At 66.5% G+C, this 48,738-nt stretch carries 45 protein-coding genes and 4 pseudogenes (1 of these 49 only partly in view); 18 read left to right on the top strand and 31 right to left on the bottom strand.

Features of this window, described 5'->3' with window-relative positions; genetic code table 11:
- Positions 1 to 92 precede the first annotated feature (92 nt).
- The 5 genes from AB0367_RS18585 to AB0367_RS18565 are packed head-to-tail and all read right to left on the bottom strand — an operon-like array spanning position 93 to position 4,727.
- Complete coding sequence (locus tag AB0367_RS18585; protein ID WP_366227563.1) at positions 93 to 614, bottom strand: IS5 family transposase; 522 nt, start codon at positions 612 to 614, stop codon at positions 93 to 95.
- 19 nt (positions 615 to 633) lie between these two features.
- On the bottom strand, positions 634 to 1,791 hold the full coding sequence (locus AB0367_RS18580) for an acyl-CoA dehydrogenase family protein (RefSeq protein WP_366227558.1): 1,158 nt from the start codon (positions 1,789 to 1,791) through the stop codon (positions 634 to 636).
- Positions 1,792 to 1,807: 16 nt separating this feature from the next.
- On the bottom strand, positions 1,808 to 2,638 hold the full coding sequence (locus tag AB0367_RS18575) for an SDR family NAD(P)-dependent oxidoreductase (RefSeq protein WP_366227557.1): 831 nt from the start codon (positions 2,636 to 2,638) through the stop codon (positions 1,808 to 1,810).
- A gap of 30 nt (positions 2,639 to 2,668) precedes the next feature.
- Positions 2,669 to 3,871, bottom strand: coding sequence for a lipid-transfer protein (locus AB0367_RS18570; RefSeq protein WP_366227556.1), 1,203 nt, complete (start codon positions 3,869 to 3,871; stop codon positions 2,669 to 2,671).
- Between the two features lie 19 nt (positions 3,872 to 3,890).
- The gene (locus tag AB0367_RS18565) at positions 3,891 to 4,727 is read right to left on the bottom strand and encodes a MaoC/PaaZ C-terminal domain-containing protein (protein ID WP_366227555.1); all 837 of its coding nucleotides are present in this window, start codon (positions 4,725 to 4,727) and stop codon (positions 3,891 to 3,893) included.
- A gap of 92 nt (positions 4,728 to 4,819) precedes the next feature.
- Here AB0367_RS18565 and AB0367_RS18560 point away from each other — a divergent pair, with 92 nt between their 5' ends.
- The 4 genes from AB0367_RS18560 to AB0367_RS18545 all read left to right on the top strand — a co-directional run bounded on the left by AB0367_RS18560 (position 4,820) and on the right by AB0367_RS18545 (position 9,739).
- Complete coding sequence (locus tag AB0367_RS18560) at positions 4,820 to 5,857, top strand: AraC family transcriptional regulator (protein WP_366227554.1); 1,038 nt, start codon at positions 4,820 to 4,822, stop codon at positions 5,855 to 5,857.
- 743 nt (positions 5,858 to 6,600) lie between these two features.
- Positions 6,601 to 8,328, top strand: a complete 1,728-nt coding sequence (locus AB0367_RS18555; RefSeq protein ID WP_366227553.1) for an AMP-dependent synthetase/ligase — start codon at positions 6,601 to 6,603, stop codon at positions 8,326 to 8,328.
- Complete coding sequence (locus AB0367_RS18550) at positions 8,325 to 9,338, top strand: LLM class F420-dependent oxidoreductase (RefSeq protein WP_366227552.1); 1,014 nt, start codon at positions 8,325 to 8,327, stop codon at positions 9,336 to 9,338. Before AB0367_RS18555 ends, AB0367_RS18550 begins: the two co-directional genes overlap by 4 nt.
- A 140-nt stretch (positions 9,339 to 9,478) precedes the next feature.
- Positions 9,479 to 9,739 (top strand): IS3 family transposase, encoded by a 261-nt coding sequence (locus AB0367_RS18545; protein WP_366227551.1) that lies wholly within the window; start codon positions 9,479 to 9,481, stop codon positions 9,737 to 9,739.
- Positions 9,740 to 10,348: 609 nt separating this feature from the next.
- On the opposite strand, the gene AB0367_RS18540 is transcribed toward AB0367_RS18545, so the two are convergent.
- From AB0367_RS18540 to AB0367_RS18505, 8 genes are all read right to left on the bottom strand, one after another.
- On the bottom strand, positions 10,349 to 10,537 hold the full coding sequence (locus AB0367_RS18540) for a hypothetical protein (protein WP_366227550.1): 189 nt from the start codon (positions 10,535 to 10,537) through the stop codon (positions 10,349 to 10,351).
- 176 nt (positions 10,538 to 10,713) lie between these two features.
- Positions 10,714 to 11,871, bottom strand: a complete 1,158-nt coding sequence (locus tag AB0367_RS18535) for a CaiB/BaiF CoA-transferase family protein (RefSeq protein WP_366227549.1) — start codon at positions 11,869 to 11,871, stop codon at positions 10,714 to 10,716.
- Positions 11,872 to 11,983: 112 nt separating this feature from the next.
- Positions 11,984 to 13,570, bottom strand: coding sequence for an AMP-binding protein (locus tag AB0367_RS18530; protein ID WP_366227548.1), 1,587 nt, complete (start codon positions 13,568 to 13,570; stop codon positions 11,984 to 11,986).
- 77 nt (positions 13,571 to 13,647) lie between these two features.
- Complete coding sequence (locus AB0367_RS18525; protein ID WP_366227547.1) at positions 13,648 to 15,186, bottom strand: long-chain fatty acid--CoA ligase; 1,539 nt, start codon at positions 15,184 to 15,186, stop codon at positions 13,648 to 13,650.
- Positions 15,187 to 15,318: 132 nt separating this feature from the next.
- Complete coding sequence (locus tag AB0367_RS18520; protein WP_366227546.1) at positions 15,319 to 17,247, bottom strand: ABC transporter ATP-binding protein; 1,929 nt, start codon at positions 17,245 to 17,247, stop codon at positions 15,319 to 15,321.
- A complete protein-coding gene (locus AB0367_RS18515) occupies positions 17,244 to 18,152 on the bottom strand; it encodes an ABC transporter permease (RefSeq protein ID WP_366227545.1) in 909 nt (302 codons plus the stop codon). The genes AB0367_RS18520 and AB0367_RS18515 overlap by 4 nt, the downstream gene beginning before the upstream one ends.
- On the bottom strand, positions 18,152 to 19,069 hold the full coding sequence (locus AB0367_RS18510; RefSeq protein WP_366227544.1) for an ABC transporter permease: 918 nt from the start codon (positions 19,067 to 19,069) through the stop codon (positions 18,152 to 18,154). The genes AB0367_RS18515 and AB0367_RS18510 overlap by 1 nt, the downstream gene beginning before the upstream one ends.
- A 123-nt stretch (positions 19,070 to 19,192) precedes the next feature.
- Positions 19,193 to 20,698: an ABC transporter substrate-binding protein gene (locus AB0367_RS18505; RefSeq protein WP_366227543.1), complete on the bottom strand. Its 1,506-nt coding sequence runs from the start codon at positions 20,696 to 20,698 to the stop codon at positions 19,193 to 19,195.
- A 406-nt stretch (positions 20,699 to 21,104) separates the two neighbouring features.
- On the opposite strand from AB0367_RS18505, the gene AB0367_RS18500 reads away from it, so the two are divergent.
- Positions 21,105 to 21,902, top strand: a complete 798-nt coding sequence (locus AB0367_RS18500; RefSeq protein WP_366227542.1) for an IclR family transcriptional regulator — start codon at positions 21,105 to 21,107, stop codon at positions 21,900 to 21,902.
- Between the two features lie 165 nt (positions 21,903 to 22,067).
- Here AB0367_RS18500 and AB0367_RS18495 read toward each other — a convergent pair whose 3' ends face one another.
- Complete coding sequence (locus AB0367_RS18495) at positions 22,068 to 22,325, bottom strand: hypothetical protein (protein ID WP_366227541.1); 258 nt, start codon at positions 22,323 to 22,325, stop codon at positions 22,068 to 22,070.
- A gap of 32 nt (positions 22,326 to 22,357) precedes the next feature.
- Between AB0367_RS18495 and AB0367_RS18490 the strand changes: the two are divergent.
- Both AB0367_RS18490 and AB0367_RS18485 read left to right on the top strand, forming a co-directional pair.
- Positions 22,358 to 22,660 (top strand): annotated as a pseudogene (locus AB0367_RS18490) (IS3 family transposase); the annotation flags it as partial.
- Positions 22,661 to 22,711: 51 nt separating this feature from the next.
- A pseudogene (locus tag AB0367_RS18485) lies at positions 22,712 to 22,910 on the top strand (DDE-type integrase/transposase/recombinase); the annotation flags it as partial.
- 277 nt (positions 22,911 to 23,187) lie between these two features.
- Here AB0367_RS18485 and AB0367_RS18480 read toward each other — a convergent pair.
- From AB0367_RS18480 to AB0367_RS18470, 3 genes are all read right to left on the bottom strand, one after another.
- Positions 23,188 to 24,372: an alpha/beta fold hydrolase gene (locus AB0367_RS18480; protein WP_366227540.1), complete on the bottom strand. Its 1,185-nt coding sequence runs from the start codon at positions 24,370 to 24,372 to the stop codon at positions 23,188 to 23,190.
- Between the two features lie 82 nt (positions 24,373 to 24,454).
- Positions 24,455 to 25,594, bottom strand: coding sequence for an acetyl-CoA acetyltransferase (locus AB0367_RS18475; RefSeq protein WP_366227539.1), 1,140 nt, complete (start codon positions 25,592 to 25,594; stop codon positions 24,455 to 24,457).
- A complete protein-coding gene (locus AB0367_RS18470; RefSeq protein WP_366227538.1) occupies positions 25,591 to 26,004 on the bottom strand; it encodes an OB-fold domain-containing protein in 414 nt (137 codons plus the stop codon). Before AB0367_RS18470 ends, AB0367_RS18475 begins: the two co-directional genes overlap by 4 nt.
- Positions 26,005 to 26,420: 416 nt before the next feature.
- Between AB0367_RS18470 and AB0367_RS18465 the strand changes: the two genes are divergently transcribed.
- From AB0367_RS18465 to AB0367_RS18455, 3 genes are all read left to right on the top strand, one after another.
- Complete coding sequence (locus AB0367_RS18465) at positions 26,421 to 27,293, top strand: NADPH:quinone oxidoreductase family protein (RefSeq protein WP_366227537.1); 873 nt, start codon at positions 26,421 to 26,423, stop codon at positions 27,291 to 27,293.
- Positions 27,294 to 27,901: 608 nt separating this feature from the next.
- A complete protein-coding gene (locus AB0367_RS18460) occupies positions 27,902 to 28,018 on the top strand; it encodes an acyl-CoA dehydrogenase family protein (protein WP_366227536.1) in 117 nt (38 codons plus the stop codon).
- Between the two features lie 31 nt (positions 28,019 to 28,049).
- On the top strand, positions 28,050 to 28,823 hold the full coding sequence (locus tag AB0367_RS18455; RefSeq protein WP_366227535.1) for an enoyl-CoA hydratase/isomerase family protein: 774 nt from the start codon (positions 28,050 to 28,052) through the stop codon (positions 28,821 to 28,823).
- 23 nt (positions 28,824 to 28,846) lie between these two features.
- On the opposite strand, the gene AB0367_RS18450 is transcribed toward AB0367_RS18455, so the two are convergent.
- The 11 genes and pseudogenes from AB0367_RS18450 to AB0367_RS18400 all read right to left on the bottom strand — a co-directional run bounded on the left by AB0367_RS18450 (position 28,847) and on the right by AB0367_RS18400 (position 40,914).
- Positions 28,847 to 29,290 carry a hypothetical protein gene (locus tag AB0367_RS18450; RefSeq protein WP_366227534.1) on the bottom strand — a complete coding sequence of 148 codons (444 nt, stop codon included), beginning with the start codon at positions 29,288 to 29,290 and terminating at the stop codon, positions 28,847 to 28,849.
- A gap of 331 nt (positions 29,291 to 29,621) precedes the next feature.
- Entirely contained in the window at positions 29,622 to 30,986 is a 1,365-nt protein-coding gene (locus AB0367_RS18445) for a phosphotransferase (RefSeq protein ID WP_366227533.1), read from the bottom strand.
- Positions 30,983 to 32,236, bottom strand: coding sequence for an acyl-CoA dehydrogenase family protein (locus AB0367_RS18440; RefSeq protein WP_366227532.1), 1,254 nt, complete (start codon positions 32,234 to 32,236; stop codon positions 30,983 to 30,985). The genes AB0367_RS18445 and AB0367_RS18440 overlap by 4 nt, the downstream gene beginning before the upstream one ends.
- Positions 32,237 to 32,383: 147 nt before the next feature.
- Positions 32,384 to 33,211 (bottom strand): SDR family NAD(P)-dependent oxidoreductase, encoded by an 828-nt coding sequence (locus tag AB0367_RS18435; protein WP_366227531.1) that lies wholly within the window; start codon positions 33,209 to 33,211, stop codon positions 32,384 to 32,386.
- A 436-nt stretch (positions 33,212 to 33,647) separates the two neighbouring features.
- On the bottom strand, positions 33,648 to 34,832 hold the full coding sequence (locus AB0367_RS18430) for an alpha/beta fold hydrolase (RefSeq protein WP_366227530.1): 1,185 nt from the start codon (positions 34,830 to 34,832) through the stop codon (positions 33,648 to 33,650).
- A 12-nt stretch (positions 34,833 to 34,844) separates the two neighbouring features.
- Positions 34,845 to 35,834 (bottom strand): MBL fold metallo-hydrolase, encoded by a 990-nt coding sequence (locus AB0367_RS18425; RefSeq protein ID WP_366227529.1) that lies wholly within the window; start codon positions 35,832 to 35,834, stop codon positions 34,845 to 34,847.
- Positions 35,835 to 36,059: 225 nt separating this feature from the next.
- Complete coding sequence (locus AB0367_RS18420; RefSeq protein WP_366227528.1) at positions 36,060 to 37,037, bottom strand: cyclase family protein; 978 nt, start codon at positions 37,035 to 37,037, stop codon at positions 36,060 to 36,062.
- Positions 37,038 to 37,961: 924 nt separating this feature from the next.
- Positions 37,962 to 38,309: pseudogene (locus AB0367_RS18415) on the bottom strand (ADP-ribosylation/crystallin J1); the annotation flags it as partial.
- Between the two features lie 220 nt (positions 38,310 to 38,529).
- Entirely contained in the window at positions 38,530 to 39,696 is a 1,167-nt protein-coding gene (locus AB0367_RS18410; RefSeq protein ID WP_366227527.1) for a hypothetical protein, read from the bottom strand.
- 52 nt (positions 39,697 to 39,748) lie between these two features.
- Positions 39,749 to 40,609 carry a hypothetical protein gene (locus AB0367_RS18405; RefSeq protein WP_366227526.1) on the bottom strand — a complete coding sequence of 287 codons (861 nt, stop codon included), beginning with the start codon at positions 40,607 to 40,609 and terminating at the stop codon, positions 39,749 to 39,751.
- Positions 40,606 to 40,914 (bottom strand): PadR family transcriptional regulator, encoded by a 309-nt coding sequence (locus tag AB0367_RS18400; protein ID WP_366227525.1) that lies wholly within the window; start codon positions 40,912 to 40,914, stop codon positions 40,606 to 40,608. Before AB0367_RS18400 ends, AB0367_RS18405 begins: the two co-directional genes overlap by 4 nt.
- A gap of 205 nt (positions 40,915 to 41,119) precedes the next feature.
- Here AB0367_RS18400 and AB0367_RS18395 point away from each other — a divergent pair, with 205 nt between their 5' ends.
- From AB0367_RS18395 to AB0367_RS18370, 6 genes are all read left to right on the top strand, one after another.
- Positions 41,120 to 41,482, top strand: coding sequence for a hypothetical protein (locus tag AB0367_RS18395; protein ID WP_366227524.1), 363 nt, complete (start codon positions 41,120 to 41,122; stop codon positions 41,480 to 41,482).
- A gap of 71 nt (positions 41,483 to 41,553) precedes the next feature.
- The gene (locus tag AB0367_RS18390; RefSeq protein WP_366227523.1) at positions 41,554 to 42,513 is read left to right on the top strand and encodes a hypothetical protein; all 960 of its coding nucleotides are present in this window, start codon (positions 41,554 to 41,556) and stop codon (positions 42,511 to 42,513) included.
- Positions 42,514 to 42,563: 50 nt separating this feature from the next.
- Complete coding sequence (locus AB0367_RS18385; protein WP_366227522.1) at positions 42,564 to 43,001, top strand: MarR family transcriptional regulator; 438 nt, start codon at positions 42,564 to 42,566, stop codon at positions 42,999 to 43,001.
- Between the two features lie 233 nt (positions 43,002 to 43,234).
- Entirely contained in the window at positions 43,235 to 43,543 is a 309-nt protein-coding gene (locus tag AB0367_RS18380; RefSeq protein WP_366227521.1) for a hypothetical protein, read from the top strand.
- 229 nt (positions 43,544 to 43,772) lie between these two features.
- The gene (locus AB0367_RS18375) at positions 43,773 to 44,150 is read left to right on the top strand and encodes an AbrB/MazE/SpoVT family DNA-binding domain-containing protein (RefSeq protein WP_366227520.1); all 378 of its coding nucleotides are present in this window, start codon (positions 43,773 to 43,775) and stop codon (positions 44,148 to 44,150) included.
- Positions 44,150 to 44,818 (top strand): hypothetical protein, encoded by a 669-nt coding sequence (locus AB0367_RS18370; protein ID WP_366227519.1) that lies wholly within the window; start codon positions 44,150 to 44,152, stop codon positions 44,816 to 44,818. The genes AB0367_RS18375 and AB0367_RS18370 overlap by 1 nt, the downstream gene beginning before the upstream one ends.
- Positions 44,819 to 44,901: 83 nt before the next feature.
- On the opposite strand, the gene AB0367_RS18365 is transcribed toward AB0367_RS18370, so the two are convergent.
- Positions 44,902 to 45,204, bottom strand: coding sequence for a hypothetical protein (locus AB0367_RS18365; protein ID WP_366227518.1), 303 nt, complete (start codon positions 45,202 to 45,204; stop codon positions 44,902 to 44,904).
- Positions 45,205 to 45,480: 276 nt separating this feature from the next.
- Here AB0367_RS18365 and AB0367_RS18360 point away from each other — a divergent pair, with 276 nt between their 5' ends.
- Positions 45,481 to 46,533 (top strand): hypothetical protein, encoded by a 1,053-nt coding sequence (locus AB0367_RS18360; RefSeq protein WP_366227517.1) that lies wholly within the window; start codon positions 45,481 to 45,483, stop codon positions 46,531 to 46,533.
- Positions 46,534 to 47,127: 594 nt separating this feature from the next.
- Here AB0367_RS18360 and AB0367_RS18355 read toward each other — a convergent pair.
- Positions 47,128 to 47,769 (bottom strand): NAD(P)-binding domain-containing protein, encoded by a 642-nt coding sequence (locus tag AB0367_RS18355; protein ID WP_366227562.1) that lies wholly within the window; start codon positions 47,767 to 47,769, stop codon positions 47,128 to 47,130.
- Positions 47,770 to 48,003: 234 nt separating this feature from the next.
- A pseudogene (locus tag AB0367_RS18350) lies at positions 48,004 to 48,138 on the bottom strand (ketoreductase); the annotation flags it as partial.
- Between the two features lie 402 nt (positions 48,139 to 48,540).
- Here AB0367_RS18350 and AB0367_RS18345 point away from each other — a divergent pair.
- Positions 48,541 to 48,738, top strand: the 5' portion of a protein-coding gene (locus AB0367_RS18345) for a discoidin domain-containing protein (protein WP_366227516.1). It continues 1,557 nt past the right edge of the window; the window shows 198 of its 1,755 coding nt (coding positions 1-198); its start codon is at positions 48,541 to 48,543; its stop codon lies off the right edge, out of view.

The following is a 48,738-nucleotide window of genomic DNA, read 5'->3' as shown; positions in this document are numbered from 1 at the left end:
ATCACCGCCCGCAACTCCGCGGTCTGGGCATCGGTCAGCATCACACCAGGATCAACGACAACCCGACATAACACAACCAGGATCACGCGACACTAGGGCCTATCTGACGGATTTGAACTAGCACGGTCAGGTTTGACGCGGAGCCAGATCACGATCGAGGCAACGGTAACCGTTGCCTCGAAACGGGATTTCAACTTGTCGTACCGGGTGGCGACCGCCCGGAACTGCTTGAGCCGGTTGAACGCCCGCTCGACTTGGCTGCGGTCTTTGTACCTTGCGCTGTCGAAGTTCGGGGGCCGGCCGCCCCGTGATCCCTTGCGGGCGCGGCTGGCCCGCACATCAGCACGTTCCGGGATCGTGTGCGGGATGCCCCGTGCCCGCAGCGACCGCCGGTTGGCCTTGGACCCGTAGGCCTTGTCCGCGGTCAGATGGTCCAACTTCTTGCGGTGCCGACCCACTCCGCCGGGCCGCGAGACGGCGACCGCGTCCAGCAGTGCCACCAGTTCCCTGGTATCGGCCGCCTGCCCGGCGGTGAACCGGGTGACCAGAGCCCGGCCCCGGCCTTCGGCAAGCAGGTGGACCTTCGTGGTCAGTCCACCCCGGGACCGGCCGATCGCCTGCGCGGCACGTGATTCATCGAGCCGCTCCGCCGAGGTCGAGCGAGCGGCCGATGATCTCCTTCATAATCTCGGTGCTGCCCGCGTAGATCCGGCTGACCCGCGAGTCCATGAACGCCCGCGCGATCGGGTACTCGAGCATGTACCCGTAGCCGCCGTGCAACTGGACACATGCGTCCACGGCCCGGCCCTGCATTTCGGTGGTCCACCACTTCGCCTTCGCCGCGTCGACCGCCCCGAGCGTGCCGGCGTTGAGCTCAAAGACGCACCGGTCGACGAAGTGCTGCGCCAACTCGATCTCGGTCGCGATCTCGGCGAGCCGGAACCGGGTGTACTGCAGCGCGCCGATGGGCGCGCCGAACGCCCGCCGCTCCCGCACGTATTCGACGGTCCAGCGCAGCGCCGCGGTCGCCTGTGCGACCGCCGACACCGCGATGGACACCCGCTCTCGTACCAGGTTGCCGGTAAGGCTGGCGAACCCTGACCCCTCCTCGCCGAGGAGGTTGGCGACCGGCACGCGGACGTCGGAAAAGGTCAGCTCGGCTGTGTCCTGCGCGTGGTGGCCGACCTTGTCCAGGTTGCGTCCGCGTTCGAACCCGGCCGAGTCTCTTTCGACGACCAGCAGGCTCAGGCCGCGGTGGGAGTGCTCGCCGGTGCGCACGGCGACGATGACGAGGTCAGCGTTGATGCCATTGGTGATAAAGGTCTTCGTACCGTTGACGACGTAGCAGTCGCCGTCGCGGATCGCGGAGGTGCGGATGCCGGCGAGATCGGAGCCTGTGCCCGGCTCGGTCATCGCCAGTGCGGTGATCGTTTGTCCGGAGGCGACGCCGGGCAGCCACCGCAGCCGCTGTTCACCGGTGGTGAGTCGCAGCAGGTACGGCAGCACGATGTCCGCCTGCAGCGACGGTCCGGCCATCGCCGGCCAGACTGCGGCGTTCGCCGACTCCTCCAGCATGACGGCGTTGTACCGGAAGTCATCGACACCTTCGCCGCCATACTCGGGCGGAACAGCGGCGAACATTCCAAGGTCCGCGGCGGTCGTGAAGAGCGCTCGCGGGACGATGCCCGCACGTTCCCACTCGGCGTAGTTCGGCACCACCTCTTTTCGCAGAAATGTCTGAACGCTGTCGCGGTAGGCTTCGTGGTCGTGGTCGTAGAGCACCCGGCGCATGGTGACGGCCTCCCCTTTAAATCGTCAGCCCACCGCTGCACACGACGGTCTGTGCACTGATGTAGTCGGACTCGGGCAGGCAGAACAGGTAGACCGCGCCGGCGGCCTCAGCCGGGGTACCGGCGCGGCCGAGTGGGATCGCTTGTTCCATGGCAGCGAGCAGCTGCGGGTTCACGCCGACCTTGATCTCGCGGCCGTCGACGGCGATGGTGCTGCCGTCCCCGGCTGCAGTCTCGGTGAGTCTGGTCGTGACAAAACCGAACGCGACAGTGTTGACTGTGACGTTGTACCGCCCCCATTCCTTCGCGAGGGTCTTCGTGAGACCGGTGATCCCCGCTTTCGCGGCTGCGTAGTTGGCCTGTCCGACGTTGCCGCTCAACCCGGCCACCGACGAGATGTTGACGACCTTGCGGCACGGGACTGGTTCGCCGGCCTCCCGGGCGCGCTTGACCGCGGCGGCGATGACTGGCTGGGCGGCTCGCAGGATCCGAAACGGCGCCTTGAGGTGGACGTCGAGGATCGCGTCCCACTGCTCGTCGGTCATCTTCTGCACAACCGCGTCCCAGGTGTAGCCGGCATTGTTGACGATGATGTCGACACCACCGAAGTGCTCGACGGCGGTGCCGACAAAGCGCTCCGCGAAGCCCGCCTCGGTGACGCTGCCGGGACAGGCGATGGCGGTACCGCCGGCCGCCGTGACGTCAGCGACCGTCTGTGCCGCCGGCTCGGCGTCGAGGTCGTTGACAACGACGCTGGCGCCGTCCGCCGCCAACTTGCGCACGATCTCCCGGCCGATCCCGCGCCCGCCGCCGGTGACCAGCGCGACGCGTCCGTTCAGCTTGCCCATGTCGTGGTGCCCTTCTCTGATGTGCGATGTTCAGCGGTCGGCGGGGCGGTAGGCGGTCACGACCGCGGCGCCGCCGAGGCCGATGTTGTGGGCGAGGGCCACGCCGGTGCGCTCGGCGGCGGCCGGGACCTGCCGTGCCCCGGCGGCGCCCCGCAGCTGCCAGGTGAGTTCGGCGCACTGGGCCAGACCGGTGGCACCGAGCGGGTGGCCTTTGGAGATGAGGCCGCCGGATGGATTCACCACCCAGCGGCCGCCGTACGTGGTGTCGCCGGCGTCGACGAGCTTGCCGCCCTCGCCTGTGGCGCACAGGCCCAGCGCTTCGTAGGTGAGCAGTTCGTTGGTGGCGAAGCAGTCGTGCAGTTCGATGACGCTGAGGTCCTGGGGCCCGATGCCGGCCTGGTCGTACACCGCTTGCGCGGCGGCCCTGCTCATGTGCGCACCGACCAGCGCGGCCGCCGTGCCGTCGAAGGTGTCCCCGAAGTCGGTCACCAGAGCCTGGCCTACGATCTCGACCGCCTGCTCGGCGAGGTCGTGCCGATCCACGAAGGACTCGCTCACGAGTACCGCAGCCGCCGAGCCGTCCGAGGTGGGCGAGCACTGCAGACGGGTGAGCGGCTCCACGATCCCTGGCGAGGCGAGCACCTCATCGAGGGAGAACTCCCGCTGGAACTGGGCGTAGGGGTTGTTGACCGAGTGTCGGTGGTTTTTCACCGCGATCCGGGCGAACTGCTCGGCCGTCGTGCCGTAGCGCTCCATGTGCTCGCGGCCGGCCTCGGCGAACATCCACGGTGCCATCGGGCGGCCGGGGCCGCGCAGCCGCTCCAGCTCGCGTACGTGCCGACCCAGCGGCAGCGCGCGGTCGGCGTAGTGCTCCGACAGCGAACCGGAGGCCATCTTCTCGAAGCCGACGGCCAGAACACACTCGGCGGCGCCGCTGCGCACCGCGCGGGCGGCGAGCCAGAGCGCGGTGGAGCCGGTGGAGCAGTTGTTGTTCACATTGACGACGGGGACGCCGGTCAGGCCGAGTTCGTACACGGCGCGCTGACCACTGGTGGAGTCGCCGTAGACGTATCCGGCGTAGACCTCCTGCACCTTGCCGTAGTCGATCCCGGCGTCCTGCAGGGCCGCAGTTCCGGCCTCGCGCGCCATGTCCGGGTAGTCCCAGTTCTCCCGCCGGCCCGGTTTCTCGAATTTTGTCATGCCGACGCCGATGACGTATGCCTTGTTGCTCATCGTTGCCTCCCTACGGGTCTCAGGCGGTGTACTCCGCCAGACCGTCCTTGATGACTTGCGCGCCGTCGTCGGCGACGGTCTCGAAGCAGTAGCGGTCCCCCCCGATGCGCCATGCGTTCGTCGTGATCGGGCGGCCGGGGAAGGCGGGTGCGCTGAACCGCACCGCCAGGCGCCGCAGCCGGGTGGGGTCGCCGAGGCCGGTCCCGGCGGCGAGCGCGTGCGACGTGAATGCCATCGTGCACAACCCGTGGACGATGACGCCGGGCAGGCCGACCTTCCGGGCGAAAGCGTCGTCGAGGTGGACGGGCATGAAGTCGCCCGACGCCTCCGCATACCGTCGTGGCTGATCTGTGTCGATGTGCTGGGTGACGGCCAACTCCGGCACGTCGGCGGACGCCTGCGGGTCGGCGCGGTGGTCCGGGGCCGTGCGGCCGGCGTTGCCTGAATGGGTCGCGCCGCGGAAGAAGCCGGTGAAGTACTGCTCGTTGACCGGCTCGCCGGCGGCGCCGGTCGTCTCCAGCAGCGTCGTGACAGTGACGCCGGAGCTGCGGGCGTGCACGCCGATGACCTGGGCCCGGCACCGCAGCAGGTCGCCGGGCACGATCGGCCGGGCGACGTGGATGTCGTGCTGGCCATGCAGGATCCGCGATGCCGCCTCGGGCGGGGCCACGCCCAGCGTGGCCTGGGCCATTACCTCGAACCCGGGCACGACGGCGAAGACCGGGGGCGCGACGGTACCGTCGGCGTGCTGCGGGGTCAGGTCGTTTGTCGCCGCCGCGTAGGCCGCGATGCGGTCGCGGGTGACAGGGAACTCTACGGTCTTGCTCCAGGACCCAAGCTGCTCGATGGTGAACACACCACGAACCTAGGAACTGGCCGGGTCGGCGAGGAGTACCGCCGCTAGCGGAATCCGTGACCGTAGCGCGCATGAACCGATAGCGTGGCAGCGTGGCCGCTTCTCCAATCCCCCGCATCGTCGTGCAGCGCCTGCTGCTCATCGCCGAGCGGCGCGGGCTCGACCCCGCGCTGCTGCTGCGCCGCACCGGCATCCCGGCTGACGCCATGCGCGGCGGTGTGGTGCCGTTGACTGTCACGCAGGCAGCGGAGCTAACCCAGGAGCTGTGGATCCTCACCGGTGACGAGCTGTTCGGGCTCGGCCCGCCGGCCCCGCTGGGCTCCTTTCAGCTCGCCATGCGCTCGGTGATTCACGTCGCCGACCTCGGCGAGAGCCTGCAACGGCTCGTCAGCGCCAGCCGCGTACTGCCAGGCCTGACACCTCTGTCGGTCGAGATCGACGGCCCGCTGGCCTGCATCGAAATCGACACCAGCCAGGTGGACGACCCGGACAATCTGGTCGCCGAACTGATGGCGACGCTAATCCACCGCGTGCTCGGCTGGCTGGCCGGCCGCCGCATCCCCCTGCGGGCGATGCACCTGCCGTGGCCCGCACCGGACTACGCCGCCGAGTACGAGCCCGTGTTCGGGCTGACACCGACATTCGGCACCGACCGGCTGACACTGACCTTCGACGCCGCGCTGCTTCGCACGCCCGTGGTCCGCGACGAGCCGGAGTTGGCCGACTACCTGAACGACCAGCCGCGGGCGTGGTTCGCGACGCGGGACTACGGCGTGACTGTCGCCGACCACATCCGCCGTATCCTCGAACAGGGCCTGCGCGGGCACTGGCCGACCTCCGATGAGATCGCCGCACGGCTGAACGTCAGCACCCAACACCTGCGGCGCCTGTTGCGCCAACACGGCACCTCGATCGGCCAGATCAAGCAGGAGATTCTCCGCGACACCGCAATCGCCAGCCTGCGCCGCGGCGACGAGCCCGTAGAGAGCCTCGCCACCCGCCTCGGCTTCTCCGAGGCGAGCGCGTTCCGCCGGGCGTTTCGCCGCTGGACCGGACGACCACCGGCCGAGTTCCGCGCCCTCGCGCGGGGTGCGGCGCCGTCTCCGCCGTCCGGCATCGCCCAGTCGTAGCCACCCCTGCGGCCACGAAGGCGAGATCCCGCCCGGACCCCGGACTCGCCGACAGGCCCTGGGTCAGTTCCACGTCCATCGGCCGGCCCCGGTCGTCCCGGATATGTAGGTCAGGGTGGCGACGTTGTCCAACCCGACCGCGCGCCGGTCGGTGCCGGACCGGACGCGGCCTCCGGGTCGGCAAAGCGCAGCACGTCGTCCCCGGTGACATCTGTTGGATACAGACGATCCACTCGAGCGGATGCGGCACGGATCACCCAGCGAGGCTTCTGCGCACGTGCGCGACGTGCCCTGGGCCTGTCGCTGTGACGATCTTGCCCATGGCAACGTGACGCAGCGCTTCCACCCCGGCGCGGCGGACAACCGTCAGTCCGGCCGTAGGGCGCGTAGCCAGCCGGGGCGCGTCGGTCAGGTCATGCCGCCTCGTCACCGATGAGGTGGCCACGAAGTCTCGGGTATGAAGTTCTTGCTTGGTCGCAGAACCATCTACCGGAGGCCACTTCGGTTGTCGACTACCGCCACGCCGGGACCCCACCCGGCCACCCACTTCTGAAACACCCCTGAGCGCCTGCGAAGCCGATGCCTCCTGGTCCCGTTTCACGCGCGGTTCGGTCCTTCAGCCTCGTTCGAATGCACACCAGCATGTGGGGAGTCACGTGAGATCCCTGACACAGAAATCGAAATGTTGACGTCTCGGCATTCAGGAGGTCGGGTCCATGTACAGCGACGCTTCGATGGACACTATGGCCAGTCTCTGCGAGTTGTTTCAGCACACCGCAGCGGCGCACGCCGGAGAGATGGCGTTGCGCGCCAGTGACGGCAGCGTCGAGTTGACCTGGCATGACTACGCCGAGCGGGTGCGCACGATTGCCGGCGGGCTCGCCTCGTTGGGGATCGGGCGCGGCGACGTCGTCGGGATCATGCTGACGAATCGGCCGGAGTTCCATCTAGTGGACATGGCCGTGCTGCACCTTGGCGCCGCACCGTTCTCCGTGTATAACACCAGCTCCGTCGAGCAGATCAGCTACCTGTTCCGCAACGCCCGCAACACCGTGGTGGTCACGGAACGCCAGTTCATCGACCGGATCAAGGCCGCCAGCGGCTCGGTGGAGGACATCGTCTGCGTGGACGGTGACGCCGACGGGGCGATCGCGCTCGCCCGCCTGGAGCGGCGGGACGATGCGGGATTCGATTTCGACAAGTCGTGGCGGGCCGTGGAGCCGACCGATCTCGCTGCGCTGATCTACACGTCGGGCACGGTCGGCAACCCCAAGGGTGTCGAGATCGAACACCGCGCGTTGCTGGCGAGCTTACGCGCCGGATGTCGCATCCCGGAGATCGCCGCGGGCGCGTGCAGTGGGGGGCGGCTGATGTCGTACCTGCCTGACGCGCATATCGCCAACCGGTACTACAGCCACTATCTGTCACTGGTCGACGGCGCGTCGATCACGACCGTGCGCGAACTGTCGACCGTGGCCCAGGTGCTGCCGCAGACCCGGCCGACGATCTTCGGCGGCGTGCCCGCTTTCTGGTACAAGCTGCACGTGATGCTCGCGGGCCTCGTGGCGGACCCCGCGGAGACGACGCCGACTGCGCGGGAGGCGATCCGCGTGCGACTGGGGCTAGATGCCGCGAGCATGCTGATCGCCGGAGCCGCGCCTATCGCGCCGAAGACCATCGAGTATTTCCAGTCCCTCGGCATCGAGGTGTGTGAGGGATGGGCGATGTCGGAGACAGCGGCCGCAGGGACGATCAATCGCGTGGGTCGCAATCGGCCCGGCTCCGTGGGCTTGCCGATGGACGGCGTCGAAGTCCGGGTCGCCTCCGACGGCGAGTTACTGATCCGGTCGGCCGCGCTCATGCGCGGGTATCGCGGCGATCCGGAACGCACCCGGGAGGCACTGATCGACGGCTGGTACCACACCGGCGATATCGGCCAGATCGACGACGAGGGCTGCGTGCGGATCATCGACCGCAAGAAGGACTTGATCATCAACTCGTCGGGCAAGAACATATCGCCCGCGAACATCGAGGCCGCCGTGCAAGCGAGCCTGCCGCTGGCCGCCAGCATCGTCGCGGTCGGGGAGGCCCGACCGTACGTCGTGGCGCTGCTCACCCTCGATCCCATCGCCTTGGCCGCCTTCGCGCGCTCCCGCGGCATCGTCGCCGACGCGCCGGCCGATCTCGTGGCTCACCCGGAGGTCGACCGCGAGGTGGCTGAAGCGATCGACCGCGCAAACAGCAGGCTCTCACGCACCGAACAGATCAAGTACTTCCGTATCCTCGCCGGCACGTGGGCACCGGGCGGCGACGAGTTGACGCCGACCAACAAGCTGCGCCGCCGGTCGATCGCGGGCAAGTACGCAACCGAGATCGACGCGCTCTACGTGCGCGGCCGGCAGACGCCGGGCGAAGCGTCGCACCACGCACTGGCGCAGCAGGCCCAAAACACGGAGGTGGATGGGAAGTGAAACTCGGCATCAGCCTCGGCTACGCCGACCAGGCCGACCTGGCGGCCGCCGACTCCCTTGTCGCGCAGGCGCAGGATCTTGGCTACGAGTCGATATGGAGCGCCGAGGCCTACGGGGCCGACGCCCTGACACCGCTGGGCTGGCATGCCGCCAGGACGCGCGATCTGAGGCTAGGCACCGGGGTCGTCCAAATGTCGGCGCGCACTCCGACGGCCACGGCGATGGCCGCGATGACGCTCGACCACCTCAGCGGCGGCCGGATGGTCCTCGGACTCGGCGCATCGGGCCCACAGGTCGTCGAGGGCTGGTACGGCCAGCCTTACGCCCGCCCGCTCGAGCGCACCCGCGAGTACATCGGGATCGTGCGCAGCGTCATCGCCAGGCAGGTGACCGTCGCCGAGGGCCGGCACTACACGCTGCCGTATCGTCCGGGCACCGGGCTCGGCAAGCCGCTGCGTTCGTCGCTGAGACCGCTGCGGCCGGCCATTCCGATCCTGCTCGGGGCAGAGGGTCCGTTGAACGTAGCGCTGGCCGCCGAGATCGCGGACGGCTGGATCCCAGCCTTTTACTCCCCCTACGACGACCTACTCCACCGCACCAGCCTCCAGGAGGGGTTCGCCCGGCGGGGCGGCGCACCTGACGATTTCGAGATCGCGAGCCTGGTGTCCGTTGAGTTCGGCGAACTCGAGCAGGCTGCCGACCGGGTTCGGCCCCTGCTGGCGCTCTATATCGGAGGCATGGGCGCGAAGGGGGCCAACTTCCACTACAACGCCTTCGCGCGGCTGGGCTTCGAGGACGAGTGCCGCCGTATCCAAAGCGCCTATCTCGACGGGCACCAGGCCGAGGCGATCGCGGCGGTGAGCACCGCCATGGTCGAGAAGGTCGCACTGGTCGGCCCGCCGGAAAAGGTGGCCGACGAACTGGCGGCCTGGCGCGAGTCCCTCGTGACCACGCTGATCGTGATGAACGGCCGCGACAAGCTGCAGACACTCGCCAAGATCGCGAACTGACAGCCGCAGCAACGAGCAGCCCGGCGACGCGGTCGACTGGATGCAGCGGCGCGCGTGGCGGCCTGCGGACGACCGTCAAGCGCTGGCCCTGTTCGGCAAAGACATGTCGGCGGTGGGCGTTGGTGCGTAGCCGAGTGCTGATGACGCATGGAGCGGCGCCAGTCGCGCAGCATCCCGGACGAGTCCGGGATGCTGCCAAGATCTGGCGGCGGCTGCTGCGCGATGGTGAGCAGGTGGCCCGCTGCACGGTGGAACGGCTGATGCGCCGTCTCGGCATCCGGGGTGCCGCCGCGGGAAGGCCCCGCGGACGTCCCGGGCCGACCCGGCTCTGCCGAAGCCGGCCGGCCTGCTGTGCCGGGACTTCACCGCGACCGCGCCACACACCCGATGGGTCGCGCTGACTACACCTACGTCCCGAGTCGAGGGCGAGACCGTCTACGTCGTTTCGTGATCGATCTGTACTCCCGCGCGATCGTCGGCTGGCGCCTGGCCCAGTACTAGCGCGCCGACCTGTCCCTAGACCCGTTGACCATGGTGCTGTGGCAACGCCGGCCCGACCGCGACGGCCTCATCCATCACTCCGACCACGGATCGCAAGCCGTGCCCGAGCGTACCCACGCCTGGATGAACAGCTACGGCAAGCTACGCCGTTGCACGGACCGCGACGGCAACGGGTCCAGCGCTGGACCTTCGCGGTGTGCAATCTCGGGCGCCAACTGCCGCACGGTCGACAGCTTCAGCCGTATCAACGCCTCGGTGAGGTCCGCCGCCAGGGGCGCCGGCGCGGCGGTTACCGCAGTACGCGGCGGCATCAGGCCGCCTCCCCGCAGGCGATCGGTGCGGTAAGCGTCCAGGGCCGATACACCTGCCGCGCCCGCTTCCACGTGGCTTTCTGCACCGTGATCGCCCGCCGCAGCATGCGAGCCGAACCCGTGTAGCCGGCCGCGCGGACCACCGCAGCAGCGCTTTCGCGGTGATCCGCCCGTCCGTGGCCTTCACCTTCGCGAAGATCAGATCGGTGAACGGTTCGGCCAGACCATCGGCGCCCGCCGCCGGCCGGCCGCTGCCCCCGCCGCGCGGCGTTCCAGCACCCGCTTGAACGTCTTGTGCATCGTGCCGCGGAGAGTGGCCGCGGCCCGCGGGCTGCCGGTCTCCTCGTAGGCGTTGATGATGTCCGACTCCCGCCTCGCGATCTTCAAGAGAGGGGTCCTTCGGGGCTTGCAGACGTGCTGGTTGGCACCGCAAGTCTCGCGGCCCCGAAGGGCCCTCAAAAGATCAACTCATCCCCTGCGAGGTGGGGACATTCACCGGCCACAAGCGGAGACCATGCGATGGTCAGGGATAGGGAGTGGAGCGCTGGCCGTGACGATCCCGATCAAGATGTGCGCGCCAGGTGTACGACACCCACTCGTGCCATTTCCTCGATTTCTGCCAGCGAGAACCCTGCCTGCGCGAGGACGCTTGCGCTGTCCTGTCCGGTTGTGCGAACCGATCCTGGCGAGCGAGCGGATGTGCGCGAGAATCGCGGAGCGACCCGCGGCTCGTTACCGTCCGCCAACTGGTGGAACACGCCGCGAGCCGCCATGTGGGGATGCGAGGGCGCCTCGGCCAGGCTCAGCACCGGGGCTACGCAGGCGTCGGTGCCTTCAAAATGTCGAGCCCACTCGTCCCGCGTCCGGGAAGCGAAGGTGTCCTTGAAGGCGACACTCATCGCCGGCCACGAGGCCCGGTCGAACTGGTCGAACTCCAGATCGAGTCCTGTAAGCAGTTGAGCGAAGAACTGCGGCTCTATAGCGCCTACGGCAACGAACTTGCCGTCCTTGCAGCGGTATGTGTCGTAGAAAGGGGCGCCACCGTCGACGAGGTTGGCCTCGCGCTCATCACGCCATGCGCCGTGTGCGTGCATGCCGTAGAGCATTGTCATCAGCGACGCTGCTCCGTCAACCATGGCAGCATCGACGACCTGGCCGGCACCACTGCGGGACCGCTCGAGTAGAGCCGTGAGAATCCCCACCACCAGGAACATCGAGCCGCCTGCGAAGTCGGCGATCAGATTGGCCGCCTGGCGCGGCTTGTCAGTCCCACCGCTGACGTGGAGCGCCCCGGTGAGTGCGGCGTACGTGATGTCGTGGCCCGCCCGTGCGGCGAGCGGCCCGTCCTGCCCCCAGCCCGTCATGCGCGCGTACACAAGCCCGGGATTGATTGCGTGACAGTCAGCAGGTCCGATGCCGAGGCGTTCGGCCACGCCTGGTCGAAACCCCTCGATCAGGACATCAGCGTGGCGCACGAGCCTGAACAGCACGTCTGTGGCCTTGGGGTGCTTGAGGTCGATGGCTAGGTTCGGTCGACTTCTATTCAGCGCGTCGGATGGCGCATGCGGAAGCCCCGCGCCGCCCGGTCGATCCACGCGGACAACGTCTGCCCCGAGCTCGGCGAGGAGCATCGCCGCGTACGGAGATGGTCCGATCCCCGCGATCTCGATCACCCGGATGCCGTCCAGCGGCCCAGGTTTCAGTCGATCCTCATTGATCATCGTGATCCCGTCTGCAGGTAGGGGACGCAAGCCAGTGCTGGCTCGTCCCGGCAATGTCGTTGAGTTGGGTTCCCACCAGGAGCCGAGGGGTCTGGTGAGGTACCGCCGGACGTCACCATGCGCGTGACGTCGTCGCCTCGTGGTCGTACCGATCGCCCATCGGCAGGTTCCGGAGCTTGGCCTTCTGGATCTTCGCCGTGGGGGTTTTCGGCATCTGGTCGAGGAACTCGACGAACCGTGGCGCCTTGAAGGGAGCGAGATTTTCCGAGCACCACGCGACGATGGTCTCCGGCTGCACGTTCCGGCCCGGTCGCCGGACCACGTATACGAGGACATCCTCGTCGGACAGCTCTGACGGCACGCCCACGACTGCTGCTTCTTGGACGTCGGGGTGCTGCTCGATGATCCGCTCCACCTCCAGCGACGAGATGTTCTCTCCACGCCTACGGATGATGTCCTTCTTGCGGTCGACGAAGTAGTAGAACCCGTCGGCATCCATCCAGGCGTTGTCGCCGGTGTGGAGCCATCCGTCGCCGTCCAGTGCTTCAGCCGTGGCCTCGGGGTTGTTGAAGTAACCGCGCATCATTGCTGCATTGCGGATGAGTAGCTCCCCCGTGGTGCCTGGCGGGACGTCCGTTCCCTCATCGTCAACGATGCGCGCCTCGGTACGCGGCACCGCGGGATCGGGATGGTGGCGGGGCTTCCCCATCGCGCCGGGTCGGCGTTCCCCGGTCAGCGACTCCGCGAGCCCGAAGGTCGTCTCGCTCATCCCGAACCCAGAGATGATCGTCATGCCGAACCTCTCCTCAAGCGCAAGGCGAGCCTCGTGGGTGTGTGCGGGCACGCCGTAGGCCACCTCGACGGAGTGATCCCGGTCGTCGGCGGCGGCGTCCTTCTTGGAGAGGATGGTCGCCATGGCCCCGATGTAGTTGAACGTTGTGACCTTGTGACGCTTGACCTCAGGCCAGAACCGCCGCGCACTGAATCGGGGAGCGAGGACAATTGCACCGTGCGTACCTATGGCGCCCATGGAGGAGTATGCCTGGGAGTTGATGTGAAACAGGGGAAGGCAGGCATAGATCCGTCCACCGTCGGCCATACCCATCCAGGTGGGGTAGCTCTGTCCTGTCAGCACGAAGTTTGCCTGCGTCTGCATGACCCCTTTCGGATCTCCCGTCGTCCCTGAGGTGTAGATCAGGCTCATCAAGTCATCACCACGAGGGGTCACCTGCGGCGCAACGGTACTCGCGCTCGCTGTAGCTTCCGCGAAGCTTTCGTGCTGGTCATCACCATGAATGGTCAGCACTGCCCGGAGGTTCGGGTGCTCGACTTCGACGCCGTCGAGCACGGGCAGGTACTTCGGCTCGGTCAGAACGAAACGCGCCTCGGAGTTGCCGATCAGGTACGACGCTTCTTGGTGTCGGAATCCGGTGTTGATCGCTACGAGACAGGCTCCGATCTTGGCGAGTCCCAGCCAAGCCGACATGAACTCCGGGGAGTTGTCCATCATGAACGCCACTCGGTCACCCCGCCGGATGCCGAGTTCCACCCACGCATTTGCGGCGCGGTTCACGCTCCTGTCGAATTCCTCATAGCTGGTCTCGGAGTCATCACCCGTCCAGATGAGATAAGGACGAGCCGGCACGCGAGCGGCTGCCGCCTCATAGAACGACCGAAAATCGAGTGCAGGGGTAGTCATTGATTCTCCTTACAAGATTGTGTCTCATCAGCCGCTATCGCAGGCGCTCACCGCGGAAAGAGAGCAGGGGCTACCGATCACGGCGAGGTGGTGTTCCCGTTCGGGTCGAGAGCTTGCAGGCGCAACCGGTGCTTCAGAAGCTTTCCCGATGCGTTCCGCGGAAGCTCCGACACGAACGCGTACTCGGCCGGCTGCTTGAAGCGTGCGAGGCGTCCTGACGTGTGGAGACGAAGTCGGTCCTCATCGGCGGGCGAGCCCTTCCGGAGCACCACGTATGCGAGGGGCACCTCGCCCCACTTCTGGTGGGGTTTGCCGATCACAGCCGTGTCGATGACGTCAGGGTGTTCGAGCAGGCATTGCTCAACCTCGGCCGATGAGATGTTCTCCCCGCCGCTGATGATCACGTCCTTCAGACGGTCGACGACGTAGAGATAGCCGTCCTCGGTCATGAATCCGACGTCGCCCGTGTGGAGCCAGCCATCGCGCATGGAGTCGGCTGTCGCGTCCGGACGGTTCCAGTACTCACGGACCACGTTGGGGCCCTTGATGACGATCTCGCCGCGCTCTCCGCGGTCACGCTCATGGCCGCGTTCGTCGACGATCCGCACGTCGACGAAGAACGATGGCCTGCCTGACGATCCGATCTTCTCGACGGCTTCTTTCGGCGACATCGTGCTGATGATCGCCGTGGCCTCGGTCATGCCGTAGCCGTTGCAGACGGGAATGCCACGCTGCGCGTAAAGGCGGACGACTTCGGCCTTGACGGGTGCCCCGCCGCAATAGATCCAACCGACTGAGCTCAGGTCGGCCTCCTCGAACCCGGGCTGAGACGCGAGCATCTCCAGCATGACTGAGGCGCCGAAGAATGATTTGACTGCATGTGCAGGAATCAGTTCGAGGATTCGAGCCGGGTCGAAGCCACGTTCCAGCACGACGGTTCCGCCCTTGAGGAACGTGTTGAGAAAGTTGACGTTTATCCCACCGATGTGGAACAGGGGTGCAGCCACCAGGGCAACGTGATCAGGCCCGAGCCCGAAGGTGCAGTCGTGCGAAACAATCGCGGAGATGATATTGTCAAACGTGATCATCACCCCCTTCGGAAGCCCCTCTGTGCCCGAGGTGTACATCAGGATGGCCAGATCCGTGCCGGCGGTCGCGACAGGAGGCTGTGGACTTGACCCCTCGGCGGCCAGCGAGGACAGTATCGGGCTCACACCCAGGTCATTAGCGATGATCGACGTGCATGAAGGCTCGACCGAGATGCTCTCGATGGCCGGCGCAAGCGTCGCGTCGTAGATGAGGCACGTAGCGCCGGAATCTTCGACGATGAACTGAATCTCCCGAGCCGTCAGGCGCCAGTTGATGGGCGTCATGACCGCTCCAAGCCGGGCGCAGCCGAACAGCACGGCGACGAACGCGGGGTGATTGACGCCCACGTAGGCGACACGGTCCCCGGGCCCAACACCCAGGGCGCTCAGCCCCGCGGCAACCCGGGCGCATTCAGCATCGAGTTCGGTATAACTCCAGCTCTTGCCCTCGAACACCAAAGCGATTCGGTCAGGCGACCGAGCGGATCTCCGCGCGATCCATTCTCCAAAACCAGGCAGGGACGACATGCTGAATGAACCTCCGTTGAAATCAGCGAAAGGTGAGGTAGTCGAGTAGGCGCCGGACGAGATGCTGCAGCAGAGACGCCTACGACGCGATAGGGCCGCAGTCGTTGACCGACAGCTAGGAATGTGGCGTCGTCATTGCATGCCGGCGTGGAGTACGCCGTGCCCCGCTGCGGCGTCAGCCAGCAGCTTTTGCGTGTATTCGTGCTGTGGACGGTGGTAGACCTGCTCGGCGGTACCTTCTTCGACGAAGACACCACGGTGCATCACGATCACGCGGTCGCTCATGTACTTGACGGCGCCCAGGTCGTGCGATATTGACAGAATGCCCACTCCCGTGTCTTGCTGAACGTCTCGCAGCAGGTTGAGGATCTGCACGCGGATCGACACGTCGAGCGCGGAGACAGGTTCGTCGAGCACGAGGCAATGCGGCTCGGTGCTGAGGGCTCTGGCGATCGCGACTCGTTGGCGTTGACCGCCGGAGAGTTGATGTGGAAAGCAGTCACGAACACGGCGGGGTTCCAGGCCGACCTGCGCGAGCACCTGGTCGACCCTGGTGGAGATGTCCTGTCGGGACATGTCGCCGAGTTCCATCAGTGGCTCAGCGACCACTCTGGCAATCGACATGCGCGGGTTGAACGATGTGTATGGATCCTGGAACACCGCTTGGACCCGCCGGCGATACTCACGTCGCCCCTGCCGGTCAAGGCGCGCGATGTCCTTCCCTGCGAAGCGGACTACGCCCGACGTCGGCTGTTCCAGGCCCAGGGCCATGCGAATGCAGGTCGTCTTGCCACTGCCGCTTTCTCCGACGACCGACACTGATTCCCCTCGAAAGACCTGAAGGTTCACCGAGTCCACGGCGCAGAATTGGACGCTCGGGGTGCCGAGAAGGGTGCGCTTGATGGTGAACATCTTTTTGGCCCGGCTCAGCTCAAGTGTGGGTGGTGTACGGGCGAACCGTTCAGGCGCATCATCCCGGTCACTCACAGTAATGCTCGACGTGACGGGCCACAGCTGCTGAGTCTGCAATCCTTCGTCGGCACGATGGCAGGCCACCTGGTGACCGGGCGCGATCTCGCGCAGCGCAGGAACCTCCGATGCACATCGGTCCACTGCGGCGGGGCAACGGTTCGCGAAGGGGCAACCCGCTTGCCCTTCAGCCGGGTCAGGCGGATTCCCCGGGATCGGGGTCAACCGTTGACCGACTTCGGTGATAGACGGCAGGCAGCTCACCAATCCCATGGTGTACGGATGGCGTGCGGAGCTGAACAGGGTCCTGGTGGCCGCTGTCTCAACCACCCTCCCCGCGTACATGACGGCTACCCGGTCGCAGATGCGCGAGACGACTCCCAGGTCATGAGAGATGAACAGCAACCCAGCGCCGAGCTCGGCCTGGAGTCCGGACAACAGGTCCAGGTAGGCGGCCTGCACCGTGACGTCCAACGCTGTCGTTGGCTCGTCGGCGATGAGCAGGTCCGGTTTGCAGGAGATCGCCGAGGCACCGACGATTCGCTGCCTCATTCCCCCACTGAATTGGTGGGGGTACTGCCTGACACGCCGCTGCGCGTCGGGGATCCCCACTCGTTCGATGAGGTCGACGGCGGCCTCGTACGCCTCCGATACGCTGGCTCCGCCGTGAACTCGCAGCGGCTCGGAGACCTGGTGGCCAATACGCAGCGCCGGGTTCAGGGACGCTGTGGGATCCTGCAGGATCGTGCCGATGCGGCTTCCCCTCAGGGCCCGCTTTGCCTTCTCATCCAGGGCGCCCATGTCCTTTCCGAGGAACACGACTGCGCCGGCGTCGATACGAGCTCCAAGAGGCAGTAGCCCAAGCACCGCGTTGACGGTCATTGACTTGCCTGATCCAGACTCACCCACGATCCCGAGAGACTCGCCGCGGGCGAGCTGCAGCGATACATCGTGGAGGATCGAGAGCTTGCCACGAGCGGTGTCGATCGAGAGGCTCAGGCCATGGATCGACAGCAGGATGTCCTCGCCTTGCGGCGGCTGTGTCGTCGAACTTGACGCCCTGCGCGGCACTGCGGCATCTGAGGTATTCATCGACGACCTTCCAATCGCGGGTCAAACCGAACCCGCGCCCAATCACCAAGCGCATTGAAGCTCATCACGGCAAGGAAGATGAACAGTCCGGGGATCGCCGTGAGCCACCACGACGTGCTCATGTACTGGCGACCCTGGTCGATCATCGAACCCCACGACGCCTTATTCGGGGGCAGGCCGACGCCCAGGAAGCTGATGGATGCCTCAAGGACCACGGCGGCACCGATCTGTAACGTGGCCAGCACGATGATCGAGGGCAGCACGTTGGGCAGCAGGTGACGAACGATGATCTTCCACGTTGAGCATCCAGCCACCCGCGCCAGGGCAACGAAGTCGGAGTTCTTCAGCACCAGGACCTCACCGCGAATCAGCCGTGCGTAGGTCGGCCAGAGCAGTAGGCCGACGGATACGAACACCGTCACGATGGACGGGGTGAAGATGGACGCGAGCAGGATCGCGATGAGCAGGCCCGGGATGGACAACGCCACGTCCGTTCCTCTCATCAAGGCGGCGTCGACCGACTTGTTGAGGATGCCGGCCAGGAGACCGACCATGGTGCCGATCAGGCATGCCAGCGCCACCCCGACGACGCCGACTAGGAGTGAGACGCGGGCCCCGTAGGCGAGGCGGACGAATATGTCCCTGCCTAGTTGATCGGTGCCGAGCAGGTGGAAGGCCCCATCACCTCCAGTCCGGAACGGCGGCGCGAGGCGTCCCGGGAGACTGCCCTGGCTTTCCCCGTAGGGAATGAGCCATGGGCCTACAACCGCGAAGACCGTGAGTAGAGCGATGACTGCCATGGGTAGCCACGGCAGAACACGGCGGCCAGGGCGACGCGAACGGATCCGACCACCTGGACGGCCCGCCTGTTCTGGCGGGGAGACGGCGTTGGTGAGGTCGTTCATCAGGCGCTCCTGATACGGGGGTTGAGACAGGCGTAGAGGACGTCGACGACGAAGTTGCCCATGATGTAGGCGACAGACATGAACAGCACGATGACCTGGACCACAGGGAAGTCGCGCTGGTTCACTGCCTGGACGACTGCTCGCCCGATCCCCGGCCATCCGAACACGGTCTCGACGATGATGGATCCGGAGAGCATGCTCAGCAGGACGAGTGCGCCGAGTGTCAGGACGCTGAGTGAGGCGTTGCGGAACGCGTGCCGCCAGAGCACGGCTCGCTCGCTGACGCCTTTGACACGAGCGAAACGTACGTACTCGGTTCCGAGCGTCTCGAGCATGGAAGAGCGAGTCAGTCGAAGCAGCCCTGCGATGGAGAAGATCACCAAGGTGGTCACGGGAAGGATGAAGCTCTGCCATCCCTGCGAGCCGGAGGTGGGGAGCACTCCGAGGGTGACGCTGAACAGCAGGATGAGAAGAGTGCCGACCCAAGGGCTCGGCAGTGCCTGGGCAGCGGCCGCCAGTCCACGGACGCATCGATCAAAGCGTCCATCGCGTCGCGCGGCGGCATAGACGCCGGCGGGCACGGCCAGGAGTACCGTGACTAGGAAAGCGATCGATCCCAGCATCAGGGTTGCGCCAACGCTGCTCATGACCACATCGATGGCTGGTCGATGGTAGTGGATCGACTGGCCGAAGTCGCCACGCAGCGCATGGGACAAGAACGTGAGGTACTGCTCCAGAAGCGAGCGATCGAGCCCCAGAGTGGCCCGCAGGCTCTCTATCTCTTCCGTAGTCGCGTTGGCGGACACCATGAGGTTCACCGGGTCGCCCGACGCACGTGCCAGCAGGAAGACGATGATCGATGCGCCGAACACGGACACGAGCGCTTGAGCAAGCTTGACGAGGATGAACTTGAGCATGAGTAGGCAACTAACTCTGACTGGATGGGTAAGGGTCACAGGACATTGCTGCCACCGCGGCGCCTCCGCCGGGCCCCGTTAGCAGGCAGCTCCGTCAGCTGAGGTGGCGCGGAAGCGCGGACATCATCGGTCCGCCAGTCTGATGAGCTGGTAGTTGTTCGGGCTGCCATTGCCTGCCTGCAGTGTCCACCCGGCAATGCGGCCCGAGACTGCGAAGGTCGCGTTCTGAACGGCGATCTGCAGCCCGTACTGCTCATCGGTCAAACGGCTCATCATCGTTTCGATCAGAGCTGCCCTGGCTTTGGCGTCAGGCTCTTGGACGATACGTGCGATCTCGGCGTCGGTCTCGGCGTCATTGACCACGAACCGGAAGCCACCCGTCGACGCGATGGCGCGGGTGGACGCCGACGGCTTCATCGCCCCAGGCACCGAGTAGACGACCGCGTAGTCTGCGGACTTACTCCTGGACTGGTTGTTGGCGATCACGGTGGCGGGGTCGAGCTTGGATAACTTGACGTCGATCCCGATCGCCTCCCAGTACTGCCCGATTGCCTGGGTGATAGCCGACGTTTCGCTCGCGCCCCCCGAGTCGACGAGCTTGATGGAGAACCCATCGGGATACCCAGCGGCAGCCAACAGCTTCCTCGCCCGATCGGGGTCGTACGGTAGCGGCTTCCAAGCGTCGCTGTAGCCAGGGAAGCCCTTGCGCACGTAGTAGCCGAACGAATCGGTGGTTCCTGCACCTGCGTAGATGGACTTGACGATCTCTTCCTTGTCGATCGCCATCGCCAGGGCGTGCCGGACCATCTTGGCGTTCTTCGCTGAGGCGGGGTCTTTGCTGTCGCCAACCCATGGCATCTGTGGGCGGTAGTCACTGGTCCCCGGAGCCGAGAGTCCCGGGAGCACGACCCAGCTCTGCGTTGCATCGCGGGTCTCCATGATCTTGAAGTCCTGAGACTTGGCGCGCTTCAAGGTATCGCCGGCCACCTGGACCACGTCCACTTCACCCGACTCGAGCGCCGCGAGTTGGGTGCTCACGTCAGGAATGACTCGAAGCACAAGAGTCGGGTAATCGGCGTCGTGAGCGAAGTGCCCCTTGACGCGCGTGAAGGTCACCTGCGAGCCGGCGTTTGTCGAGGTCCACTCAAACGGTCCCGTACCGACGGGCTCGCGCGCTGCGGTCTTGTCGCCCACCTTTTCGACATAACTGCGGGACAGGATCCATGCCGTGTCGCCCAGTGACTCCAAGAAGTATGGGTTCGGCTTCTTCAGGTGGAAGCTGACGGTGCGATCGTCAACCTTCTCGACGGATGTGACGTTCGAGCGGATCGCCTGGGCGGTGAAGCCTGTGCTGGACGGATCCAGCCACTTCTGTGCCGTGAAGACGACGTCGTCGGCGGCGAGGTCGCCGTATCCCTTGTGGAACGGGACGCGCTCACGGAGGGTGAACGTGTAGGTCAACTGGTCTTTCGAGACCTGCCAACTCTCCGCAAGGTCGGGCTCTGGGGCGCCGTCGCCCGAGATCGTGACCAACGTGTCGTAAACCTGGCCGTAGACAGGCAGGTTGGCGAGCACCGCGTTCCACGACAGCGCCGTGTCGTTGCCGAAGCTATTCAGCACCACAGTCACCTGTCCGCTCGAGCCACCGTCCTTACCGGCGGAGGAGCAGGCGCCAGTACCGAACACCAAGACCGACAAGGCCACACTCGCCACGCCCCACAGACGTCGGCGGCGAAGCCCCCGCCGAGCGGACATCCTCCCGATTCGCTGCGTCGTTGCACTGGGAAACGCCAGGTCCATACCCATACCTGCCCTTTTGCGCTCTGGGGTGTCGCGTTGACTGAGACAGTGTCTCGATTATGCTAGTGTGGCTACAGTCACAGACGCTGTCAATAGCGTGTCGCGATCACTGCCCGGCTGTCTCAGTGAGAAAGACACACTTGCAGACTGTGACTCCACTGCGAGATCGGGAAGGTAACGCGTGAGCTCCAGCCCAGACGATTCCGACAAATCGGCACCCACTTCTACCCCGACTGTGACATTTCGCGTCACCACGCTGCTCGGCTTGGTGGGGCGACGAAAGAATGGGATCGGCCCGCGCGAGGTGGAGCGAATCGCCGGGATCGATCGATCTGCAGCCAGCCGATTGTTCCGCCAGTTGGAGAGCCTCGGTTGGGTCGAGCAGGTTGACGACCGTGGCACGTACACGGTCGGGCCCGAGATGTTCGCCGTTGCGGCGGCGGTCAGACAGCGAGACTCGCTCTGGAAGGCCGCGGGGCCGCTGCTCGCAAGCCTGACGGAACGCTTCGACGAGACAACCTACCTCGCCGTGAAGCGCGAACACCGGGTGGTCTTCCGCGACAAGGTGGACTGCGCCCAGCGCATCCGGTACGTGCTGGAGCTGAACGAGCCATTCCCCCTGACGACCGGCGCGGCCGGCAGGGCGATCCTCTCCGCCTTAGCACCGGCCGAGCGCGACGAAGTCCTTGCCGAGGGGCTCATTGCGTACACGCCGAGCAGCATCACCGATCCCGAGCGGTACCGAACGCAAGTCGACGAAGACCGCTCCCTCGGCTACAGCTATTCGAGGAGCGGGTGGGTCGCCGGCGGCGGAGGTGTGGCGTCGCCGTTCTTCAACGCGGCAGGCGACTGCATGGGGGCCATCACGGTCAGCGTTCCGATCGACCGCCTGCCGGCCGATCGCGCGTCGGTCATCGGTTCCGCGGTTAGAGAGTCGGCACGGGCTCTGTCGCAGCGGCTGGGCTACTCAGGTGCTCCTTGGGGCGACGCCACGACGACCGGGGAACAATACGTGGATGAACCAGCGCCGTGACGGGGGCTCATCACGCGCGTCGGCTTGCCTGAGCCCCCGAGTGCTGCCGACGTTATCGGTGAGGATGGGCGGGCAGAGCAACGCCCGCCCATGGCTACCGGGCGGGGTGTTGGTGATCTTGGTGCCGTGGTGGTGACGCGGTGGTGCCCGCGGTGCCGGTTCGGGCTATTCGGTCATGACTTCGCTGATCGCAGCGCAGGTGGAGCATTCGTCGACGATGGCTTTGCCGTCGGTGAACACGGCGATGAGGGCTTGGATGGCGAGGTTGTTGACGGCGCGGGGATGGCCGCAGCTGGATTGGTGGATGGCGGGTGCGGCGTCGTCGGAGAACAGAGGGTCGTCGCGGCCAGCGAGGCGTAAGTGGTGGCGCCGGCTGCGACGCAAGGTCGCTGAACTGGAGGCGGAGAAGGAGATTCTCCGCAAGGCGGCCGCCATTCTGCACGAGAGATAGGTCGATGATCCACCGCTACCGGTCCATCTCCGAGCACCGCGCCACCTACGGCGTTACGCGGCTGTGCCGCGTCCTGGCGGCACCCCGGCGGCAGGGCTACTACGAGTGGCTCGCCGTCCAGCCGGCCCGCCGGGCACGGGCTGGCGCCGAAGATGCCCTCGCCGGCGAGATCCGCGCCATCCATGGCGAGCACCGCGGTGCGTACTGCTCGCCCCGCATCACCGACGAGCTGCGCCGCCGCGGCCGGCGGGTCAACCGCAAGCGGGTCGCGCGGATCATGCGCGAGCGGCGCGCCGTCGGGATCACTCGACGCCGACGACGGTCGCTGACTTGGCAGGAGCCGACCGCCGCGGCGGCGCCGGACCTGATCGGGCGGGACTTCACCGCCCCGGTGCCGGGCCGGCGTCTGGTCGGGGACATCACCTACCTGCCTACCGGCGAGGGATGGCTGTATCTGGCCACCACGATCGACCTGTTCAACCGGGAGGTCACCGGCCACACCATGGCCGATCACATGCGACGCTGACCTGGTCTGCGACGCCGTTGAGCCGGCCCACCGCCGCGGCCTGGCCTGGCCCGGCCCGGCCCGGCGCGCCATCTTCCACGCCGATCGGGATCGCAGCCAGCTTCAAGGCCGAGGTCGGCACCCTGTTCGCCACCCGCTCCGACGTCCGCCGGGCCGTGATCGCCTGCATCAACTACTACAACCGCACCTTCTACATTCGACACTCAAACGTGATGGCGTTGATCCTGGTCCGTCGAGGCCAAAGCGGCAGCTGGAAACGTTTCAAACGTCCTTGGACACCCGAGCGACCTCCGGGGCCACCCCGTCACTCAGGGCTTGAGCTGATCGTCAAGCCAGTCGCAGATGTCACGTTGAGCGATCGCGAGCGCGTCCAGCTGACAGTGCGCACATCCAGGCGTTCCTGCCGGGTACAGCTTCAGGGCCTTGTCGGGATGCTTGATGTCGTCATAAACGGCGCGAGCGTCAGACACCGGAACCAGGGCGTCACTCTCGCCGTGCATCACGAGCACTGGTGCCGACACGTTGCCCATCACATCGGGCCCCAGTTGGAACTTGCGTGCGTGCTCGATGAGCGCCTCACGACCCTCGACCCCCAGGAACCGCTCTAGCTGCCGGATTCGGGAACCTCTGCGACCGGACGCGGCCTTCTCATCGAAGACACGGGGGTCGATCCCGTTCATAGCGCCCCAGATCACCGTCGCCCGCAGCCTTGGCTCGAACGCAGCAGCACGTGCGGCGAAGTAACCGCCGAGACTCGACCCGATGAGTCCGATGCGGTTGGCGTCGATCTCCACCAGCCTTTCCAGGTAGTCGACCGCCGCAGCAGCAGCGACCTCGAAGTCATAGCTCCCGTAGATTCCTCGCATCTTCGCCGCGCCCTGACCCGGGCCGTTGAGCAGGAGAACGGCATAGCCACGCTCGGCCAACGCCGCACCGATCTTGAAGTACTGCTCCTCTGCCCACGCGTCGATACCGCCGAAGTCGATCACGGCTGGAAGTTGGGTGCCGTCGGCGACGTCGGGAATACACAGATAGCCGGGGAGGCTCGCACCCTGATACGGCACCTCAACCGGAACGAACGCGGGCTTCATGCGGCGCGCCGCCTCCAGGAAGCAGCGCACCGAGTCCTCCAGCCCTGGCGCGACTTCGGAGGCGCCGGAGATGTCCGCCAGCTGTCCTGAGATCCGGTGGTAGATCGTGGCGCGCAGGAACGCATCGCGCGCCGTGATGTCATGTCCACCGGCTGCTGATTCGCGGGCGTCCGCCTCGATCGAGTGCGCGAGCTTGGAGAAGCCCGCTTGCCATGCCGCGTCGTCTCCCACAGGAAGCGCCTTCGCCACGGAGTGGACCTCGCTGAAGTCAGCGCCCCTGACGTAGCAGTAGGAGAAAAGCCGAAGCATTTGCGTCGACCACTCGAGGTTATTGGGGAAGTACTCGAACGCTCCGAAGGGAACGGAGTTGACTGATGAGTTGGGCGCCTGGCTGTTGGTCATGGTGTCCTCACTGATGGGGTTGTTGGGGGCTGGGTCGCGATGTGTCGCTGCCTCGACCGGAGACCGCTGGCGACACCATGATCTAGGGGTCGATGGACAGGACTGCAGTGGCGTGAGCGGCGAGGGTCATCCCCATGCCGTGCACCAGTGACACCGCGGCGTCGGGGATCTGCCGTTCATCCGCCTCCCCTCGCAGTTGCTCCACGGCGTCAAGAATCAGGTAGAGACCCAGCATGCCCGGGTGCAGATAAGCAAGCCCTCCTCCACTGGGATTGAGTGCGAGCGAGCCGCCCGGAGCAATATTGCCGTCGGCGACGAAAGGCCCACCCTCACCCTTGGGACAGAATCCGAGATCTTCAAGCAAGATCAGCAGGCTGATCGTGAAGGCGTCGTAGACGTGGGCCGTGTCGATGTCAGCAAGGTCGACGTCTGCCATCTGGAGTGCACGTGTGGCGCTCACGTCGGCGCGCGTCCTCGTCAGGTCAGACATGCCGAGAATGTTGCGATGGTTGCTTTCCTCAGCTACGCCTCGCACGTACACCGGCGGCCTTCGCATCGACCGCGCCCTGGCTGCGGACGTCACGATGACGGCCGCACCTCCGTCGGTGACAAGGCAGCAGTCGTACTTGTGCAGAGGTGAGGCGATCAGTGGTGAGGCGAGCACGTCTTGCACGGAGAGCGGATCCGTAAATCGAGACCTCGGGTTCTTGACCCCCCACTCGCGTGCGGAGACCGCAACCTGCGCGAGTTGTTCGCTCGTCGTACCGAACTCGGACATGTGACGATTCGCGATCATGCCGAAACTGCCCACCGGATGGATGAGTCCGTACGGCTCCTCGTAAGCCAGCTTTTCCGAAAGGCTGACGAGCCTGCCTCCGTCCGACCTCTGGGTGCTGCCATACGTGACCAGAGCCGTCTCGCACAGGCCGGCTTCGATCGCCGCCGCGGCATGAGCCAGATGAGCGATGAAGGAGCAACCCCCGAGATTGCTGGAGTCCATGTGTCGTGGCCGAAGTCCCATGTACTCTGACACGCTGAGAGCCGGGAACGCGTGGTACGCCGAGGCGGCGAATACGCCATCGATCTCATTCTTCGTCACCCCCGCGTCAGCTATCGCACGCTGGGATGCCTGAGCCGCCAGGCCCAGGGGCGAAAGGCCATGACCCGGCGCAACATCCGCCTCGCCCGCTCCCACGATGGCGACCTTGCTTCGAATGCTCATGCGACGTTCACCTTGTCCACGGGACGGAAGTGCGGCAACGTCGCAACGTCGTCGAAGTAGACCTGAACCTCGAGTCCCACCGCAACCGAATCGACGTCGCAGTCATGCAGGTCGGCCAGGACGCGAAATCCCTCGTCGAGATCGACCAGCACGAGCGTGTAGGGCACCTCGGATTCAAAGCCCTTCGCACCGGCGCGATACTGAACCGTGAACGAGTAGACGATGCCGTGACCGACTGACTGCTCCTCGTGCAGCTTCGACGACCAGCAGGTCGGACAGATCGCCCGCGGGTACGACGGCACGTCACCACAATCCCCGCAGCGCTGGTACGCCAAGCGGCCTTCCCGCGCCGCCGCGAACCAAGTGGCCTCTTCGCCCCGGGCAACCGGGACCGGCTTGCCAGAACTCATCGCCCGGACACTCCGGCCGGTGACAGCGGGCGCGCCTCGGCGAACTCTCTACCCGTAGCAATGACCGGCCGCGCACTCATAGGGCTCCCATCTCACTGAGACACTGTCTCATCGCAAGCTGCCATACGCCTGGACTCGTTGTCAACGAACCCACCTGAGCACCCTCGTTGACACCCGACACCCCGACGGATAACTTCAATGAGACACTGTCTCAGTCTGATTCGATTCGGAGGTCCGATGAGCACGCCGCATTCCCAACAGCCAGGGCCGCGCTGCCATCCGGTGAATCGCTACTCAGAGGGCGTACGTCGATGACGTCTGCTGCGCTCATGCGAGCGGTTCAGATCGCCTGTCATGATGGTCCGGCAGCGGTCGAGCTCGTGGAGATGCCACGACCAGTGCCAGGTCCGGGTCAGGTGCTGATCGAGGTGTCCGCGGCCGGGGTGTCGTTCCCGGACTTGTTGCTGACCCGCGGCCGGTATCAGATGAAGCCGGAGCTCCCGTTCGTACCCGGCGCGGAGATCGCCGGCGTTGTGGTCGAGTCCGCGCGAGGGTCGCGCTGGAAACCGGGTGACCGTGTCGCAGCAGTCCCAGGGCTGGGTGGATTCGCGCAGTACGCCGTCGTGAATGAAGAGTTAGTCTTGCGGATCCCCGACGGCCTCGCACTCGAGACTGCGGCCGGGATGCCTGTCAATTACCTCACCGCATACTTCTCGTTGGTCCACCGGGCCCAGCTTGCGGCCGGCGAGAGTGTTCTGGTGCACGGGGCGGCCGGCGGCCTCGGAAGCGCATCCATACAGGTCGCCAGAGCGTTCGGCGCTGGGCGCGTCGTCGCCGTCGTATCCTCCCCGGAGAAGGGAGAGGTTACGATTCGCGCAGGCGCACACGAGTTCGTCCTGGTCGAAGGCTTTGCCAGTCATGCCCGCAACCTGGGGGGCGTCGACATCGTGGTCGACCCTGTTGGCGGAGACCGATTCACCGATTCGCTGCGGGCATTGCGTGACGACGGTCGACTCCTTGTCGTGGGGTTCACCGCTGGCGAGATCCCGACGGTCAAGGTCAATCGACTACTTCTCAACAATGTGAGCGTCGTCGGTGCCGGTCACGGCGCCTACACATCTCGACGGGCAGGCTACGAGCAAGCTGAGTGGGATGCGTTGCTCCCGCATATCAAGTCAGGGCTCCTCAATCTACCGCAATTCACCACTTTCCCGCTTGAGAAGGCCGCTGATGCCCTGCGCGAGATGGATGAGCGTCGCGTGCTCGGCAAAGTGATCTTGACTCTCTGAGCAGGGTCCTCCGGACAGGAAGTGCTCACCATGCATGGTCTACCTACTCGGGGTCAGGTGCATCGACGTGAGGGCGTCGTATGCCTCGGCATGGAAGGAGCACAGCGAGGCACATGCCGCGGCCGGCGATACGTCCTGGGGCGACATGGTCCGGGGATCGTCGCCCAAGACGTTCATCTCCAATGGCCAGATCGCCGACCTGATCCTGACGGTTGCCAAGACCGATCCGAGCGCCGGACACAAGGGGTCCCGAGGACAAACATCCTCGGGGAGACGCCCGGCGAGGGATTCGGGCAGCTGATGAAGCAGCTGCAGCAGAAACGTCTGCCGGTTGCCGAGACTGCCGTCGCCGCCATGGAGACGACAGTTCGCGAGACAGTGGCATAAACCAAGAGCCGTCAGGCGTTCGGTCAGTCGATCTTCGACTCCAGAACATCAAGTTCGAGCTAGCCGAGGCTGCACCGGTGGGCCCACGTGGCCCGTGTGTTCCCTCGACTCGCGCATCGAACGACATCTCGCCGGCGAGCTCGACGGCACCAACGCGGCGACGGCCAAGTGGTGACTGACCGAGCAGCAGGTTCAGGTGATCGATCGGTGCCTGCAACTGTATGACGGCTACGTGCGTGAGCACCCGATTTGCCCGCATATTCCAGGCCGCCCGTGTGCAGAAGATCCACGACGGCACCAATGAAATCATGAAGGATCTAATCTCTCGTGCAATCTGAAGCAGCGGCGGAGAATCCTGCAGCGCCAGGGGTGACTGTGGAGGTCCATGGTGGTGTCGGGCTGATCTCTATCGCTCGTCCCGACCGACTCAACGCGCTGACCAGCCAGACGACCGTGGAGTTGCGGAACGCATTGCTCACGATGGATGCGTGCCGTGAGGTCGGCGCGGTGGTCCTTCGTGGCGAAGGCCGAGCCTTCTGCGCAGGGGCCGACCTCGAGGCTGGGATCGGCGACACGTCGTTCAGCGACCCTGTGGAGGCGATGCAGGCCGGGCTTCGTCACGGCACAGACGTGATCTGGGCGATGCGCACGATCCGCCAGCCGGTGATCGCTGTCGTACACGGGCACGCGATCGGCGCTGGGTTCGCGTTGGCTGCTGCCGCCGACGTCCGAGTCATCGGCTCGGAGGCGGCGTTTTCGGCTCCCTTCCTTCGGCTGGGGTTGACCGTCGGCGACCTCGGACTCTCGTGGTTCCTGCCACGGATCATCGGCCTCGGCCGAGCGGCTGAACTGTTCTACTCCGCCGGCGTGATCAAGGCCGATCGAGCTGTCGAGTGGGGGCTGGCGACCCACGTCAGCGCAGACCCACTGACGGAGGCGATGGAGTACGCCGCAGGGGTGGCTACCTTCCCCTCGTTCGGGGTTCAGACAAGCAAGAACCTGATCAACGCTGGCGGATCCTCCGGCCTGCGCGAGCATCTCGACGCCGAGGCACGGGCTCAGGTCATCACAGGACTGACTGGCGCAGCGCGACGCGCGATGAGCCGCGCCTCCGAACGAACCACCAGGAAGAAGAGCGACTAGCGACCATGAATCGCCAGGCCAGGTCAGACCATGTGGTTCCCCTCGTAGGCTGCGTTGTTGCTGGTCTGAGCGCTGCTGCGATGATCGGGAAGAGTTCGCGGGCGACGTAGCGTTTGAGGCAGCGGATGATCTCTTTGGTGGATTTCTCTCTGTGGTGCGGCGGTTGGCGTAGTCGCGGGTGCGTGGGTCTCGACCGAGGCGGGTGAACACGACGGTGTAGAGGGCGCTGTTGGCGCGTCGGTCGCCGCCGCGGTTGAGCCGGTGCCGGACGCCTGTGTCCGGACCTTGATCGCCGAGTCCTTCGCGATCTTGAACATGCGGATCACTTCCACCGCGCCATCTCCGGACTTCGCCACGGAGGTCGTCTGTCCGGATAGGACAGTGCGGGCGGCGTTTTCGGCATCGATCGTGTCGCTCTTGCCGCGGCGGCGGCGCACGGCCCGGTCAGGCCGGTTGACCTCCAGCACCCGCACACCCTGCCCGCGCAGGAACCGGGTCAGGGCGGTGCCGTGGGAGCTGGTGCCCTCCACGCCGGCGCGGCGCAGGCACCCATGGTCGCGTGCCCGGGGCCTCGGGGTGTCCGAGTCGTGGTTCTACAAGTGGCGGGACCGTCAGCCGACACCTCGCCAGGGACTTCTACAACCGCCGACGCCGCCACTCCGTCTGCGACGGACGCTCACCAGTCGACTACGAACGATCAACCCTCTGCGTCCTGGAGGACCAGGCCGCATAAACCGAGTCCTCCACGACTCCAGGGGATTGACACCAGGCGTTGCCAGAGGCCGCAGGTCGTGGCGGTCAGGCAGGACGCGAGAGATGGAGCGGGTTGGACACGAGCAATCGTTCCCGCACACTCGCGCGGACGGTCTCAATGACCTCATCATAGCGGTTGCTCAGAGAGCCATCGAGGATTGCTCGTCCCAGCGCCTCGTCGTCACAAACCCCGAGCCTCTCCAGCCGAGCACGGTGGCGAACGCCATGTTCATCACGAAGACGCAGCTCTCTGCGAAGCGTACGCATCACGTTGGCGGCAATTCGCGCGTTAAAACCGAAGCGTGCCCCCAGGGGAATCGCTTCGGACTCCAAGAATGCCTCGACGCCGGCTGCCAGGTCGTCCGCGGTAGGCCGGCCGTACCCGCCGTGCGGTTTCGACCCGCCCTTATCGAGTACGTCTTCCGCACGGAACGGCGCGTCAAGACCAAGGCCGAGCAGAACATCGAACTCCTGCTCAGCGGCACGGCGACCGATTGCGAGCAACTCGATCGAGGTCTCAGCGCCGCTGAGGTGCCGGTCAGCCTGGAGTGCGCAGCCGAGTCCCCACCTGATGGTGGCGTACAGCTCCCACCAATGAACCTGCGCCGCACTCGGCCGCCATCCTGTGACCGATTCGTAACCGTCAAGCAGCTCATCCCGGGTGCCTACGCCGGCGGCTGGGAGAGCTGAGCCGAATCGCCAGACCTTCGCGCACAGCCAGCCGATGTCCTCCACTGGGTCCCCGATATGGGCGAGCTCCCAGTCGAGCACGGCACGCAAGCCCTCGCGTCCCAGGATGAAGTTGCCGAGCCGCAGGTCACCGTGCACCAGGCACTGCGACGCTGGTGGCGGCCGGTTGTCGCGCAGCCACGCCACACCGAGCGCGAGGCCTGGGTCGGGCGGTCTGTCGCGACCGGACGATGCGAGCAGTCGCAGGATGGGGTCCGGGTCCAGCGTTCGCAGCTCTTCGGAATCGATCGAGGCGCCGTGGATACGCCCGAGTGTTTTTCCGAGGTCACCGGCGAGATGTACCCTCGCATCGGCATAGTCGTCTTCGCGCAGGATGCGACGCGCAATGGTCTCTCCGTCGACATGGTCCATCAACATGTAGGTGCCGCCGACGACGTCGTCGCTGCCGACGACGTGCACGCGAGGAACTGGGACCCCGGCCGCCGCCGCAGCTGCCATGGCATCGGCCTCGAGCCGCAGCGAACCGGACCCAATGTTCTCCGCAGTGGCGATGCGTAAGACGTACCGCCGCTCGCGGCCCGCTTCGCCCAAGGTCACGAGCAGTGTCTCCCGGCTCGCACCACCTGTGAGCCGGTCAAGGCAGACGTCATCGTTCGAGCTGATCGCGCCTCGGACGATCTGCTCGAGTCGCCGCGACCGCTGACTCTCCATCGCGGTCATAGGAACCCGAACATGTGGCCGGCCACCCGACGGATCTGCATCTCTTCGCTTCCCTCAGTAATCCGATAGCGCCGGTGGTGCCGGTAGATGTGCTCGAACGGCTCATGCCGGGTATAGCCGACGCCACCGTGAACCTGCATGGCCTGATCCGCCGCCTGGCACACCAACCGGTTGCCCCGGTAGTTGCACATCGACACCAGATGACCGATCGTCACCGCCGGCAATCCCGCAGCGTGAAGCTGGTCCATTTCGGATGCCGTCCTGTGGATGAGCGTCCGGACAAGCTCAGCCTCCGTGCGCAACTCGACCAGCGGCCACTGGATCGCTTGACGCGAAGCGAGCGGACGGCCGAACGTGACCCGGCTCTTCGCGTACTCGACCGACCGATCGATGCAGTACAGGGCGGCACCCACGCCTGTGGCAGCCTGCCGGATGCGGTTTTCGTGGACGAACGTCTGAGCCACCGCCAAGCCATTCCCCTCCCCCCCGAGGATCGCGTCGTCGGGGACCCGCACTTGATCGATCGTCAACTCGGCATGGTCAGTGGGCATGTTGAGGGTCCACCAGTAGAACGGAATGTCGAGGCCCGGGGCGTCCAGTGGGACGATGAACGCGGTGATGCCCGTAGCGTCGCCGGCCTCGCCGGACGTCCGAGCGAAGATCACGTCATGGGTGGTCCCCGGTGCGATTGTGTTGAAGCGCTTGGTCCCCGTAATGACCCAGTCACCGCCATCGCGTACCGCACGGGTAGACATCCACGTCGCATCACTGCCGTGATCGGGCTCAGTCAGCGCAAAGGCAAGTCCCATGTCCCCGGTGATACACGGCTCGACGAACTGTTCACGCTGAGCCTCCGTGCCGAAGCGGTGCATCAGCTCGACCATGACGAGATTGCCCACGACCGAGTGCTCGTTCTGCAGGTCGTTGTGCAGTCCTAGTCCGCGACGTGCCAGGTGCTCACGAATCGCGGCCATCTCGACATTGTCTCCGCCGTTGCCGCCGAGTTCCTTGGGCATGCTGTGGCGATAGAAGCCCGCCCGGTCGGCCCGCCGACGAGCCTCGGCCAGCAGTTCCAGCCAGTCTTCGCGAGGAACACCGCCCTGCTCGATGTCCGTTCGCGAGAACTCCCTTCGATGATCGAAGAAGCGTACGTTGTCGTCCTCCTGCTCAAGCGGCACGATCTCTCGCTCGATGAAGGCGTCCAACGATCCTAGAAGGTCTTTCAGGTCGGGAGGGAGTTCAAGGTTCATGGGTCATCCTTTGGCTAGGCCGAGGCGTGGGGCCGGTGGACCAGTGGGCTGGATGGACGCTGGGCTGCCGTCGACGCAGCATCGATGGCGCTCCGCGGGGAACCACCCGTCACGAGGGCCGGAGCCCCGTCCCGCCTCGCGTGGACGTCATCCCTCGTACCCGCCGCCGGCGACGATCAGCTGCCCCGACACGTAGTCGGCTTCCGGGTAGGTCAGCATGATGACCGAGCCAGCTGCCTCCTGAGTGCTGCCAGGTCGCCCGAGCGGGATGCGGTCCTTGAGCGCGTCCAGGAGCTGCGGGTTCACTCCAACCTTGATCTCTCGCCCTTCAACGGTGATCGTTGAACCGGCGTCCGCGCCCGTCTCGGTCAGCCGCGTGCGGATGAAGCCGAACGCGACGCAGTTGACGTTGACGTTGTAGCGGCCCCACTCCTTTGCGAGAGTCTTGGTGAGGCCGATGACCCCGGCCTTGGCCGACGAGTAGTTCGACTGTCCGACAATGCCGAAGACACCGGCGACGGAGGAAATGTTGACCACCTTGCGGTGGACGACCAGCCCCTGCGCCCTCTCCTGCTTGACAGCCGCGCTGATGACAGGCTGCGCAGCGCGCAGGATGTCGAACGGCGCCTTGAGGTGCAGGTCGACGATCGCGTGCCACTGTTCGTCGGTCATCTTCTGGATGACCGCATCCCACGTGTATCCGGCATTGTTGATGATGATGTCGATCCCGCCGAAGTTGTCGACCGCGGCGGCCACAAAGCGGTCCGCGAAACCCTTCCCCGTAACGCTACCGGGGACCGCGAGTGCCTCGCCGCCGTTCTTGACGATCTCCGCGACCACCTCGTTCGCGGGATCGGCGTCGAGGTCGTTCACCACGACCCGAGCACCTTCCTCGGCGAGCTTCAGGGCGATCGAGCGACCGATGCCGCGACCGCCGCCGGTCACCATTGCGGACTTGCCTTCAAGCTTTCCCATTGTCTTCCTTGCTTTCATCGCGCTGTCGTCTTCTTACTCACGCCGTACTGGACCTTGTCTCAGTCGATTGCCACTACCGCTTCGCCGTGAGCGTTGTCGTCCCGTCGCCGAGCATCACCGTCAGGTCGAGCGTGGCGCGCTACTCTCCGTCCACCTCATCGGCACGGAGCTGCTGACCGCCCGCGGCGACACCGACCAGACGGCCCCCGGCCTGGCCTCCAGCCGCAACGACGCGCGGCGGAGGGTGGCCGAGGGCGGCGCGTACGTGCCAGCAAAGCATAGATTTGAGACGATTCCTTGACCTCATCGAAGGTCAGAGGGTCACGGAACACCGTGTATGGATTGTTCGCCGCGTGCTTGCGGGACTTGACCGTGATGTGTGCGAACAGCGACGGGTCGATGACGCGCCGTCCTCGATCGGACGTCCGGCGGACGCTCAGCGCCCGGTCGAGGAGCGCGTGCGCTCATGGGCACCGGAATCGTTGCTCAGACGGCCGGACAGGATCTCGGCGAGCCAGTCGAAAATGATGTCTGCGCCTGATTCGAAGTTGTCCATCGACACGTGACCGGCGCCGCCGAGTTCGGCCGTTCCGCGGACAAGGTCCACGCGCGGTGAGCCCGTTGCCGCCGCCACGGTCTGCTCCGCGTTCTCCCACGGCACGAGGTGGTCGTTCTCGCCGTGCAGCACGAGCAGCGGTACGTTCAGCTGCGACAGGACTGGCGCCAGGTTGAAGTCGTCCATGACCCGTAGCGCCGCCTCCAGGGTTTCCTGTCCCGTCACCCACAGGAGCTGACTGGCGGGAGCCGACAGCACGGCGTCAGAGCCGTACATCTGACGGACCCGCGGCCCGGCGTTGAAAGCGGCCCCCCATGCAGCACAGCACTTCAGGCGCTTCTCAAACGAGGCCGCTCGCGGCGCATAGTAGCCGCCTAGGCTGTTGCCCAGCAGGCCGATACGGTCTGGATCCACGTCAGCGCGAGTCTCGAGATAGTCCACGCAAGCCGCGATGGGCACCTCGGTGTCGAACCGTGCGGGCATGCCTCGCAGCCGCAGCGCCTCACCGACGCCCGGGGTGTCCACGACGAGCATGGAGAGTCCGCGCAGCCGGGCCTGATCACCGCGACGCAGGTACAAGATCTCCTTGAACATGTCGAAGCCGTCGATGTTGATAACGGTCGGCGACGGCCCAGGCCCGTCCGCGGGTATGAAAAGGCAGGGCAGGCTGGTCCCCGCATAGGGAACCTCCACGAACTCGACCGGTTCACCTGAGCACGCGACAAAGGCAGCGAACTCGTCCAGGACCGAGCGGTAGGCGCCAAGCTTCCTCTCGTGCGTGGCGTCCAGGTAGCGCTCGGCAAGGATGTAATAGATGCACGCCCTGCGATGCTTGTGCGCGGCGGTGAACAGCCTGCCGGCCTTCTCGTCGACACTCGCCTGGTCAGCGACCACGTTTGCGACCGCCGACCAGGACTCGTACCAAGCCACCCCGGCGGGGGTATCGCCACGCTCGGCGAAGCTCCGGCAAGCACGATCGACCTCGTTGACGTCGGCTCCGGTGTTGAGAGCGAGCAGTACGCCCTGCGAGTACATGGGCTCATTGGGAAAATACTGAAACGTCACGTGGTTTGCCTCTCAGTTGATGCGCACAGAACTGGTCTGGAGCTTGCGTGTCTGCGGGGGAACCTCGCCGACTGTGATCACGGATCCGGCGGTAATCAGCTCGAAAGCATCAGGTGCGACCTCCGCGACTGCACGTTTCAGCGGAAATCCGCTGCAGTGCATTGGAGCGATGAGCTGCGGTGAATACTCCGCGAGCCGGCGTGCGGTGTTCTCGATTCGATGGGCGCTGATGCCGGGATGACCCGTGTGGAAGCCGCCCATGACGCCGTAGATGGTCTCGTTGGAGAGAAGCTTGCGCATGTGTTCGGTCGAGCTGACGATTCCGCGGTGTCCGCACGGGTCGATCACGAGGACGCCCACACCCGCGATGTCGATGCCGAGTACTTGGTGGTCGTTGATGTCGTCAGGTTCGACGGCACCATCGGCGTGGACGCACCAGCGGCCGGTCGGCGCCTCGAGTTCGAAGTCGAAGGCCGTCTCCATCTCACCGGAGGTGAACAGGCCAGGACCGAGCTGAATGGGTCCACGCGCCTGGATCAGACCGCCACCCGCGCGCTCGACCCGCTCGCGATTGAGGCCGATGTTGATCATCGGCAGCGTGACGTACGGTTTGACGATCATTCGGGGGTCGAAGGCGTCGGGGTGGACGATGACCGGCACCGGATGGCCGATGGCTTCCAGTACGCCAATTACCCCGCCGGTGTGGTCGGGATGGCCGTGGCTGAGCACGACTGCGTCAACGTCAGCAAGATCGATTCCCAGCAGGGCGGCGTTGTGCAGCACTACCGGCGCGGTGAGCCCGGCGTCGAACAGCACCGTGGTGACAGTTCCGGCGGAGAACGTCTCCACGTAGAAGCAAAGCCCGTTCTCGGCGAGGATCTCGCCGTACTTCGAGTTGAAGTGTTGGTCCATCCCGTAGCGAGTGACGCGGCTGGTCGAGGGCAGCAGAATGTCGATGAAGTTCTCGTCGAGAACGGTGATGCGAACGCCGTCGCAAGGCATCGACCCGTCTCCAATCCTCGTAGGTGAACAGTGAGTTCGACAGCTTGCCGCACTCGGTACTGGCTCAGGCACTGCCCCACGTGGCGAGATGAGCCGGTTCCCGAGTGCCCGGACCGATGACGGAGGACGCCGCCAATCCGGGCAGCCCAGGTGACGCACAGCCGACGAGCTCGGCGGCGGATTCTCCGCCCATGGGAATGGCGATGAGCTTGGCGGCAGCCACGCCTAGAACACCGCGACTGGCGTCAGCGGCGAACCCACGGCCCGTGTGATCGGCAGGGGTGGCCCAGAGAACATGAACTCCCAGCGCTGCTCCTCTGCGCAGGCTTCAGCGATCGCCTCAAGGTCGAAGATCTCCCCGACCCAGAGCCCCATGTAGACGAGGAAGATGATGTGTAACGGCTGGTTGGTGTCTGGCGTCTCGTTCGGGCGCACCTCCATTCCCCAGGTGTCAGTGGCCAATGCTGCGATCTGCCGGTCGCCCACCCAAGGAACCGCATCGAGGCCGAGACCCGGTGCAGACCCGCCCGCGTAGTCGCCCCAGGCTCCCCGGTCCCGCACCTGGGCCATCTGACCGGTGCGAACGAACACGAAGTCACCTCGGCCAACCTTGACGCCCTGGCGGCGTTCGCACGCATCGAGTTCCTCGGAAGTGATCGCGTGGCCAGGCTCGAGCCACGGCACGCCCAAGGCAGCAGGGACATCCAGCAGTACGCCGCGCCCGACCATACGCGCGCAGCCGGAGGTGATGGCGTTCTTCAGCGCGCCCTTGCTACCCACCTGATCGGCGGCGAAGCCGTTGTACATCTTCCCCTCGAAGAAGATGTGCGCCAGCGCATCCCATTGGGTTCCACTCTGGAGCGGCATGATCAGCACGTCGTCGGCGCCGCGAAGGTGCCGGTCGTCGCCACCGTAGAAGTCGCGGATCGTCGTGCCGGCCACTACGTCCGCACCATCCCGAATCATCAGGTGGATGGGGTTGAACCGCCCGAATGCGCCTCCACCGGACTGGGGCCCCGCGTCATCGATCGGTAGCCCCATCGCCACGATTCGTCCCGTCTTGACCAGCTTTGCCGCCCGGACGACCGCCTCCGGCGACGCGTGGTTCAGCGTGCCCAGCTCGTCGTCATCACCCCATCGACCCCAGTTGCTGTACTTCAGGCCGAGTTCCTTCACGGTGGCGATCGTGGGCGGCGCGGTCATGAGAGCTCCTCCAGTGAATAAGACAGTGTCTCATCGCGATGGTCCTGTAAGTCTCACGCCCTGTCAAGGAGGCTTCGCGGCGCCAGAGCGACTACACCCGATCGCTCAACCGGAACGTCACTGCCGCCGGACTCCACATCCGAGAACTCACGTTGCTCGAATGAACGACCCGCAGGAGATCAGGACGGCGCCGGCCGCGACCAAACCACCCCCTGAGGCACAGGCACGGCTTGCAGCGGCTACCGCCCGGACGACAACATGATCGTGATCGCGTAGGTGCACGCGACGGCGTACTCGTGCAGCGCGGCGGGGACGTCCGTTTCAAGGATGTATCCGACCTCGCGGTTCGCTACCTCGCCCGGTTCGTCGAACGTGGTGGCTGGGCTCTCCGCTGCGGGAGCAGCCCGGCCAAGGGCCGGGCCGTCACCATGCCAGCGTCCAGCAGACGACCCGGGGAAAGATCAACTCCTCGCCGGAGCCACTTGATCAACAGTTAGCGAAAGACCTGGGCTAATCACTGAAGTCGAACGCGAAGGTACCCGCCTCGATGCGGTCGATGAGTTCACCGACATTGCCGGCTTGCCGGATGGCGCTGTCCCATCCACTACTGGTGATGTCGACCAGCAACACCGGTGCGGGGTCACTGCGCAGGTCGAGCACGAGCTGTTCACGAGATCCGTCACCGCCGATGATCGCGATGCCGGGGTGCGCGTCGGTGCCCTGGTCCCATGCGTGGCGCAGCTCAAGCATCTCGCGTGGCGTGTTGAGGCAAACGAAGGCTCCGTTTGTCATCCACCCTCGTCGAAGCCACGACGCCGCTTGCAGGTAGGCCCGCCATGCGGCTGGTAGCGCTGTGCCCAGCGCGTGGTAGGCGTCGGTGAACTGCTGGTCGTCGACAGGACCGCGGTAGTCGGCTTCCTCGATGATCGTGCCGACAATGTGGGCGTTGAGGTCGGCCAGTTCCTCTGCGGGGATCCAGTACTCCAGCACGTCGCGACCGCCGACCTGATGAACCTCGTAGCGGTCCAGGTACGCGCGCTGGACCTGGAACCGGGTCACGTAGCCGACGCCACCGGCGGGAACGTTCCACTCACGGGCGATCTTTGTGGCGTACCAGCGGTTGAGTACCGGGTAGAAGATCGGCTGGTCTGGCAAGCGTGGTGGCCAAGCCCGCCATCCGGATGCCGCGACAAAGTCGAGTTCGGCCTGCCCGGTGGGCCGCCACAGGGTGATCGTATCGGAGGCGTCGATGGCCTGACTCCCTACAACCATGGTTATCGCGTGCTCGTAGCGAGCCACGCATGCAACATTCTGATGCTGTCGGCCTCGGGCGTTACTGCGGCCCTGTCGGTCAGTCGGCGGGCGCACGGGACAGGTGCACGCATCCGACGGCGCCTCGGTGCACAGCTCGTAGTGGGGCGACGCCAACGCGCAGCCGGATCTGCTACGCCGCGTTCGTCCGGGTGTTGACGGCGCTGGAGTACCTCGCCGTTCACAGGATCTTCACCTGCGGGTAGCGGCGGTCCGGTTTGGTCAGCAAAGGATCCGGGCGATCATGCTCGACATAGTTGAGGAAGGCGGTCAGGTACGCGCTGGTGATCGCCAATCCGTGGTCGCCGTCGATGCTTCCGAGCGCGAGTTGGCTGCGCAGCGGCCCGGCGAGGTAGTAGGTGGCGTAGTCGGTGAAGTTGAAGTGCCGCATGCCGGTGATCTGGTAACGGAACGTCGAGCCGGTGCTGGCGGCCAGCAGGGTGCGGGCGGTGGCCTGGTCGGAGCGGTCCGCGGCGCTGGCTGGTTGGCAGGTCCCGGTCACGCAGGAGTCCTCGCTGGCCATGGTGAGGGTGGGTCGGTCCAGTCCGCTGTGCACCACCGGGCCGAACTGGGTGCCGTCCAGGTTCGCGGCGCCGGTGCAGCGTGGGTCGTCGTGGCAGGCTTGCAGGGCCGCAGCGCCGCCGAACGAGTGCCCAATGTAGACGGTGTGGTTCGCGTCCACGTGGCCGGCGAAGTCACCGGCCCGCCCGAGGCCGGCCACCTGGCCAGCGGTGAACCGGGCATCAGCGGACCACACCTGCACCAACCGATCGCCAGCCTCTTGCGCGGCGCCGGCATGCAGGTCCGTACCGTCGAACGCGCGGGGATTGCCGGCCGGGCTCGAATGGACGGCGCCGCCATGCAGCACAGTGAGGTTGGCGCTGTAGGTCGGCGTGACCCCGGCGACCAGGTAGCCGTGGCTGGCCAGGTCCTCCGCGATCGTCGTGTACTGCGGCACCGCGAAGCCCAGGCCAGGCTCCAACACCACAACCGGGAACTGGCCGGCGGCCACCGGCACACGGTCAAGGGCATGGTCGCGTACCGCACCGAAGTTCGTCTCCGCCAGCCCGATCGGGCCCGGAAGATGCAGCCCGCTCCACGCACCAGGGGCGTACGGCGCACGGGGACCGGTGGTGCCCGGCGGCGCCGGGTACCACAGCCAGACCGACAACTCGCGGGACCGGCCGGCCTGCGGGGCGATCGGATCGGTCCGGGTGGAGTCGGTCCAGTCGACCGTGGTCCTGCCGACCGCGTATTGGCCGGTCGGCGCCGGCAATGTGACTGGTCGCGCGTGTCGGATCGCCGCGTAGCCAACGTAGCAGCCGGCCGCGACAACGATGGCCAGCACGAGACTGAGGAGCACCTTCAACGTCCGGCGCAACCGCTGGCGCCAACCGCGATCAGCCCGCACTGGCACTCCTGCGGTCCAGGTACGCGGCCCGCAATCCACGCACCCCAGACACCGCGGCGACAGCCAGCGCTGCGGCCATGGCCAGTCCGTACACGGTCAGGCCAGCCGATGCGGCATCGGCGCGGGCCACCTGATATGCCACGCTCGCGGTCGAGGCGACCGCCATCGCGGCAGTCGCGCAGGCACTGGCCGCCACCGCCGCGGTCAACCGCACGGGGCCGTCCGGTCGTGTCCGGGTCAGCGCCAACGCCGGTCCAGCGCCGCAGCCGGCCGCTATGACCACGCCAAGAGAGGCCAGCAGCACGAACACCGGCGTGGCGACCCCGGCGCCCGGCGGCGCGGACCTTGGTGCCCACGCCGCCGACGCGGCGGCGGTGACCAGAAACGCGAGCGGCAGCACGACCGGCGCGGCCAGCAACCCCGCAACCCGCCCGTATTGCCGGGCTCGACGCGCGATCGCGACCACCAGCGGCAACCAAGCAACCGAAATCGCCAGGACGGACACGCACGCGCCACCGACGAACACGTCATACCATCCGCCGCCCCGCCCGGACCCGTGCGCCGCCCCGTCCGTGGTCACTTTGGCGAACAGGACCGCACCCGTAGCCAGGACCGTCCACGCGCACAGCGTGACGCCCACGGTGGCGCGCATCCGGCCGGCACGGTCATGCAGTCGGGCCGGCGGACGCAGCCACGCGCCCAGCGCCGCGGCCAGCACGTCGAGCATCGCCCACCCGCTGGGCCCGGTATCGGCCAATAGCGCGCCGAACTCGTCGGCGTACCGGACCCGCCACGCCGGAGGAAACAGCGCGACAAGGATCCGGACCCGTGGGCCGTCACCCCCGCTCATGCCTGCCCGCCGGCGAGGCCCAGTCGCCGCAACCCCAGGTCGGCAACCCGCCGCATCTGCTGTACCTGTCCCGCGAGGGCCCGCTGTCCGGCGGCGGTGATCCGATACGGCCGGCGCCGGCCCTCTGCCGGCAGCGCCTCGATCAACCCGTCGTCCTCCAGCCGCGCCAGCACCCCATACAACGTGCCCGGCCCCAGGCGAACCCCGACCTGCTCGGCGATGTCCTGGGTGATCGCGTATCCGTGCTTGGCTCCCTCAGCCAGGCTGGCCAGCACCAGCACGGTCGAATCGGTATCCGCGGCCACCGCAACTCCCCTCCCGTATGCTCGACTGACGCTATATCGAGCCGCGATGTACCGTCAACCGATCTACCCGCGATGCACAGGAGACGCCGATGGACGCAATGGATGCGGCCCTTCCCGCCAACCACCCGACACGGCCGGCCTGCCAGGGCGTGCCGGCACCGGCACGGTCGCGGGGAATATCAGCGAGGCCGTCCCCACGACCCCGTTGATCACGCTGCTGGCCATAACCCGGCTGATGGCTTGCCGGCCGGCGCTGGCGGCAAACGTCGAAGCTGTACTGGGCAACGGAAGCGCCGCATTGCAGGCACTCGAACGGACAACCGTCGAATACCTGGTCGCCGAGCAACAACTCGGACGGATATCCGCAGGCGCCCACACAGAACCGCTGGCGCTGGCCGAGCTCGACGACTCCCCCATTGACCGTACCTGCGGACACCCAGAGCACAACCAGCCCGACGAGCATCCGCAGGGCCTCGCCGACCAGGATGCCGGCCGGGACACCCGCAGTCGTCCAGGCCGCCACTCGGCGGCGCCCGCGACTGATCGACCAATTCCACGGAATATTTGACGCCATCGTGGTCCGGAATCTAACGTATTCCACGGAATGCTTCCTCGTCTCGAAGCCCCGAAGGACCCCTCATGTCGTTGTTCAAGTCCAGGACGCTGTGGATCACCATCGGTGCGGTGGTCGTGGCGAACCTTGTCGTGTTCGGGCTCGCCGCCAAGGCCGGGGTGGCCGACGCCGCCAAGATGGCCGCCGGAGCCGACGCCAACCTCGTCGCCGTCGCGCTGCTCGTCGGCGTCATCTACCTGCTGACCCGCAATCGGGCCACGGTCGATCTCGCGGCGCGGGCGCCCGAGCGGCGCATTGCCGCGCGGGAGGTCACCGGGGTGCTCGCGTACGCCGCCGCCGGGCAAATCGTCGGGGTGGCGCTGGGGTGGCTGCTTGGCGAGCACCCGATCAGCTTCCACCTGGCCGGCACCCTCTACGGCCACCAGCACGTGACGCCCTACGAGGCCTATGTCTGGGCGGGGTACAACTTCGTCGTCTATGCCCTGCTGCCCTGGCTGTACTTCCGCCAGCGCTACACCGCCGAACAGCTGAGCCTGCGCTCGTCCAACCGCCGCAACGACCTGCTGGTCATCCTCGTCGTCATGATCCTGGAGTCGCTCAACGAGCTCGGCGGGCTCTCCGCCGCCGTGCTGCACCTCAGCCCCGCACAGCTGGTCAAGGGCGTGCCCGCCGCGTTCGGCCTGTACTTCCTCGGCTCCGTGCTGCCCACCATGGTCCTGGTGTACTCGATCCTGCTGCCCCGCTACCGCGCGCTGACCCGCTCCGCGCCCGCCACCGTCGTGCTCGGCGGGCTGACGTACGCACTGCTGCACTTCTTCGAGGCGTGGACCGTACTGCGGACCCCGGCCGGCGCGGCGGTGTCGATCGGGTTGCTGCTGTTGCAGTACACCGGACCTGGCATGGTGAAGAGCGTACTGACGCTGCGCACCGGCAACGCCTGGGTCCACGTGTGGGCCTACCACGCCGTCGCGCCGCACACCCTGGTCGACACCCCCCACGTGGTGGGGATCTTCAACATCAAGTAGGAGGACGCCGCATGGCCCGGCCGCAACGACCGCAGCAGCAAGGGGAAATGGTGCGCGAACTCGCCATCGTCCACCAGCTGATGACGACCCGGCTCAACCGGGCCCTGCGCCCCCTCGGCCTGACCATGACCCACACCAGCCTGCTGCTGCACCTCACCGGCCACCCGGACGGCCGCACCATCGGCGAGATCGCCGACGCGATGGAGGTCAACCAGCCAGCGGTGTCCAAGACGGTGAGGACCCTGGCCGACCGCGGCGCGGTGAGCGTCCACCTCGACCCAGCCGACGCCCGCCGACGCACGATCCGGCTCACCGCCGACGGCGGCGCCCTCATCGGCCAGGCCATGCAGGCCATGCACCCTGAGGCCACGCTCGGCCTGGCCGACCTCGACGACGAACGGCTGGCCACCCTCATCGACCTGCTCCGCACCGTCCGCATCCGCCTCGACGGGACCCGCCACCAGGACCGCCAACTAGGAGACCGCTGAATAATCCGGCATGCCGTTACCCCGGTTTGATCGGTTTTGGTCGATATGAGGTGGGTGCAGGGTCGTTCTGGTCCCGGGCGGGAGTTGCTGGACACCGCGGCGCTGGTGGGGCATCCGGTCCCGGCGGGCAGTGTGTATGGGTCGCTGGCCGAGCATCCTGAGCGTTGAGTTACCGGCACGTCCGGCTGACTCGCCGATTGCTCCGCCGAAAATGCACCGTGAGACTCAAAAGCATGTCCCTGGAAGACGAGTTCGAGGCAGCCTGCATGGAAGCAATCGACGCCTGCAGCAAGCTTTCGCCGCCGTACCATCCGACTGCATGGCACACGATGATTGATAATCACGGCGCTGCAGAGGCCGCTCGGCGGCTTGTCGTCAGCGGCGACATCCAGACAGGGTTCGAGCGGTTGGTGCGTGCTGGGCGTCCCGAGCTCACCATCGAGTATGCGATGACCGACCCGCACTGGCGGCCGCTATTCGGCCCGCAGCATCGAGAAGCCGCGCAGTGGCGACTCGACCAAGCAGGTGTCGTGCGCCGGTAGGACTACTTGGTCGTCCGCCGAAAGCCGCCCTACGGCGGTTGATCGCGCATCCCCTCACGCCGCGATCCGGTCGCTAGGTCATGGCGCCCGCAGGGCGGTCCGGTCCCCCATGCCGACAACGGCGACCAAAGCCCGGCGATCGGACCAGCGGCGCCGCGCACCCGTCGTCAGTCCACCTGCGGCACCACCAACCACGCCGACGGCAGGTCGGGGCGTTGGGAAATGGTGCGTGTCAGACCTCGCCCGGCTGACGGAGCGCCCCGCCGGAACGCTGCGGTTCGGCCTCGCCACCATCGACATGAACGGTCGAGTCGCGGACGCCGCCTTGTTCCGGGTCCTCGGCTGGACGACCGACACCCGGCTGCACATTCAGACCTGCACCGACCTGGTCGTCGTCGCAGACGACCGCGGCGTCTTCCGGCTCAGACCACCCGGGCATGTCCGGATACCGGCGACCGCCCAGCACTGGTGCCGCCTCGAACTCGGCGACCGGGTGCTACTGGCCGCCGACCCGGTCAACGGGCTGCTCGTCGTGCACCCGCCGGCGGTGCTCGAGGAACTGGTCGGCGGACTGCTGCGCGCACGGTTCCGGGACGGTGGCGAGTGATGGCCGCGACGCCCGCCCGCGACGCCGAACTGGACGCCGCGAGGCTGCTGCTGGCAAAGCTCGGCGTGTCCCCAGAGGAACTGCTGCAGCCGACGGCCGCCCGGCCGGCGGTGCCGACGTTCCGCGAGTACCTGCCGGTGGTCCGCGCCGCCGTCGGGCCGGGAACGCTACGCGCGTACAGCAGCTACTGGAACCGCATCGAGCAGCAGTGGGGCGACCGGCGCATGGACGACGTGAAACCGACCGACATCGGCGGGCTCGTGGAACAGGTCAAGGCCAACCGGGTCATGCGGCGAAACGGCCGCTCCGGCCGCGGCGCGGCGGAGAACCTGATCGCGGCCCTGCGCTGCGTCTACAACCACACGGTCGCCGATGGGCACCTGAGCAAGGATGAGAACCCGGCGCTGAAGGTCGCCAAGCCGCGGCGGCTGCCCAGCACCCGCGGCGCGCTCGCCGACGCCAAGCTCGCCGAACTCAACGCCGCAGCGGCGTCCAGCGGCAACGATCCGGAGCTCGACGCGCTGCTGCTGCGCCTGCACACCGAAACGGCGTACCGGCGCGGCGGAGCCCTCGCGCTGCGCCCCCTCGACCTGGACGAGGAGCAGTGCATGATCCGGCTGCGCGAGAAAGGCGAGACGGTCCGCTGGCAGCCGGTCTCCCCACGCTGATGCAGTATCTGCTTCAGCACGCCAACGAGCGCGGTGCGCCGCCTGGCGGTCAGCTGCTGCGGTACCGCAACGGCAGATGCGCGTCACGCGGATTCCACGGTACAACGACCACTGGGCGAAGCGTTCGTTTCCACTCCGGCCGGAGCGGCCGTGATCGCGGCGGTCGCCGACGCCCTCCGGACATCCGGCGCGGCCGTGGTCAGTAACGCTCGCATCGAGAACGACCAGGACTGATCGTTTTCGCCGCGGCCCTCGGCCCGGTCGAGGCCGCCAGCAACGAGGGAACCGAGGTGTTCCGAGGTCCGCTTCCGCAGCGAGAACAGCGGACCGTTGTCGGCCCGGGCCTCCGAGTTCCCGCCGCACACCGACCTCGCCTTCACCGACATCGAGTGCGGTGTCGTCGTGATGGGCTGCGTTCAGCAGGACTCCATCCCAGGCGGAGCCAACACGCTGCTACCGCTGCCGGCGCTCCTGGCTGAACCGACCGCGCAGGAGCGAGCCGTGCTGGCCGAACCACTTGTTCCGGCAGGAGTCGGCCGATGTGACGTGGCGGTGCCAGCCGACGTGGGAGCGGCCTTCGAACCGGACCACACTGACACGCGCTAAGATCCACTCCCACGGCGGACCGGTCGGCTGATGCGGTCCCCCGTGCGGTGGCGTGGGTGTCGGACGCGGAAAGGGTCAGGGCGGGGCGACTGATGGCAGGTAAGCGTGCCCTGGTCGGGATCGTCGCAGTGATCGTCGCCGTCGCGACGGCCGGCTGTGCGGGTGACCCGGCCGACCAGGCCGAGGCCACCGGCTGCGCCACCAACGCTGTCGCGGTGCCGGACGTCGTGGGCCGGAGCGTGGCTGACGCGTACTCGGTCGTGACCGATGCCAAGCTCGCGTTAGGAGACCTGACCGACGCCACCGGGCAAGGCCGACACATCATCGACAGGCATAACTGGAGGATTGTCGCCCAGAACCCTGCGGCCGGGTCTTGCGTCGACCTTTACGCCCACGGCTACGCCGGCCGCCAGCTGAATTTCAGTGTCGTTAAGTACTCTGACCCGGTGGCGTCAGGTGGCACCCAGCTCATCATGCCGAGCTACCTGGGGAAGGATCTGAAATCCGCCAGGGCGGAGATCACGTTGATGGTGTCGTCCAAGAACGGGATCAAGACGACTGATCCTTACGACCGTTACGCGTCGGACACGGATCGGGTGGTCACCACCGCCCCGGCGGCAGGTGAGCCCGTCCTGGGCGGCGTCACACTCACCGTCGTGAATCCACAGGTGTGGGACTTCTTCGAGGCCAACCCTACGATGCCGCACCTGGCCGGAAAGAAGTGGGACTACTCGGCGACCGGCCTACCGGCAATCGTGTTCACCGAGGTGACCGAGCGCACTCCACCGAGTGGGTACTACTGGGGTGACCACATCGTGACGCACACCGACCCGGCGGCCGGTCAGCCGCTGGTGGTCGGTAACAAGGTAACGGTGTTTACCGATGTAAAGTCCGCGGGCAGTCAAAGCTCGGGCAGCGACTCGACCGGTTCTGGCTCGAACTGCCACCCCGCCTACTCGCCGTGTGTGCCGGTCGCGCCGACCGGCGACTGGGACTGCGCCGAATTGAAAGCCAAGGGCATCCACGACATCCGGGTGAACGTCGGTGGACGCGGGGACCCTTACCGGCTGGACACCGACGACGCCGACTCCATCGGCTGCGAGCTGTAAGGACGTGTCGTTGCCGGTCGGGGCCAAGTCGGTCTGCCAACTCCCCCCGGATCAGCGAGGAGGCAGAGAAGGGCAACCCCTCCTGGTTCAAGTTCGTGGACGCGCACCGCGACAGCACGCCCGAGCGGGAGTAACGGCGCTGTTGCGTTCGCCGATCGAAGGCACGTTGCGCCAGGTGCGCCGAGCTCGGATTGCGGAGGCGAGCTCGCGGAACGCCGCGGCGATGTGCAGTCCGGGTGGGGCGTCGAGTCCGAGTTCGTAGTGGGCCGCGGCGAAGGTTCTGCATGAAGGCGTGTCCGGTGATGATCGTCTGTGCGGTCCGGCCACCTCGCCCAGGTCACCTTCAACGTCGCCAAGGCGCGGCGGAAGAACCGGCGAGCGGCGACAGCATCGCGGCGGGCTGAGACGAGCACGTCGATGACCTGGCCGTACTGGGCTGAATCTCCGTCGGGCGCGACCAGCGCTGCGGTCGTGGGGGCGTTCCCGCTCACCGCAGTCCCGCCGCCCGCGGGCTGGGCGAGAGCCGTCACGCCCGCGGACGGATTGTGCTGGTGAACGGAAACGCCCGTACCCGGACCGTTGCCGGCCTGCGTGTCAGATCGTGCGTGGTGCCTTCGCGAGGTTCTCTTCCAGCTCGGCCTTGTTCTGCTTGGCGACGTATGCCGGCCGGTCGCGCTCGACCCGCCACGACTCGCTCAGCGGGCTGACATCGACCGCGTCGAACCCAATCCGGTCATAGAGATCCTTGGCAAACGCGACCGCCTCGGGATGATCCGAGGACACCGCCAGCGCACGCCGACCCGGCGTGCCGGAGGGGGAGCCGTCGGCGGTGATGTCGGCGGCGCCGATGTGGTTGAACGCCTTGACCACTTTCGATTCGGGGAGGTGCTCCTGCAGAAGTCCTGACGTGGTCGCCTCGCCACGGTCAAGCTCGCCGAACCTGCCGTCCCGCTCCCAGTAGTAGTTGTTGGCGTCAAGCACGATCTTGCCAGCCAGGGGCTCGACCGGAACGTCACGGAACTTGCCGAACGGCACCGCGACGGCCACGACGTCGCCCGCGGCTCCCGCCTCCTGCGCAGTTGCGGCCCGAGCGGACGGGCCAAGTTCTTCGATGAGGCTGGACAGCGTTTCCGGCCCTCGCGAGTTCGCGATCACCACATCATGCCCCAGCGCGATCACCGCCCGAGCGACCTGGCTTCCGATGTTGCCTGCCCCGATGATTCCAAATGTTGTCACGGTCAACCCAACCCGGATGGACCCAACACGTATTCCCCAAAATTCCGATCGGTATAATATCCTATGGCGATGGCGGTCGGGGCGCGGAACCTCCGTCCGCCGGACCTCTGGGGACCGGCTCTTCGACGCGTCCGCGCTCGGCAACGCATGGAGCCGATCAGGCCCAGGTGACCGAAACGGATATCGGCCGTACAACTCCGGCGCGGTGTGGACAATATGCTCGGGCTCTCCCCCGGCGCCGATGTCCGCGACGAGCGGAGTGATCCGCTCGTGACCGGCAGCGGTCTCCCGGAGAGGTTCGGCCCGCCGGCCGACGGCGAGCACATGGGCGCCCTCGGCGGCGAACGCTCGGGCGGTGGCCCGACCGATCCCTGTGCCGGCCCGGCGACGGCAACGATCCTGGTGCTTTGCGGTGCGGTGCTGGTGGCCATGCCGTGATCGTTCAACCCTGCCGCCACTGGCAAGGTCAAGCGACGCCCCGGTGGGATCCGCTGACCCAAGGGCTCACCGGGCCGGGAGCAGGCTCTGCGGGGGGTGATGTGCGCAACCATTCCGGGCTACGTGGCGGTGGGCCGGCGGACCACGGCCGGCCGCACGGCGTGGAGCCGGGTCCAGGTCACCTGCGCCCCGATGTGCAGAGGCATTGACAGATTTGAAAGCTTCGCTGAGAGTAGCCAGAGAGCGCTCTCTGGGTCCGCCCTCCCCTGCCGCGCTCACCGGGAACCGACCGCCTGCGGTTCCCGCTTTCACCCTTCACGGACGGGACTGTGTATGTCCAACACCCGAGTCAAACGGGCCCGCATCAAGATCGGGCTCATCGCGCTCGCCCTCGTCGGGGCGGGCGCGGTCCAGGTCGCGCCGGCGGTCATCGAGGCCGCCTCCGCCGCCGCCACGGCGGTGCCCGCCGCGCCCCCCGGATTCACCACCACCTGGAGCGACGACTTCAACGGAGCCGCCAACACCGGGCTC

Source organism: Dactylosporangium sp. NPDC051484 (genome assembly GCF_040689395.1).
Taxonomy (GTDB): domain Bacteria; phylum Actinomycetota; class Actinomycetes; order Mycobacteriales; family Micromonosporaceae; genus Dactylosporangium.
The sequence above is the reverse complement of the archived record's forward strand: the minus strand, read 5'-3'. Positions and strand labels throughout refer to the sequence as shown.

What these genes read in the sequence shown, in the direction of transcription:
- AB0367_RS18515 (WP_366227545.1), bottom strand. Translation starts at nt 18,152, where the DNA reads ATGAACGACCTCACCAACGCCGTCTCCCCGCCAGAACAGGCGGGCCGT.
- AB0367_RS18475 (WP_366227539.1), bottom strand. Translation starts at nt 25,594, where the DNA reads ATGAGCATTCGAAGCAAGGTCGCCATCGTGGGAGCGGGCGAGGCGGAT.
- AB0367_RS18370 (WP_366227519.1), top strand. Translation starts at nt 44,150, where the DNA reads ATGGCCGCGACGCCCGCCCGCGACGCCGAACTGGACGCCGCGAGGCTG.
- AB0367_RS18520 (WP_366227546.1), bottom strand. Translation starts at nt 17,247, where the DNA reads ATGAATACCTCAGATGCCGCAGTGCCGCGCAGGGCGTCAAGTTCGACG.
- AB0367_RS18435 (WP_366227531.1), bottom strand. Translation starts at nt 33,211, where the DNA reads ATGGGAAAGCTTGAAGGCAAGTCCGCAATGGTGACCGGCGGCGGTCGC.
- AB0367_RS18420 (WP_366227528.1), bottom strand. Translation starts at nt 37,037, where the DNA reads ATGACCGCGCCGCCCACGATCGCCACCGTGAAGGAACTCGGCCTGAAG.
- AB0367_RS18555 (WP_366227553.1), top strand. Translation starts at nt 6,601, where the DNA reads ATGGCCAGTCTCTGCGAGTTGTTTCAGCACACCGCAGCGGCGCACGCC.
- AB0367_RS18545 (WP_366227551.1), top strand. Translation starts at nt 9,479, where the DNA reads ATGACGCATGGAGCGGCGCCAGTCGCGCAGCATCCCGGACGAGTCCGG.
- AB0367_RS18535 (WP_366227549.1), bottom strand. Translation starts at nt 11,871, where the DNA reads ATGATCAATGAGGATCGACTGAAACCTGGGCCGCTGGACGGCATCCGG.
- AB0367_RS18390 (WP_366227523.1), top strand. Translation starts at nt 41,554, where the DNA reads ATGTCGTTGTTCAAGTCCAGGACGCTGTGGATCACCATCGGTGCGGTG.
- AB0367_RS18575 (WP_366227557.1), bottom strand. Translation starts at nt 2,638, where the DNA reads ATGGGCAAGCTGAACGGACGCGTCGCGCTGGTCACCGGCGGCGGGCGC.
- AB0367_RS18530 (WP_366227548.1), bottom strand. Translation starts at nt 13,570, where the DNA reads ATGACTACCCCTGCACTCGATTTTCGGTCGTTCTATGAGGCGGCAGCC.
- AB0367_RS18445 (WP_366227533.1), bottom strand. Translation starts at nt 30,986, where the DNA reads ATGACCGCGATGGAGAGTCAGCGGTCGCGGCGACTCGAGCAGATCGTC.
- AB0367_RS18365 (WP_366227518.1), bottom strand. Translation starts at nt 45,204, where the DNA reads ATGTCGGTGAAGGCGAGGTCGGTGTGCGGCGGGAACTCGGAGGCCCGG.
- AB0367_RS18470 (WP_366227538.1), bottom strand. Translation starts at nt 26,004, where the DNA reads ATGAGTTCTGGCAAGCCGGTCCCGGTTGCCCGGGGCGAAGAGGCCACT.
- AB0367_RS18460 (WP_366227536.1), top strand. Translation starts at nt 27,902, where the DNA reads ATGACGGCTACGTGCGTGAGCACCCGATTTGCCCGCATATTCCAGGCC.
- AB0367_RS18510 (WP_366227544.1), bottom strand. Translation starts at nt 19,069, where the DNA reads ATGCTCAAGTTCATCCTCGTCAAGCTTGCTCAAGCGCTCGTGTCCGTG.
- AB0367_RS18480 (WP_366227540.1), bottom strand. Translation starts at nt 24,372, where the DNA reads ATGACCAACAGCCAGGCGCCCAACTCATCAGTCAACTCCGTTCCCTTC.
- AB0367_RS18380 (WP_366227521.1), top strand. Translation starts at nt 43,235, where the DNA reads ATGTCCCTGGAAGACGAGTTCGAGGCAGCCTGCATGGAAGCAATCGAC.
- AB0367_RS18580 (WP_366227558.1), bottom strand. Translation starts at nt 1,791, where the DNA reads ATGCGCCGGGTGCTCTACGACCACGACCACGAAGCCTACCGCGACAGC.
- AB0367_RS18425 (WP_366227529.1), bottom strand. Translation starts at nt 35,834, where the DNA reads ATGCCTTGCGACGGCGTTCGCATCACCGTTCTCGACGAGAACTTCATC.
- AB0367_RS18570 (WP_366227556.1), bottom strand. Translation starts at nt 3,871, where the DNA reads ATGAGCAACAAGGCATACGTCATCGGCGTCGGCATGACAAAATTCGAG.
- AB0367_RS18440 (WP_366227532.1), bottom strand. Translation starts at nt 32,236, where the DNA reads ATGAACCTTGAACTCCCTCCCGACCTGAAAGACCTTCTAGGATCGTTG.
- AB0367_RS18405 (WP_366227526.1), bottom strand. Translation starts at nt 40,609, where the DNA reads ATGAGCGGGGGTGACGGCCCACGGGTCCGGATCCTTGTCGCGCTGTTT.
- AB0367_RS18525 (WP_366227547.1), bottom strand. Translation starts at nt 15,186, where the DNA reads ATGTCGTCCCTGCCTGGTTTTGGAGAATGGATCGCGCGGAGATCCGCT.